This window comes from Oceanobacillus sp. FSL K6-0118 (genome assembly GCF_038006665.1).
GTDB classification, from domain to species: domain Bacteria; phylum Bacillota; class Bacilli; order Bacillales; family Amphibacillaceae; genus Oceanobacillus; species Oceanobacillus caeni.
The window spans coordinates 1-57,671 of record NZ_JBBOVR010000002.1 but is presented as its reverse complement, the minus strand read 5'-3'; the positions used below and the strand labels follow the sequence as shown (position 1 = coordinate 57,671).

The 57,671-nt window shown below is 37.6% G+C and carries 45 protein-coding genes; 36 read left to right on the top strand and 9 right to left on the bottom strand.

The window, feature by feature from the left end:
- Positions 1 to 265: 265 nt before the first annotated feature.
- Positions 266 to 1,981: an IS1634 family transposase gene (locus MHI02_RS16895; protein ID WP_047184088.1), complete on the bottom strand. Its 1,716-nt coding sequence runs from the start codon at positions 1,979 to 1,981 to the stop codon at positions 266 to 268.
- Positions 1,982 to 2,310: 329 nt separating this feature from the next.
- On the opposite strand from MHI02_RS16895, the gene MHI02_RS16890 reads away from it, so the two are divergent.
- On the top strand, positions 2,311 to 3,090 hold the full coding sequence (locus tag MHI02_RS16890; protein WP_047186576.1) for an acetoin reductase: 780 nt from the start codon (positions 2,311 to 2,313) through the stop codon (positions 3,088 to 3,090).
- A 270-nt stretch (positions 3,091 to 3,360) separates the two neighbouring features.
- Positions 3,361 to 3,846, top strand: coding sequence for a Cys-tRNA(Pro) deacylase (gene ybaK / locus MHI02_RS16885; protein WP_047186577.1), 486 nt, complete (start codon positions 3,361 to 3,363; stop codon positions 3,844 to 3,846).
- Positions 3,847 to 3,956: 110 nt separating this feature from the next.
- On the opposite strand, the gene glpT is transcribed toward ybaK, so the two are convergent.
- Positions 3,957 to 5,321, bottom strand: a complete 1,365-nt coding sequence (gene glpT, locus MHI02_RS16880) for a glycerol-3-phosphate transporter (RefSeq protein WP_047186578.1) — start codon at positions 5,319 to 5,321, stop codon at positions 3,957 to 3,959.
- Between the two features lie 571 nt (positions 5,322 to 5,892).
- Here glpT and MHI02_RS16875 point away from each other — a divergent pair.
- From MHI02_RS16875 to MHI02_RS18610, 4 genes are all read left to right on the top strand, one after another.
- Positions 5,893 to 7,275: a sigma-54 interaction domain-containing protein gene (locus MHI02_RS16875; protein ID WP_341166186.1), complete on the top strand. Its 1,383-nt coding sequence runs from the start codon at positions 5,893 to 5,895 to the stop codon at positions 7,273 to 7,275.
- Between the two features lie 152 nt (positions 7,276 to 7,427).
- Complete coding sequence (gene speB, locus MHI02_RS16870; RefSeq protein ID WP_047186580.1) at positions 7,428 to 8,384, top strand: agmatinase; 957 nt, start codon at positions 7,428 to 7,430, stop codon at positions 8,382 to 8,384.
- A gap of 158 nt (positions 8,385 to 8,542) precedes the next feature.
- Positions 8,543 to 9,301 carry a sodium:solute symporter family transporter gene (locus MHI02_RS18615; protein ID WP_338115014.1) on the top strand — a complete coding sequence of 253 codons (759 nt, stop codon included), beginning with the start codon at positions 8,543 to 8,545 and terminating at the stop codon, positions 9,299 to 9,301.
- Between the two features lie 116 nt (positions 9,302 to 9,417).
- Positions 9,418 to 9,951 (top strand): sodium:solute symporter family transporter, encoded by a 534-nt coding sequence (locus MHI02_RS18610; protein WP_445668989.1) that lies wholly within the window; start codon positions 9,418 to 9,420, stop codon positions 9,949 to 9,951.
- A 203-nt stretch (positions 9,952 to 10,154) separates the two neighbouring features.
- On the opposite strand, the gene gabR is transcribed toward MHI02_RS18610, so the two are convergent.
- Positions 10,155 to 11,573 (bottom strand): MocR-like transcriptional regulator GabR, encoded by a 1,419-nt coding sequence (gene gabR / locus MHI02_RS16860; RefSeq protein WP_047186581.1) that lies wholly within the window; start codon positions 11,571 to 11,573, stop codon positions 10,155 to 10,157.
- A 103-nt stretch (positions 11,574 to 11,676) separates the two neighbouring features.
- Here gabR and gabT point away from each other — a divergent pair, with 103 nt between their 5' ends.
- The 5 genes from gabT to MHI02_RS16835 all read left to right on the top strand — a co-directional run bounded on the left by gabT (position 11,677) and on the right by MHI02_RS16835 (position 18,440).
- A complete protein-coding gene (gabT, locus tag MHI02_RS16855) occupies positions 11,677 to 12,984 on the top strand; it encodes a 4-aminobutyrate--2-oxoglutarate transaminase (protein ID WP_341166135.1) in 1,308 nt (435 codons plus the stop codon).
- 13 nt (positions 12,985 to 12,997) lie between these two features.
- A complete protein-coding gene (locus MHI02_RS16850; protein WP_047186583.1) occupies positions 12,998 to 14,386 on the top strand; it encodes an NAD-dependent succinate-semialdehyde dehydrogenase in 1,389 nt (462 codons plus the stop codon).
- Positions 14,387 to 14,543: 157 nt separating this feature from the next.
- Positions 14,544 to 15,938, top strand: coding sequence for an APC family permease (locus tag MHI02_RS16845; protein ID WP_341166134.1), 1,395 nt, complete (start codon positions 14,544 to 14,546; stop codon positions 15,936 to 15,938).
- Positions 15,939 to 16,147: 209 nt separating this feature from the next.
- On the top strand, positions 16,148 to 17,191 hold the full coding sequence (locus MHI02_RS16840) for a M14 family zinc carboxypeptidase (RefSeq protein ID WP_216884139.1): 1,044 nt from the start codon (positions 16,148 to 16,150) through the stop codon (positions 17,189 to 17,191).
- Positions 17,192 to 18,257: 1,066 nt separating this feature from the next.
- Entirely contained in the window at positions 18,258 to 18,440 is a 183-nt protein-coding gene (locus tag MHI02_RS16835; protein WP_341166133.1) for a hypothetical protein, read from the top strand.
- Positions 18,441 to 18,687: 247 nt separating this feature from the next.
- Here the strand turns inward: MHI02_RS16835 and MHI02_RS16830 are convergent, their stop codons facing one another.
- The gene (locus MHI02_RS16830) at positions 18,688 to 20,367 is read right to left on the bottom strand and encodes a DUF2207 domain-containing protein (protein ID WP_341166132.1); all 1,680 of its coding nucleotides are present in this window, start codon (positions 20,365 to 20,367) and stop codon (positions 18,688 to 18,690) included.
- 262 nt (positions 20,368 to 20,629) lie between these two features.
- Between MHI02_RS16830 and MHI02_RS16825 the strand changes: the two genes are divergently transcribed.
- The 4 genes from MHI02_RS16825 (at position 20,630) to MHI02_RS16810 (ending at position 25,902) form a co-directional block, all read left to right on the top strand.
- Positions 20,630 to 21,202 (top strand): helix-turn-helix domain-containing protein, encoded by a 573-nt coding sequence (locus tag MHI02_RS16825; protein ID WP_216884129.1) that lies wholly within the window; start codon positions 20,630 to 20,632, stop codon positions 21,200 to 21,202.
- A gap of 451 nt (positions 21,203 to 21,653) precedes the next feature.
- Positions 21,654 to 23,384: a sigma-54-dependent Fis family transcriptional regulator gene (locus MHI02_RS16820; protein WP_341166131.1), complete on the top strand. Its 1,731-nt coding sequence runs from the start codon at positions 21,654 to 21,656 to the stop codon at positions 23,382 to 23,384.
- Between the two features lie 209 nt (positions 23,385 to 23,593).
- The gene (locus tag MHI02_RS16815) at positions 23,594 to 24,580 is read left to right on the top strand and encodes a 2-keto-3-deoxygluconate permease (protein WP_328149964.1); all 987 of its coding nucleotides are present in this window, start codon (positions 23,594 to 23,596) and stop codon (positions 24,578 to 24,580) included.
- Positions 24,581 to 24,609: 29 nt separating this feature from the next.
- Positions 24,610 to 25,902: a four-carbon acid sugar kinase family protein gene (locus tag MHI02_RS16810; protein WP_341166130.1), complete on the top strand. Its 1,293-nt coding sequence runs from the start codon at positions 24,610 to 24,612 to the stop codon at positions 25,900 to 25,902.
- A gap of 329 nt (positions 25,903 to 26,231) precedes the next feature.
- Here MHI02_RS16810 and MHI02_RS16805 read toward each other — a convergent pair whose 3' ends face one another.
- Entirely contained in the window at positions 26,232 to 27,188 is a 957-nt protein-coding gene (locus MHI02_RS16805) for an Abi family protein (RefSeq protein WP_047186610.1), read from the bottom strand.
- A gap of 1,053 nt (positions 27,189 to 28,241) precedes the next feature.
- On the opposite strand from MHI02_RS16805, the gene tatA reads away from it, so the two are divergent.
- From tatA to MHI02_RS16780, 5 genes are all read left to right on the top strand, one after another.
- Positions 28,242 to 28,451, top strand: a complete 210-nt coding sequence (gene tatA, locus MHI02_RS16800) for a twin-arginine translocase TatA/TatE family subunit (protein ID WP_047186611.1) — start codon at positions 28,242 to 28,244, stop codon at positions 28,449 to 28,451.
- Positions 28,452 to 28,715: 264 nt separating this feature from the next.
- A complete protein-coding gene (locus MHI02_RS16795) occupies positions 28,716 to 29,468 on the top strand; it encodes a gluconate 2-dehydrogenase subunit 3 family protein (protein WP_060669157.1) in 753 nt (250 codons plus the stop codon).
- Positions 29,469 to 29,491: 23 nt separating this feature from the next.
- Positions 29,492 to 31,225 (top strand): GMC family oxidoreductase, encoded by a 1,734-nt coding sequence (locus MHI02_RS16790; protein ID WP_145523581.1) that lies wholly within the window; start codon positions 29,492 to 29,494, stop codon positions 31,223 to 31,225.
- A gap of 818 nt (positions 31,226 to 32,043) precedes the next feature.
- Positions 32,044 to 32,442, top strand: coding sequence for an IS200/IS605 family transposase (gene tnpA, locus MHI02_RS16785; protein ID WP_341166129.1), 399 nt, complete (start codon positions 32,044 to 32,046; stop codon positions 32,440 to 32,442).
- Between the two features lie 11 nt (positions 32,443 to 32,453).
- Positions 32,454 to 33,566, top strand: a complete 1,113-nt coding sequence (locus MHI02_RS16780) for a transposase (RefSeq protein WP_341166128.1) — start codon at positions 32,454 to 32,456, stop codon at positions 33,564 to 33,566.
- A 349-nt stretch (positions 33,567 to 33,915) separates the two neighbouring features.
- Here the strand turns inward: MHI02_RS16780 and MHI02_RS16775 are convergent, their stop codons facing one another.
- The 4 genes from MHI02_RS16775 to MHI02_RS16760 form a co-directional block, all read right to left on the bottom strand.
- Positions 33,916 to 34,239, bottom strand: coding sequence for a YolD-like family protein (locus MHI02_RS16775; RefSeq protein ID WP_047186614.1), 324 nt, complete (start codon positions 34,237 to 34,239; stop codon positions 33,916 to 33,918).
- Between the two features lie 233 nt (positions 34,240 to 34,472).
- Positions 34,473 to 35,471, bottom strand: a complete 999-nt coding sequence (locus MHI02_RS16770; RefSeq protein WP_341166127.1) for an ABC transporter substrate-binding protein — start codon at positions 35,469 to 35,471, stop codon at positions 34,473 to 34,475.
- Between the two features lie 19 nt (positions 35,472 to 35,490).
- Positions 35,491 to 36,258, bottom strand: a complete 768-nt coding sequence (locus MHI02_RS16765) for an ABC transporter permease (RefSeq protein ID WP_341166126.1) — start codon at positions 36,256 to 36,258, stop codon at positions 35,491 to 35,493.
- The gene (locus tag MHI02_RS16760) at positions 36,242 to 37,027 is read right to left on the bottom strand and encodes an ABC transporter ATP-binding protein (RefSeq protein ID WP_341166125.1); all 786 of its coding nucleotides are present in this window, start codon (positions 37,025 to 37,027) and stop codon (positions 36,242 to 36,244) included. The genes MHI02_RS16765 and MHI02_RS16760 overlap by 17 nt, the downstream gene beginning before the upstream one ends.
- 232 nt (positions 37,028 to 37,259) lie before the next feature.
- Between MHI02_RS16760 and cysK the strand changes: the two genes are divergently transcribed.
- The 16 genes from cysK to MHI02_RS16680 all read left to right on the top strand — a co-directional run.
- Positions 37,260 to 38,183 (top strand): cysteine synthase A, encoded by a 924-nt coding sequence (gene cysK, locus MHI02_RS16755; RefSeq protein ID WP_060667715.1) that lies wholly within the window; start codon positions 37,260 to 37,262, stop codon positions 38,181 to 38,183.
- Positions 38,184 to 38,444: 261 nt separating this feature from the next.
- On the top strand, positions 38,445 to 39,965 hold the full coding sequence (exaC, locus tag MHI02_RS16750) for an acetaldehyde dehydrogenase ExaC (protein WP_047186619.1): 1,521 nt from the start codon (positions 38,445 to 38,447) through the stop codon (positions 39,963 to 39,965).
- 237 nt (positions 39,966 to 40,202) lie between these two features.
- Positions 40,203 to 40,562 (top strand): DUF779 domain-containing protein, encoded by a 360-nt coding sequence (locus tag MHI02_RS16745; protein WP_060667714.1) that lies wholly within the window; start codon positions 40,203 to 40,205, stop codon positions 40,560 to 40,562.
- A gap of 326 nt (positions 40,563 to 40,888) precedes the next feature.
- Positions 40,889 to 42,199 carry a DUF2399 domain-containing protein gene (locus MHI02_RS16740; RefSeq protein WP_204797729.1) on the top strand — a complete coding sequence of 437 codons (1,311 nt, stop codon included), beginning with the start codon at positions 40,889 to 40,891 and terminating at the stop codon, positions 42,197 to 42,199.
- A complete protein-coding gene (locus MHI02_RS16735; RefSeq protein WP_047185939.1) occupies positions 42,175 to 43,599 on the top strand; it encodes a hypothetical protein in 1,425 nt (474 codons plus the stop codon). The genes MHI02_RS16740 and MHI02_RS16735 overlap by 25 nt, the downstream gene beginning before the upstream one ends.
- Complete coding sequence (locus MHI02_RS16730; protein ID WP_047185940.1) at positions 43,544 to 44,254, top strand: hypothetical protein; 711 nt, start codon at positions 43,544 to 43,546, stop codon at positions 44,252 to 44,254. Before MHI02_RS16735 ends, MHI02_RS16730 begins: the two co-directional genes overlap by 56 nt.
- Positions 44,235 to 47,438, top strand: a complete 3,204-nt coding sequence (locus tag MHI02_RS16725) for an AAA family ATPase (RefSeq protein WP_204797728.1) — start codon at positions 44,235 to 44,237, stop codon at positions 47,436 to 47,438. The genes MHI02_RS16730 and MHI02_RS16725 overlap by 20 nt, the downstream gene beginning before the upstream one ends.
- Positions 47,439 to 48,322: 884 nt before the next feature.
- Entirely contained in the window at positions 48,323 to 49,009 is a 687-nt protein-coding gene (locus tag MHI02_RS16720; RefSeq protein ID WP_060667711.1) for a CoA transferase subunit A, read from the top strand.
- The gene (locus MHI02_RS16715) at positions 48,993 to 49,661 is read left to right on the top strand and encodes a 3-oxoacid CoA-transferase subunit B (protein ID WP_341166124.1); all 669 of its coding nucleotides are present in this window, start codon (positions 48,993 to 48,995) and stop codon (positions 49,659 to 49,661) included. The genes MHI02_RS16720 and MHI02_RS16715 overlap by 17 nt, the downstream gene beginning before the upstream one ends.
- A gap of 54 nt (positions 49,662 to 49,715) precedes the next feature.
- Positions 49,716 to 50,711 carry a TAXI family TRAP transporter solute-binding subunit gene (locus MHI02_RS16710; RefSeq protein ID WP_204797726.1) on the top strand — a complete coding sequence of 332 codons (996 nt, stop codon included), beginning with the start codon at positions 49,716 to 49,718 and terminating at the stop codon, positions 50,709 to 50,711.
- Positions 50,712 to 50,742: 31 nt separating this feature from the next.
- Positions 50,743 to 52,725: a TRAP transporter fused permease subunit gene (locus tag MHI02_RS16705; protein ID WP_204797725.1), complete on the top strand. Its 1,983-nt coding sequence runs from the start codon at positions 50,743 to 50,745 to the stop codon at positions 52,723 to 52,725.
- Entirely contained in the window at positions 52,725 to 53,570 is an 846-nt protein-coding gene (locus tag MHI02_RS16700) for a 3-hydroxyacyl-CoA dehydrogenase (protein ID WP_216883954.1), read from the top strand. Before MHI02_RS16705 ends, MHI02_RS16700 begins: the two co-directional genes overlap by 1 nt.
- A gap of 11 nt (positions 53,571 to 53,581) precedes the next feature.
- Positions 53,582 to 54,361 carry an enoyl-CoA hydratase/isomerase family protein gene (locus tag MHI02_RS16695; protein WP_341166123.1) on the top strand — a complete coding sequence of 260 codons (780 nt, stop codon included), beginning with the start codon at positions 53,582 to 53,584 and terminating at the stop codon, positions 54,359 to 54,361.
- 15 nt (positions 54,362 to 54,376) lie between these two features.
- A complete protein-coding gene (locus MHI02_RS16690) occupies positions 54,377 to 55,543 on the top strand; it encodes an acyl-CoA dehydrogenase family protein (protein ID WP_145542928.1) in 1,167 nt (388 codons plus the stop codon).
- Positions 55,543 to 56,730 (top strand): thiolase family protein, encoded by a 1,188-nt coding sequence (locus MHI02_RS16685; protein WP_204797792.1) that lies wholly within the window; start codon positions 55,543 to 55,545, stop codon positions 56,728 to 56,730. Before MHI02_RS16690 ends, MHI02_RS16685 begins: the two co-directional genes overlap by 1 nt.
- A gap of 172 nt (positions 56,731 to 56,902) precedes the next feature.
- On the top strand, positions 56,903 to 57,671 hold a 769-nt coding region (locus tag MHI02_RS16680; protein ID WP_341166122.1), incomplete at its 3' end, for an NAD(P)-dependent oxidoreductase.

Here is a 57,671-nt window from a genome sequence, read left to right as displayed (position 1 = left end):
AGAGGGGTTGGAGGTTATTAGGTGTAGCACCAATTGGCTTATCGTGCAGCAGGGGATTTTTAAAGTTTAGGGAAAATAACGGATTACTGGTTAAAGCAAAGGATATTTGCAAGAATGTAGAGAATTGTAGGAACAGGCTCCCTGGCTGTAAACCAATAATTTGACTCCCAAAAAAATATAAAATCTCATGTTTGACACTAAAAATCGCCAAAAACACTGCTAAATCAATGTTTATGGCGATTTTTTTAAGGCATAAAACTGCGTACTATTTTTCCCTTTTGGTTTGTTTAAAAATTTTTTTCATATTTTTTTGAGTAACTATTTCGTAGTCAGTTCTAAAGCCAAATGCATCATGTAATGCATCCGTAATTTCTGTTCGAGTATATACAGGTATGTATCCTTCTCCATCCAATTCTAGCATGTTCATATTTCTTAACGTACTAATTAATTCAGGACATGTAAATCTTTCATCCAACTTTTTTTCTAGAATGCGATAGATCAATAAGGACAAAAAGCATGTTAGAAAATGTGCCTTTATTCGGGTTTCTCTTTGCAAGTAAACTGGTCGAGCCTGGAATTCACTTTTTAGTATTCGGAATGTCTCCTCAATCTCCCATCGCCCATGATTTATCTTAATTATTTCCTCAATAGTTGATTCTAGATTGGTACATACGGCATAAAATCCATCATACATGGATTCGTTATCAATCTGTTTCTGATTCAGAGTTGCTTGCGTCTTATCCGCAATTTCACCATTGTCTGTTACATGTGTCGCTTTAATGAATCTCTTTGGGTCATTCTGATTATGTTTATTCAACGAGCTTGGATTTTCCATCTTTTTCTTCGCTCGTTCAACTTGTTTAGCTCGAATGGATGATTGATAACGCTGATAAACAGGGGAGTAGGTGACAATTAACTTTTGTTCTAGATCATTTTCCTTGATCCAACGCTCTTTGTAGTACGTTCTCTGGTCATTTTCGAGATTGCGAATGTCATTCAAATTTATCTTTTTATTACTTCCTGGTATTCGCCACCCTTCAGGATCCAGAGACCATTCCTTCAAAAATTTCTTCAGTTTTTTGATAGACTGCGTAGTTACAAAGGCGCGTTTTCCTCGAGTATTATATATCCGATTCTTATTTGAAGATAGACCGGCATCTGTACATACAACAAATTTTGAAAGGTTAAAGTCCTTTAAAATACGACGTTCCAACGGTTTCAAGGTTGTTTGTTCATTTCTATTTCCAGGTGTCATACTAAAAGCAAGTGGAAGGCCTGACCCATCCATGAACAGTCCCATTTGAACAATTGGGTTGGGGCGATTTTCTTTAGAAACTCCATATTGTTTTAAACCGTCTTCTTCTTCGATTTCAAAGAAAAAGTTTGTGCAGTCATAATATAGAATCTGTGTGTTTCTATCCACTACATTTAGACTGTTTTTATACACCATTTCCTCTATGTAATCTGATTGCTCGGCGAGGACACCAAGTGCCCGATAAATTTGATGTGACTGAAAATGTGCAGGTTCAAGTAAGTCTTTCGAATGTTCAAACGTTCCTTTTTTAGAGGTCGGATGTAGAATCCGTAAATAAAGAAGGCGCGAAAGTATTTCATTCAGATCATATTTGAATTCATACTCCTGAGATATCTTCTGGCAAATTTTATCCAGTTTTAACCCATGGTAAATAGATTGTAAAAAGAGGTAACCAGCATTAAATAGCGTCTGTTTATTCAATGGTATTTGCTTGGCAGGACTGTATTTGGTGACGATTTTATAGTTTCGTTCCTTTTCTTCCAGTGTTAACTTTTTAGCGTATTCTTTTGCCCAGGTATAGGGATCCACACCAGGATGCTTTTCTAAAATTTCTTTGTCATTTCCCAAGGCTTCAACAACTTTGGTTGTCCTTTTATTGCCCCGATAAATATCTTTAATTACAAAATAAGACTTGGAATTTTTAGAACGACTCACTTTAATACGCATAAAATTACCCCCAAAGCAGCTAATGTTACCTTAATTATAGTATATTACGAAATGTTACGCAATAAAATTATGAAAAATTTGACAAAAAAATAAAGCCGTACCAAGGCTTTTGAGCGTTTTTTTTATTTTAGGGTGTCAAACTCCCGCAGCAGGGGATTTTTAAAGTTTAGGGAAAATAACGGATTACTGGTTAAAGCAAAGGATATTTGCAAGAATGTAGAGAATTGTAGGAACAGGCTCCCTGGCTGTAAACCAATAATTTGACTCCCAAAAAAATATAAAATAAAATAAAGATGTAACCAAAAAGTATACATCGGAGGTAGGACATTATGAGTAAATCAAAGGTAGCAGTTATCACTGGTTCAGCACAAGGTATCGGTAAAGGGTTAGCAGAAAAGTTGGCAGCAGATGGATTTTCCATTGTATTGAGTGACTTAAATGAAACTGTTTTAGAAGAAACAAGGAAGCAATTTCAAGAAAAAGGGGTTCAAGTAACATCATTTGTTGGTAATGTGACAAAACCCGAAGATCAAGAAGCTCTTGTTCAGCATGCAGTTGATACATTTGGCAGTGTCGATGTATTTATTAATAACGCAGGTGTGGAAGGACAAGTGGGACCACTTACACATGTTGATCCGAAGTCAGTTGATTTTACTCTTGATGTTAATATTAAGGGTACTATCTACGGCATTAAAGCAGCGGCAAATCAAATGAAAAAACAAGAAACAGGTGGTAAAATCATTAACGCTTGTTCAATTGCTGGTCAAGAAGGCATGGAAATGTTAGGCATTTATTCTGCAACTAAATTCGCAGTGAAGGGATTAACACAAACTGCTGCAAAAGAATTAGCAAAAGATAAAATTACCGTAAATTCATATTGTCCTGGTATTGTTGGCACTGGAATGTGGGAAAGATTAGATGAAAAAATGATGGAACATATGGGAACGAAAAAAGGAGAAGCGTTTGCGAAGTTCACAGAAGGAATCGCGCTTGGACGTCCTCAAACTCCAGAAGATGTAGCTAATCTTGTTTCGTTCTTAGCGTCACCTGCTTCAGATTATATTACAGGCCAAAACATCTTAACAGATGGCGGTATGGTATTTAATTAATATAAAGAAAAGCTGGGACAAAGTATTTCAGCCAATGAAAAACCCGAACTATCACGTGAAATTCTAATTTAGAGTTTCGTAATAATTTGGGTTTTTTATTATATCGCTTAAGTCATATCCTCATTGCAAAGAGGGAACCGTTAATCCATCATAGCGCTAACGGCTGAAAGGTCTGCTAGTTCAATTGGCTTTCTAGTAAATGCGTAACCATTTTACAAGTCTGAAATATGCTATAAGAAGGTGTGAACCTGTGGAAAGGAAGAAAAGAATGTGGCAAAAAAAGTAACCAAAACAAATGCAGTTCGTTTGATTGAGCAGCAAAAGATTCCCTATGAATTATTAGAATATAACACTGAAGACGGAAAACCGGTAGATGGTATTTCTGTTTCCGAAAAAATCGGTTATCCTCATGAATACGTTTATAAAACATTAGTTACTACAGCTGGTGCAAATCGTTACTACGTCTTTGTTGTGCCTGTTGCAAAGGAATTGGATTTGAAAAAAGCAGCTAAGGCGATAGGTGAGAAGAAAATTGAAATGCTTGCAATGAAGGATTTACTATGTCTAACTGGTTATATTCGTGGTGGTTGCTCACCAATCGGTATGAAAAAAATGTTTCCAACCTATATTAATGTAAGTGCAGAAAAGTTGGAGTTTATGATTGTTAGTGCAGGAAAAATTGGAATGCAGTTAAAAATAGCACCACAAGATTTGGCCGAAGCTTGTCGGGCAAAGTTTGCGGATATTATTTCTTGAAAATAGGTGAAATTTTGGTTTGAAGGAGAATAATTTACAGATAAAATTACAAAACGGATGAAACAACAAAAGCTGCCTAATAACATATTAGACAGCTACCTTAAGGATTATTAGTATTTTTTAATGACTTCTTGTCCACGGACATTCCATGTAAGAGCAAATAAAACAACAGCTAGGGCACAAGAAATAGTTAGAAGAATAAATCCTGCATTCCAACCAGATCCCTCTACTACTGCCCCCATAATGGCGTTTGCTGCAACAGAACCACCTAGGTAACCGAATAAACCGGTTAATCCAGCAGCGGTACCTGCAGCTTTTTTAGGAACAAAGTCAAGTGCTTGTAAACCGATTAACATTACTGGCCCATAAATTAAGAATCCAATAGCAATTAATGCAATATGGTCAATCAATGGATTTCCAGCAGGATTTAACCAATAAACAAGAACTGCAATTAATACGCCTAGCATGAAAACTACACCAGCTGGTCCACGGCGACCTTTAAATAATTTGTCAGAAATCCAGCCACATAATAATGTACCTGGAATACCAGCCCACTCATATAAAAAATAAGCGACACCGGATTCATTCATATTGAAGCCTTTTTCCTCACTTAAATAGGTTGGAGCCCAGTCTAGAACACCGTAGCGAACAAAATAAACAAAAATGTTCGCAATTGCAATTGCCCAAACCCATTTGTTATTTAATACATACTTAAATAAAATTTCTTTTGTGGTTAACTCTGTTTCAAATGTTTTCTTCGATTTACTTGGATAATCATTACGATGTTCTTCAATTGACGGCAAACCAACTGATTGTGGAGTATCACGAATAAGCATATATGCAACAATGGCTACTAAAATAGCAACAATTGCAGGTATAATGAATACCCCTTCATATCCGATAAAGTGTGCACCAAAATATGTGGAGATTATGGAAACACCTGCAATAGCCAATGGAGCCATTAGTCCTCCACCAACATTGTGTGCCACATTCCATATTGCGGTTTTACTACCTCTCTCATTAACACTGAACCAGTGCACTAACACGCGACCTGATGGTGGCCAGCCCATACCTTGAAACCAACCATTTATAAATAACATAATAAACATAATAGTAACTGTCGATGTAAAGAATGGAACAAATCCCATTAATAAATTAATGATAGCAGATAAGATTAAACCAGCTACTAAGAATATTCTGGCGTTGCTCCTGTCCGAAACAGTACCCATTACAAATTTACTAATTCCATATGCAATAGATATAGCTGATAAGGCCAGACCTAATTCCCCTTTTGAAAATCCTTCTTCTTGTAGATATGGCATTGCTAAAGAGAAGTTTTTACGAATTAAATAATAAGCTGCGTAACCGATAAAAATACCAATAAATACCTGTAACCTTAGCTTCTTATACTCAGAATCAATTTGATCCTCAGGTAACCTTTTCACTGCTGGAGCAGGTTTAAATAGTTTTAACATACTAACCCTCCTAAGATGAAATATACAAATAGATGAAATGTTGTTAAATGCGAGGAATAAAAAAGAAACTAATTAAGTTCTAACCCCCTTTGTAATAGAAAGAACGAAAAAAATTCAACTAAAATCTACACACTTGTTGGGTGTACAATTATTAGTTGAATCTCCAAATCTCCATCACAATTAACATGTACTGTTATTATAAACGCTCTTTTGTATGAGGTCAATATATATTTTGTAGGGTTTAGGATCAGCCCCAACCACTTAATTTATTGTCAGTTTTTTGAAATTCATAGGTTAAATTTGAGTTTCACAAAATTTATGTCTGGATCGGGAATTAGGTGCTGAAAAGGGCCTATTGAATGGTCTCAAAACTGTCACTGTGTTCCATGGTAAAAAGAAGTATTCCTTAACTTTTTTCTAATTAAATTCCGTATATTCACCGTTACTTGGTTTCTGACGTTATTAATCTATTTAAAATAATATAAATAGTGGTACAATTAAAACGCTAAGTATCTAGAAATTTGTCAAAAAGATAGGTGATAAGTTGGTGAATGAATTAGAGCTTCTAAAAATGGAATTGGATGGGATCCTTGATGCATCCAACGATAATATTGTTGTAACAGATGGAGAAGGAAGGGTTCTACGGGTTAGTTCCAATTGTACCAGCATTTATGGAAAGGAACAGGATGATCTAGTTGGTAAAACGATATTCCAGTTGGAAAAGGAGCACATTTTTTATCCCTCGGTAACGGCATTTGTCTTAAAAGAGAAAAAGGAAGTACAGGTCATGCAAAGGACCCCGACTGGTAAGGTTATTATGGCTACTGGGATTCCTGTATTTGACTGGAAACATGATATTGTTCGGGTTATTAGTTTTTCCCATGATTTAACGGAAATCCAACAGTTAAAAGAAGACTATGAACAATTACGTACAAAAATGGTGAAATATGAGTCTGAGATAGAAGAATTAAGAGAAAAAGAATCAAAACCTGATCAAGTCGTCATTAAAAGTAAAGCGATGATGGAAATACGTGAATTATTGAATCGGGTAGCAAAGTCGGATGCAACTGTTGTTTTACTTGGGGAGTCAGGAGTTGGGAAAAATGTCTTTGCCCGTTCTTTACACGATGGAAGTGATCGACATAAGGCTAAGTTTATTGAGGTGAATTGTGGAGCGATTCCGGACACGCTTTTCGAATCTGAATTATTCGGCTATGAACCTGGGTCTTTTACTGGTGCTAGTAAAAATGGTAAAGCAGGGATGATTGAGCTTGCCCATCAAGGAACGTTATTTCTTGATGAAATTGCTGAATTACCACTCGCGATTCAAGTTAAATTATTAAAAGTACTACAAGATAGGAAGGTTACCCGTATTGGCGGTTCTAAGTCAAAGAATGTTGATTTCAGGCTTATTGTTGCAACCAATCAGGACTTGGAGGAAATGGTTAATCAAGGGAAATTCAGAAAGGACTTATTTTATCGCTTGAATGTGATACCGATTACAATTCCTCCATTGCGTGATAGGAAAGACGATATTTATCATCTAGCTCAAAATTACTTGTCTATTTTCAATAAGAAATATAACATGAAAAAATTTTTTCATTCGTCGACAATAGATGTTTTTCAGCAATATGAATGGCCTGGAAATGTCCGAGAACTTGAAAATCTTGTTGAACGTTTAGTATTAACTTCCGATACAAACGTAATTTATCCGTCCAGTCTACCCTTTGTCAAAGAGATGGAAACGTTTGAGCAATTTAGAGAAGAATGGCCGCTTGAAACCTTTGAACAACGAGGATTGACATTGCAGGAAGCATTGGAAGAAGTTGAAAAAAGTTGGTTGAGACGTGCTTATAGACAATATAAAACTACGTACGAAATGGCCGATTATCTTGGCTTGAGTCAGCCGACAGTTGTCCGCCGTTTGAAAAAGTACAATATTAATTCAAAATGAATCAAATAATTCATTTTGAATTAATAGATTATGTTTTGATTCAATAATGAATTGATTTTTTAAAGAAGTAGTATGATAAAACAACTTTTTATAATTGGCATGAAATTTGCAATCTATAAATTTACAAAAATAATAATTTGGGAGGAATAACGATGTATCAACCAAAAGATTCATCAAAATCACCGCGCTTTACAGGACCGCGTACATTTATGCGATTGGAACATATTGAACGAACAGACAATGTAGATTTTGTAGTTATGGGGGTACCGTTCGATACAGCTGCATCTAACCGAACTGGACAAAGATATGGCCCACAACATATTCGGGATTTTTCTGTATTGCTTCGTCCTTATAACCCTGATCAGGATATTAATATTTTTGATTATTGTTCTGGAGTAGATTACGGGGATGTAGATGTCATTCCGGGAAATATTCATCGTACTTACGATAACATTGTAAATGCACTTGAGCCAGTCTTAGATAAGGAGATAATTCCAGTTATAATGGGTGGCGATCATTCTATTTCATTGGGTCATTTACGAGCTTTTGCAAAAAAATATGGACCGATTGCACTTGTTCACTTTGATTCACACGGTGATACATGGGACAATTATTTCGGTGAAAAGTATATGCACGGAACACCATTCCGTCGAGCTGTAGAAGAAGGATTGATTGATGTTGATCATTCCATCCAGGTAGGTATGCGTGGACCACTTTATGGGCCAGAAGATATTGAAGATGCGAGGGAGCTTGGATACGAAGTTATTCCGATGAAGGAAGTAAGAGAAATCGGTTATGATAAGGTGATTGAGCGAATTCATGCCCGCGCAGGAGATAGACCGGTATTTGTTACATATGACATCGACTTCCTTGATCCTGCCTATGCACCAGGAACGGGTACGCCTGAGGTAGGCGGTCCAACTAGTTATGAAGGGCTAGAATATGTCAGAGGTTTACACGGGCTTGATATTAAAGGTTTTGACCTTGTTGAAGTTTTACCGACATATGACAGTGGTGAAATTACAGCTGTGGCAGCATCTTCAATCATTTTTGAGATGATCAGTTTGATAGCCATGAAAAAACGTGCACAGCAAGAAGAAAATAAATAAAGGTATTATGAGGTGAGAACTTCTACTTATAGGGTTCTTTACCTCCTTCTATTATATTCATTCAAATGGTAGGGAATTATTATAAATAACGGATGTGGTTTTCTGAATATTCTGTTGTGGATCTATATTAAAAAAGTTATAAGGAAGGTGAGACGGAAATGACATGGATTGATATGATGATTATTATTATTTATTTCGCTATCCTTGTTGTAGTCGGTATAATTGGTACCATAAAAGCGAAAACATCAGAAATCTATATTTTAGCAGGGAGAAATCTTGGCGTTTTCATGCTCTTTGGTTGTTTGACTGCTGTTTTTCTTGGTGGTTCTTCGACAATAGGATCAGCCCAACTCGGTTATGAAATTGGATTTTCAGGAGTTTGGTTTGTCTTTTCAATGGGACTAGGTATTACCCTTTTTGGTATTTTTTTGCTTAAAAAGGTAACTGGTTATAAATTAATGACTATTAGTGAGTTACTTGGTAAACTCTTTAATGTTGAATCAAAATTAATTGGAGCTGTAATCGCCGCTATTTATGCCCTAATGGTAAGTGTTACCCAAGTAATTGCTATTGGTGCGCTTTTAAGTGCTATTTTCGATTGGAATTTGGTTTTCTCCATGTTAATCGGTGGGGGAGTCGTGTTTTTCTATACCATTCTTGGTGGTATGTGGTCTGTGTCCATGACAGATATTATCCAGTTTTTGATCATGACGGCGGGTATATTTTTAATCATGCTACCAACCAGCTTGTCAAAAGTAGGAGGTTTTGCTGAACTAACAGCACAATTGCCTAGCTCGTACTTTGATTTTTCAGCTATTGGGTTTAAGGAAATCATCCAATATCTCTTGACCCTTTACACTTGGAATGATGGTGGGGCAGGATATTTGGCAGCGCTATTTTACTGCAAAGAACCTTAAAACAGCCCGTACTGGGGGAATACTTGTCGGAGTCTATAGTCTATTATATTCCTTAGCAATGGTTATTATTGGTATGTGTGCGCTTATTGTCCTTCCAAGTATCGAGAATACACAAAATGTCTTTACAAGTATGGCCTTTGAAACATTACCTACGGGGCTTAGGCATCGTTTTTGCTGCTGTGGCAGCAGCTATTATGTCAACTGCATCTGGTACATTATTGGCTTCTTCAACCTTAATAACTAAAGATATTTTAAAGGATCATTTTTTTAAAGATATATCGGATAGGCAATTTTTGCTACTATCACGTGTAACTACGTTGGTTATTGGTATCGTTGCCATTGTTATTGCATTATGGATTCAAGAGCTTCTTGTTGCAATCGATGTAGCCTATGCCCTGTTAGCGGGATCTATTTTCATTCCGATAGTGTTTGGTTTGTTTTGGAAAAGAGCTACTGCAAAAGCTGCATTTTATTCGATTGTGATTAGCGCGGTGGTTGTTTTAGCCGGCCTTGCTATTGAAGGGCTCTCTTCAAGTAACCCAATATTATATGGAATTGCTGTCAATATTATTGTGATGATTGTTGTTTCAATGATGGATCGAACGGAAAAACCGGAAGAAGTGCAGACAAACGAAACGATGGATGCGTGATCAACGTTGTTAGTTGTTTCAGAATTAAATAATTCTAATTAGGAAATTAACTTTATAGAAATTAGTATTTTTGTTTGCGCCTTCAAAAAGGTAGAATGAAAATTTCCCCATTTTAGAGGGTAGTAACACTACTATCCTCTAAAAATGAGACTATGGAGATTCCCAACTTGAAAAAGGGATATGACAGTGATCCCCAATTTCCCTTAATAAATTACCCGATACAACCGCTCCACAGCTTCTTCAATATCCTTTTCTTGGATAGTTGCAAACCCAATGATTAACGTTATTTTATTTTCATTTGCTGGAATCTCTTTTAACATAAATCGCGTAAGGGAATAGATTTCTAGTTTTTCCTCTTTAGCCTTTGCCTCTACTTCTGCATAGGTTTTGTTCGTTTTGAATTCGGCAAGAAAATGGAGACCTGCTGGAATATCTTGGATGGTAATGTCTTGTTTGAATCGAAACCTAAGCTTTTGAATAAGTTGTTTTCTTTTATTTTCATAATGATGGTTCATTCGTTTGATGTGCTTTGCATACTCCCCTGTTTCTATAAAATAATGGAGCGTGAACAAATTTAATGAATTGCTTCCTTGTATCCAACTAGAATAATGACGTTTATATTCTCTTAATAGTTTTATAGGCAAGACAAGATAACTTATCCGAAAACTTGGCAGCATAGTTTTGGAAAAGGTACCAGCATAGATGACACGTTGATTGCGGTCGAGACTTTGTAAGGAAGGGATGTTATCGGTTCCATATTTAAATTCACTATCATAATCATCCTCCACAATATAGGCATCATGAGCATTAACAACCCAATTTAGTATTTCAATTCTTCTTGATATAGGCATAATATTGCCTGTTGGGAATTGATGAGATGGTGTAATAAAAAGAAAGTTGGGGTTCAATGCTTCGACTTTTTCTACGTTAATGCCTTGCTCATCTAACGGAATCGGTGTGACTCTAAAATTCATATTCTCTAACAGTTGGTAGAAGCGAAAGTAACCGGGATTTTCCATAGCAACTTTTGTGTTTTGCTTTTGCATACTCATTAGTTGACGAATAAGAGGTTGTGTTCCAGGTCCAATAATGACTTGTTCTGGTTCACAAACTACCCCGCGACTTCTTGCGATTAAGCGTGAGATAGTTTGACGAACAAGATAGGGACCTTGAGGATGGGCGATTTCCGAAAGCTCTTTTCCGTGATTTTTAATTGCCATCTTTTCGCATTTCATCCATTCCTTGAAGGGAAACATTGTAATATCCGCCGTCATATGGGATAAAGAAAGCCAAGCTGATTTATCCTCTGTATGCTTTTCTCTTAAATCAGGTGGGAAATCCATCTGTTTGGAACATTCATTTGGATTCTCAAATTTCGTTATTTTTTCTACATAGTATCCTTTTCTTTCAATGGTATAAATATATCCTTCAGCAAGTAGCTGCTCATATGCATTAGAAACCGAATTGATGCTTACCCCCAGTTCCTCCGCTAATTTTCTTTTAGAAGGGAGTTTTTCATCAGTGAGAAGCTTTTTATTTAAAATCAATTTCCTAATTTCCGTATAGATTTGTTGATAGATGAATTTTCTTTGATTATTGGTGTTGATTTTAATAAAAATCATTCTCTCGCTCCAATCTGGTACCTTTGGAATTTGAATTCTGGTACTTTTCATTATAACAGAAAATTGTAAAATTATAACATATTAACATTTTAGGGGGCGAATAATGATGACAACAACAGTTGGAATGGAAGAACTTCAAGAAAAAAGGAAAAAATATATACCTAAAGGTGTAAGCAATGGTAATTTGAATGTGGCAATTTATGCAAAGGGTGCAACCATTACAGATATGGACGGGAAAGAGTGGATTGATTTTGCTGGGGCCATTGGAACATTAAATGTTGGTCATACTCATCCTAAAGTAACAGCTGCCGTAAAAGAACAAGTGGATAAATTCTTGCATCCTGGTTTCAATGTCATGATGTATGATGGATACATTAACTTGGCGGAAAAATTATGTGAAATTACACCAGGAAATTTTGATAAACAGGCACTTCTCTTGAATTCAGGAGCAGAGGCTGTTGAAAATGCAATAAAGGTATCACGTAAATATACAGGAAGGCAAGCTGTTGTTTCATTTGTTCGTGGGTTTCATGGAAGAACAAACATGACAATGAGTATGACAAGTAAAGTGAAACCATATAAATTTGGATTCGGCCCTTTTGCACCAGAAGTGTATCAAGCGCCATATCCATATTTATATCAGAAACCAGCAGGATTAACGGATGATGAATATGTGGATCTAACAATTCAAAATTTCAAAGACTTCTTTGTAGAAACGGTAGCACCGGAAAACGTTGCATGTGTGGTTATGGAACCAGTTCAAGGTGAAGGTGGATTTATTATTCCTCCGAAGAAATTTGTTCAAGAGGTAAGAGATTTCTGTTCCGAACATGGCATTGTTTTTGTAGCAGATGAAATTCAAACTGGTTTTGGGCGTACAGGAAAACTTTTTGCAATGGAACACTTTGATGTCATACCTGATCTTGTAACGGTTTCCAAGTCGCTTGCTGCAGGACTTCCGCTGAGTGGTGTCGTTGGTAGAAAGGAAATTTTAGATGCAGCTAACCCTGGAGAACTCGGTGGAACTTATGCTGGTAGCCCTGTAGCTTGTGCTGCTGCATTAGCGGTTATCGATATAATCGAGGAAGAAGATTTACTCACCAAATCTGAACTTCTTGGACAAAAATTGGAAGACAAACTTCAAGAACTTCGAAAAAAATATGAATTCGTTGGTGATATTCGTCGTTTAGGATCAATGGTAGCGGTGGAAATCGTGGATAACCAAATAGACAAAAACCCGGATAAAGCAAGAACAGGAGCAATAACAACATACGCTAATGAAAATGGTCTCTTATTACTTTCCGCAGGGATTAAGGGTAATGTCGTTCGTTTCCTTGCACCACTTGTAACGACAGATGTAGAATTAAATAAAGGGTTGGATATTTTAGAAGATGCCTTCCACAATGCGTAAAGGGGGAAAACAAATGACTGTGATTCAGGTTAAAAATCCAGCAACTGGTGAACGAATAGGTGAAGTAAAAGTCAATACGAAAGAAGAAATTAATGAAGCTATTCTAAGAGGCCATGAAAGTTTTAAAACATGGTCCAATGTAAATGCTCATGAACGCTCAAAGCTCCTAAAAAAATGGTCTGATCTTATTCAAAATAATAAAGAAGACATTGCAAGGGTTATGACGTTAGAGAGCGGAAAACCCATTAAAGAATCCCTTGGTGAAGTGGATTACGCGACAAGTTATATCGATTGGTATGCAGAAGAAGCCAAACGATTATATGGCCGGACTATTCCTGCAAATACGGAATCGAAGCGAATTGTCATTACGCGTAAGCCAGTAGGTCTAGTTGCAGCCATTACACCATGGAACTTCCCTGCTGCTATGATGACAAGAAAAGCGGCACCAGCGCTTGCTGCTGGATGTACTTTTATTGTGAAGCCAGCGGAAGATACACCACTGACTACAATCAGGTTAATTGAACTTGCACATGAAGCAGGTATTCCAGAAAATGTCGTTCAATGTGTGAATGGATATGGTAGTGAAGTAGGAAAATTGTTTACGGACAGTAAATATATCCGAAAAATTACGTTTACTGGTTCTACTCCCGTTGGAAAACTGTTAATAAAAAACAGTGCAGATACGGTCAAACATGTGTCCATGGAACTTGGCGGACATGCCCCAGTTATTGTTGCAAAAGATGCCGATCTTGATTTAGCTGTTGACCAAACAATCGCATCGAAATTCCGCAATGCTGGACAAACATGTATTTGTGCCAATCGTTTACTTGTTCACGAGAGTATTGCTGATGAGTTCTCTGAAAAATTAGCCGCTAAAGTTAGTGAATTAAAAGTAGGGAACGGATTAAATGAAGATACACAAGTAGGACCTGTAATTAATGAAAAGGGCTTTAACAAGATTGTTTCCCAAGTTGAAGATGCCACTGCAAAAGGTGCTGAAGTAATTTGTGGAAACGAGTATAATGCTGATGCAGAAAAAGGCTTTTTCTTCGTGTACCCAACTGTTCTTAAAAATGTGAATCTTGATATGAACATTATGCAAGAAGAAACGTTTGGCCCTGTTCTACCTATCACGACTTTTGAAACGTTAGAAGAAGCAGTAGACATTGCTAACGGTACACCTTATGGCTTAGCTTCTTACTTCTTTACCAATGATTATCGTACAGGTGTGTATCTAAATGAAAATTTAGAATTTGGAATCGTTGGATGGAATGATGGTGCTCCCTCCGCTGCACATGTACCGTTCGGTGGTGTGAAAGAAAGTGGAATTGGACGTGAAGGCGGAATAGAAGGCATTGAACCATATTTGGAAACGAAATATTTATCTATTGGGAATTTGTAAAGGTCTCCTTTTTAAAGGGGGATCTTTCTCCCTTATTCTTATAGAAGGTTGAAACATTTTCATTTCGTTAATGTATAGATCCTTCCTTCATACCCTTTCGATAAGCATAATCGCAATGATAAAAGATTGTACGAATAATATGACAAGGGGTGTTTGGATGAAAGAAGAAAAGAAGTTAATAAAGTCGATGTCCATGACGGACGTCCTATTTCTCTCGATGGGGGCAATGCTTGGTTGGGGATGGGTGGTTTTATCAGGTGATTGGATTAGTCAAGCTGGTTTCTTGGGAACAGCGATTGCTTTTGGTTTAGGTGGTTTATTGGTTATCTTTATCGGGCTAACCTATGCTGAACTTGCAGCAGCAATCCCGGAAACAGGTGGTGGCTTAGTATTCGTTGTACGTGCCTTTAATAAGCGATTAGGTTATATCGCTGCATGGAGTGTACTGTTTGGATATGTATCCGTTATCACATTTGAAGCGGTAGCGTTGCCAACTGTTATCGATTACGTGATTCCAGTTAATCACCTAGGGTATCTATGGTCCATGGGAGGATTTGATATCTATCTTACCTGGGCATTGATTGGTTCTGTGGGAGCTATTATACTTACATCTCTTAACTATTTTGGAGTTAAACCTGCAACTATTATGCAAAATATTTTAACTGCAGCGGTTGTACTTATTGGTTTAGTACTAGTCGTTGGTGGATTTGGAAGCGGTAACACCCCGATTCTCCAATCATTACATGGGGACGGAATAGGTGGTGTAATGACCGTACTTATTATGGTTCCATTCCTATTCGTTGGATTTGATGTCATACCACAGATTGCATCAGAAGTAAAAGCACCACCCAAATTCATCGGCCGAATATTAATTATATCGATTATTGTATCCATTGTTTTCTATGTATTAATTGGCTTTGGTGTATCTGTTGGTTTATCACCGGCAGAACTAACAACTACAAATCTAGCAACTGCAGATGCAATGGGGAATCTATTTAATAGCCGGGTATTTGCTAATATCATCGTTATCGCAGGGGTTGCTGGTATTATTACGAGTTGGAATGCATTTATTATCGGTGGAAGTCGTATCCTATATGCGATGGCAATACGAGATATGATTCCTAGATGGTTTGCTTACATTCATCCCAAATATAATACCCCAACCCACGGCATTATCTTCTTAGGAGTGCTCGGAATTTTCGCTCCTTTATTAGGACATTCCGCCTTGAATTGGTTTGTAAATGCAGGAGGAATTGGAATTGTAATCGGATACCTGATCGTATCACTTTCTTTTATGAAATTACGAAAAACAGAGCCAAAATTAGAACGTCCATATAAAATTAAGTACTGGAAAACTACTGGAATTCTAGCAATTGTTTTAAGTGCACTATTTATAACACTATATTTGCCAGGAATGCCTTCTTCCTTGTTATGGCCTATTGAATGGCTAATCGTCGGAGGATGGTACCTAATCGGACTAGCACTATACTTCATAGGGTCTGGTAAAAATTCAAAGCAAGGAGATAAAGAAGAATATAATGAAGTTGTTTGATTAGGCTGATTAAAACAACACTGGGGGTATTTTCCTTGGTGTTGTTTTTTTTGGTAACCCCGCAATAGTCTACTAATTCATTGACTATAACTCCAATGGGTATATGTAAATAGGTAATACCTATTATTTTCGAATTATTTGGAGGGTTCTAACAAAATATCTAGAATATAACTATAGATTAATAAAAATGGAGGGATTTCATGAATAAAATGAACAAAAGATTATTAACATTAAGTCTTACGGGGGCCATCGTACTTGGTGGAACATCTATCGCTTCTCCAGTAGTCAATGCGGTTGGGAACGGTCCCAATTATGGAGGCAATGAAACCGTAAATACCTCTATCCTTTCTACCTATCAGGAGTTGGTAGATTATCTAAAGAAACAAGAAGCAAAACAAGAAAAGATGGAATTAGAGGTCATTGGCCAAACTGTAAAAGGACGGGATATTCACCTTGTGAAATATATTTCTAATCCCGAAAATCCAACGATTCTATATGTAACCCAACAACATGGAAATGAACAATTAACTACAGAAGGAGCACTAGAATTTATAAAACATCTTGGAACAGGGAAAACAAAAGGTGTATTGGATAACGTTAACGTCCTAGTATTACCAATGCTAAATGCAGATGGTGCCATGGGGGACGTTGATTTTCCATTAGACGATTATATTGCAAGTGGCGATCGTCATTTAACCAGATACAATGCTACTGGTACGGATTTAAACCGTGATCATATTGATAAGATCCAACCAGAAACGCAAGCTTTGCATGAAAATGTTTTACAAAAATATGATATTGATTACATGATTGACCTGCATCATCAAGGAGCTGACAGGGTGATTAATGGGGATGAATTGGTTTCTGGTTCCATTCTTTATCCAACTACACCTAATGTCGATCCAGAGGTCGTGCATAAGTCAAAACAATTGGGTGCTGTAGTCTACAATGAAATTAATTCAACTGGTTGGGGAAATATTGGAAAATACCAAGGTGGAAGCGCTGAAACTATTGCTCGTAATGGAATTGCCGTCCAATACGATATTGCCACTCTATTATTCGAAATGCGTGGTATGTCTGACCATTCTAATGAATCATCCGTACTTGGTCAAAAGAGTAATGGTTACCTAATTAAACAGACTATCAACACACTTGACTCCACACTAAGAGCAGTTGCAAATGGATCCGTGAACGAACAAGACGTATCTTTCTGGGATACATTACCAGAGCAAACTAGTAAAGATACGGAATAAAGATGTCCATAGAATCTCGTGACTCTAGTCATGAGAGGTTTAGTGCGACTGGTATTATGGCATTTTTAATGGCGTGGGAAGAGTTCTTTTATGCATTAATTCTCACTAAATGTTACGGTAATTGCTAGTGCGTTACTCCTATGTAAGGGCATGAATAAAATGGATCTATAAAACGATTACAATGACTTGTAATCGTTTTTCTGCATGAGTATAGGGATTAATCAAAATGGGGGTCTTAAGGCATGAAAGTACCGTGTTTAGGTGGAAATACAACTACCTCCAGAAGTAGAAAGTATTGAATTGTTGATCTTTCGGATTCTTCCGTAAAGGAGTCAAAGGATGGGTAATGGTTGGTGGCTCTATATTTGGATGATTCTAGGTATCTTATAAAAAAGTATCATTAGACTTTCACCAGCCGGAACAAGAAGAATTTTCCGACTTTTGATTCAGAGATGGTAATTAGAATAATGAAAGAGGATTGTCGATATTCCCCGGGAAATGAAATATTTCCTTGTGAATTTTTAAGAAATAATGATTAATATGAGGATTGTTGTTCCTTTGCACCGTACTAATCGCATTTTTCGATATAAATAGCTCTTAACGTTTAATAAATAATCATATTTATCATTTGGGAATACGGGAATATAAATAGAAAAATCTTGTTTCTCAAAATATGTTTGAATGGAGTCTTTTAGGTAAGCCACTATAGGTGGAAGTTCTATGGCTTTCCTCCAGTTGTCTAACTCTATTAAGGATTGAATTGCTGATTTTCCCTATAGAAAATTCATAGCTATCTTCCTAACATCTCATTTATTTCCACTTCAGAAAGAATGGGATTATGATTTTTCAATCCTTCCAGTAACTTTTTTTCTTCAACTGAGTCTGAAACAATATAATAATCATTTTTATTTACCTTTTTAAGATCTTCTTGTTCAATTTTTTAGGTTTCACTTTTCATCACTCCTTAATAATTATTACGATAATTATAAAAGACTTTAAGGAAAAGAGAAAGGGGGGTGGAGCTAGGAAACTCATTTAAGTATAAATGTAAAGGAGGTGTGATGTTTTGGTTATTTTACATTTTCCAAGAAAGAAAGTTATTACAAGTAAAAAGAAACTCATTTTAGGTTCGAATAAACAAGCATATGTGAATCAGCAACGTATTCAAGAAATGATGGATAAGAAGGGTTATAAAAGAGAAAATGACCCTTTAGTTAAGGCTATGAATAGTCTCCTTTCGAAATTATGAATAGGCGAATAAAAAAATTAGAAAAAGGTGTTAGATCCCATAGGCATAAAATGCCATATCACCAGTCAAGTCATTGCCATCGAATGGCTTTAACAAAAGGAGGATGGGAGAGGTAGCTTAGGAAGACGCTATTTTAAAATGTAAAAATAGAACAATAACATTTCGAAAACCAGTAGAATTATTCTACTTTTCATTAATCATAAGTTATCAATCATAAAAAAAGACTACCAAACACGGTAGTCCAAAGTTAAAATGCGCCAGAACCTCCACCACCTCCACCAACACCTGTACCAGTACCCGGTGTAACTGTTGACGATTGGGCAGAAATTTCGGTTGCTGAATGAAAGCTTGTGGTAGCCGAACTAGATATGGCCAAAAGTAAGAACATGTTTGTTGGACTAGCCAAAGAGTCATTCATCGCATAGATCAACGATTTGTTTTTTTTTATTAATTTATTATCATTTAATCCCGTGCAAAAGATAAGCGCACGCTCTTTGTCATCATCTGGCCATGTGTCCCAAGTGTGTGATGTTGTTGTTTCAAATTTCTCCTTTAACTGTTTCCATTGATTTTTAATGGTATATCCCTTTACTGTCATTGGGCGATAGGTGATCGAAAACATAAATAACGCTCCCATTAATATAGCAAATAAGAAAAACCACATATATAATTCATGAATAATGAAGATAATCATTATTGAAATACATAAGAAGCCAACTATTCCTGTCAACCAACGGAGTTTTAACTTTTTCTCAGTTAAGCCGTGAGAGTGAATCTCTTCTTTTACTAGCGTTAGCCAATGCCGTATTTGATTTTGGAGGCTTTGTTGATTTTTACCTTTATTAACATACTCATCCAATTTTTCGAATGTAAATACACCGTTTTTTCCCACTTTATCAAATAAGAAGTGGATAAGGTGGTCCTCATGATGGTAGTCTGTCATTGGATTGAATAAATGATAATTATCCTCTTTTTTCTTTTGTATATTTCCCTTTCTCACAAGGTCCATTAGCCCTACTGTTAGCATTTCTGCATATGGAATAGAATTATTTCGATAAAAGTAAACCGTTGCTGGCATACTCATTACTTGTTTAGGGACAAAGGAATAAAAGGAATTTTTACGTTGTGCTTCTAGAGCAATGTGTTGGCGTTTCCTCCAAGCAGAGAATAATAAAACCAACAAATAGAGTGTGAAAGCCGTGAATAGGTAAGGAGCTATCCTACTTAGCCCTTCTTTTCGATTTTCGAAGGCTACTTGTTTGTCAATCATTGCTTGTTTTTCTAATAATAGTTTTTCACGAATCGGAACGTTATTGTGTACAGGGGCAGTTGGAAATAATTCCTGATCATAGGCGACATGGATATCTCCTTTTTCGCCATTATCTACCATTCCCATTTGAAAAATTACCGTTCCATTATCCTCCATATGTTCCGTGCCTTCTGCTTCGTCATAACCTATGGCAATGGCATCATCGGTTTCTTGAGGTGGGTGAACATAGATGGTTAGATTTTCGTAATCTGACTCATTACTCGTATCAAAGAAGGGCCAATAAAATTGAGCCATATCAGAATATACTTCGATCCCATTCTCAATCAAATAGGAAAGCTCAATCGTTATCATTTCATTTTTCCCGGTACGGTAAATCTTATATGTTTCTCCTTCTTGTTCCATCTTTAAAGGTGATCCATTTTCTGTGGCTTCAAAATTCGTGATGGAAGTTCCATCCTGTGGAATAAGACTACGTATGATTCCATTAAACTTTCCGTCAAATTCATATGTGTGAGTCTCCCTTACTTGTACACTACCATTCTCTTTTAGATAGGCATGAATTTCGGATTGGTTGATGGAAAAATCAACTGCGAATACTTGTAATGGAAAAAGAAGTGTGGCCATGGCTATAAAAAGAAATCCAAATGTTTTTTTCATAAAATTCCCCCTAGTTTTCCTACTATACATACGATTGAAAGAAGAAGAGGTTTCATTAAAGTCACGGAGCCAGATTCCATGTCTTGATAATAACGGATAAGTTTGTAGGTCTATATACCTGTGTTTTTGATTTTATCCCCTTACATAATCCCATTGTCCTATGTTATAGTGTTTTAGAATGAATTTTTTCCATGGAATTCCAGTTGGAGGGTGTAAAAGTTCATATAAAAAATATTTATTTAGAAAGGTGTTGGTGAGAAGAGTGAGAAGAAGTTGGACTTCGGATGAAATTACATATTTAAAAGATAATGTAGGTTTATATAAACTTACAACGATTGCCCAAAATCTAGATCGTTCTTATGAATCTGTGAGGGTTAAGATGACGAGAATTTATCTATCCAATACAAAATCACAGACAGGTTATCTCACATTTCACGAATTGGCTACACTTTTAAAGGTAGATCGAAATACTGTCAAGGGCTGGGCGGAGAATCATAACTTACCATACTTCAAAAAAGCCACAAGAGCACGTAAATATTTCTATTTTGTAGATCCGTCTGATTTTTGGGAATGGGCAGAGCAACATAAAGATAAAGTTCAATTTTCCGATATTGATCCCCACAGCATCCCCCCTGAACCGGAATGGGTAGAGAACGAAAGAAGGAAGGATAAGTGTACTACGAAGAAAAGGCGTTATCAAAAATGGACAACGAAAGAGGAAACCTTACTTATAAAGTTACGTGAGAAGGGGTTATCTTATAAAGAAATTGGGGAACAAATGGGGAGGACTGCCATTAGTGTTGAACGGCGATATAAAAGGATTTTGGGAAAATAGGTTGAAAGATTAAAGAGGTCAATTCCGTATAAAGGGAATTGACCTTTAATTTCACTATTATATTTTGATTGCTGAAATCTAGGAAATGTACCGACAAGCAGCTGTAATTCCCCTGAATGTGCGATAGCTGTCCATTTAATCGTGCCGTGATCATTCACTTCTCACATCATACACACCCTTTATTAGAATATTGATTATAACACCAAAATAATAAATGGATGTTAGAACAATCACAAAAACTAATGGTGTTTAAATCAATAAAATGATGGTTTATTGCATGCATGTAGTCATGTTGGTCATGTCACTTTGGAACAGAAGTAAATCTGTAATACACCCAAAAGTTAGATGTCTACTCTAACTTTTGGGGGGAGCGTACTATGCTTGTGTCTCCTCCCGTTCTATGGGATAATAAAACCACTGTTTAAAAATGCAACAAACGAGGTGTGTTCTGATGATAAAAGCACTTTTTATTGCTCCCTATACAGGGTTAGCGGAAACGGTTAAAAAGACCAATGTTCCTAATGATTTTGATATAGATGTTGAGGTTGCTAACCTAGAAGATGCGATTGATATTGCTGAACGTGCCGAAAAGGACAAGTATGACATAATCATAAGTCGTGGTGGTACCGCCTCGCTGATTCAGGAAATTGTATCCATTCCAGTTATTCATGTCGATATTAGTGGGTATGATTTGCTTCGTGTTTTTACGTTTATTCGGGAAATGAATGAAGGGGTGGCACTTGTAGGGTTTGAAAACATTACCCGAGGTGCTGGGACATTGTGTAATATAATGGAATACGATGTCCAAGTGGTTACTGTGAAAAATAGCAATGACGTGAGCCCAACATTGGAAAAGTTAAAGAACCAGGGATTTACCGTTGTACTAGGGGATACAATTACGATACAGGAAGCGGAAAAAATAGGTTTACGGGGGATATTAATTACGTCTGGAAAAGAAGCTATCATGGATGCGTATGATGAGGCCAGGCGGTTATACCGTTTATTTAAAGGTGTAACAAGACAAGTAAATGAATATCATCATATCTTACAATCCCTGCCATTCCCGTTTGTTTTAGTTAATAATGAGAAAGAAATTTTGGATAAAATTAGTTCATTTGATAATGAACTCCTTCAACATAATGTGTTGATTCCTGATGTTTGGAAAGTTGTGAAGCGTGTTTTAGAACGTGGACAGGATGAATGGACTGAAATAGAAGGGGAATCTAAAGGATATGTGGTACAGGTTTTTCCTGTTAAAGAGAAATTGATGGCAGGAATTATTGTACACTCCTCCTTTAAATTAGTTAAGAAAAGTTATCAAATCAATCACTGTCCTACTCGTTTACCAATTATTGGTGACAGTCGTCAGGCGGAAAATTTACGGAGTAATTTAAATAAATATGCATTGACGGATGTCCCTATTATGATTGTGGGGGAAGCCGGAACAGGGAAAAGCACGATAGCTCAGGCGATACATTTTGAACGATTTGGACAGGATCATCCCATTGTTTTTGTGTGGGGGAACCGTTTAAATGATTTGGAGTGGGAAGAGCTCAACCGTACATTGTTCAAGATGCAGAAAGGTACTCTTCTTATTAAGAACATAGAAGAACTTTCCAAACAAACACAGTATAAATTATTGGATTTTTTAAATCAAATTCCAGGAAAAATAAAAGTAATCTCTTTAGTAAATTATTCCTTGGATTCCAAGGTTCAAAAGGGACAATTTCTTAAGGAATTATATGAAAAACTATCTAACCTTCCTTTGTACTTAGTTCCATTAAGAGAAAGGAAAGAGGATATCGCAACATTTATAGGCTATTTTCTATCTGATTTTCATGCAGAAAGTGGAAATGAAACATTAGGTATGAAAAAAGAAGCGATGGATTATTTGAAACAATTTGATTGGCCAGGGAACTTTACTCAGTTGAAAAATGTGATTAATGAATTAAGTATGACGACTTCAGATTTATATATAGAACTGAATCATGTAATAGACGTTCTGTCACATTTAGAAACAGGAGATACTGTTGAAGAAAATGTACCAAGTAACCAAACATTAGAAGAAATAGAAAAAGTGGTTATTAGAAAAGTGCTTGAAGAAGAGAATCATAATCAAACCAAAGCGGCGAAACGACTAGGGATTAGTCGAACGACATTATGGAGAAAATTAAATTCATAGAGCAATAAAAAGAAGAGATGGGAGACTTTCTCCTTTTTTATTTGTTTAAAAATGTAACGAAAATATCTTTATTGAGATCATTCAATAGGTTCGTTTTTTATAAATAGTGTTGCAATATATATATTTTTAGTATAGAATTGCTTATGCAAACGCTTAATAAAATAATAATCGTTACATAATTAAACGATTCGTATAAAGGGGAGATATTTATGAAAATTAAAGCTACATTAGAAAAGATTCCAGGTGGTATGATGGTTGTTCCATTGTTGCTTGCTGCAACAATCAATACGTTTGCGCCGGATTTATTAAGGATAGGAAACTTTACAGAAGCGTTATTTGTGGATGGAGCAAGTACATTAATCGCTTTGTTCTTACTATTTACAGGTGCACAAATTAACCTAAAAAACGTAGGGGTTAGTCTTGGGAAAGGGGCAACCCTCTTATTAACGAAATGGGTTGTTGGTGCAATTGTTGGTTTAATTGCGTTTATGTTTGCTGGTGATGATGGACTATGGTTGGGACTTGCACCAATTGCCATTATTGCTGCGATGACCAATAGTAATGGTGGTTTATATGTTGCGTTAGTTGGACAGTACGGAGATAAGACAGACCGTGCGGCGTATTCTTTATTGGCATTAAATGACGGTCCGTTTTTAACGATGGTTGCATTAGCTATTTTTGGCGCAATGGGATTTGTTGATGGTATGTTCTCCATTGTTTCCTTTATTTCCGTATTATTACCAATCGTTATTGGTATGGTTTTAGGTAATCTAGACGAGGATATGCGCGACTTCTTTAATCAAGGAAGTTCTGTACTAATTCCATTTTTTGCATTTGCATTAGGAATGGGAATTAACTTTGAGAGCATTATCGAAGGTGGATTATCCGGTATTATAGTTGGTTTATTAACTGTATTTGTTACTGGTACTGCGGGTTACTTTGTATTTAAAGCTATGAAATGGAATCCGATTGCTGGAGTTGCTGAAGGATCCACAGCTGGTAATGCTGTAGCAACACCTGCTGCTATCGCTGCAGCTAGCTCTGCATTTGCTGCAAATGTTGAACTTGCAACTGTTCAAGTTGCTGCATCTGTAGTGACAACGGCCATTTTACTACCTATTTATCTTGGATTTCTTGTGAAGAGACTGGAGAAAAAAGGTGTTCGAGTGCCAGACGATTATGTGATCGATAAGTAATTCATAAAAGCTGAGGGTGATGGAACAACATGGATAGAACGATAGGAATTATTGCGGATGATTTGACAGGTGCAAACGATAGTGGTATTCAATTAACGATGAAGGGAATCCATACATCGGTTTACTTTGAAATTCCAACTCATCATCATCATTTATCAAGTGGGATTGTGATTGACACGAATTCACGAACCTTATTAAAGGAAGAAGCTGTTTCCGCTGCGAAACACGCTTCCTTGTTTTTAAAAGAAGCTGGATATAACCATATTTATAAAAAAATGGATTCTACATTAAGAGGACATACAGGGTTAGAGTTAAAGGCAATTAGGGAAGTTTTTGATCCTGAATATGTTGTTGTTGCTCCGGCGTTTCCGGCGCTTGGTCGAACAACAAAGGATGGAATACATTATGTAAATGGGGAGAAAATAGTGGATACGGAATTTTCCAAGGATCCAAAACACCCTGTTACAACTTCTTTTATTCCAGTTTTACTTGAAAATGAAACGAAAGAGCCAATTGGTCAATTAACAAGGGCGGACTATGAGAAAGACTCGTCCAAATTTCAAGAAAAGCTAAAGTCTTGGAAAGATCGTGGCGTAACGTATATTGTTTGCGATGCGGAAACACAGGATGATTTACGAATGGCTGCAAAACGTATCGCCTCCATATCCAAAAATGTGATATGGGCAGGATCTGCTGGGTTAGCAGAAGTGCTTCCAGAAGTACTGGGATTCGGTCAACAGGTTGGGAAGCAAGAATTTTCAATATCTCAACAAGTTATGACTGTTTGTGGTAGCCTGTCGCAAGTAACACAAAATCAAGTCAAATATGCTGCGAAGCAATCTAATATCACGGCTGTTGAGGTAAATACGGTAGAAATATTTACTGAAGAATGGGATATACATAAGAATCACTATATAAAAGAATGTCTAACTGGATTACGCCAAGGAAATGATATTGTTCTTTTCGTGCCTTCGAATGAAACGATTCGACAAGTAGTGAAACAGGTTGGAAACAGTTTAGAGCTAACTGGTAACCAAATTGGGGAAAAGATATCTCACGCATTAGGAGAACTTACTGTTAGAGTAGCGGAAGAAGCGGAGCAACTCACTGGTTTTGTACTTACAGGTGGGGATACGGCAAAAGATATTTCTCGTCAATTGGGTGGTATCGGTTTTCAGTTGGTGAAACAGATAGAAGCGGGAATTCCATTAGGATCTTTAATTGGAACTGAAAAGGAATATTTCGCGGTAACGAAAGCTGGTGCATTTGGGAAAGAAGATTCTATTTATCGTGCTATGCAAGAATTAAAGGGAGTTCGGTGAAAATCGATTGTTTGGATAAGGTGAAGAAGAGGGACATTTGACTGTCACTCTGGATATAAATCTTTTTGTACATAAGTTTTTTTCATAATAAATATAGTTCTATGAAATTCAACGTATATTTTTATATAATGCTATAAAACAGTAGACCAGTTTTGCTAGTCTACTGTCTTTTTATCCTACTCTACACTATAGCTAATAAGGTTAGTAAAGATTCTATAGACACACCCGGTACTTTTTTATTTGTTCTACGATTGGGATTTCTAAAAGTTATGCACAAAGACGAGATAGTGGGGATGTATTTATTAGTTACTTGGTGTGTCTAGTATTTTTTATAAATAATCTCTCCAATTAAGGTCAAATCCCATAATAGCTAATATATCTGCAAATGGAATAGTTGAAAATTTATTTTGATAACTATTAAACAACTCTTCCAAAGAGACTTTAAGTTCCTTATGTTCTTTTTTAGGAAGCACTAATTTTAATAAGGCTAACATCGTAAATAATCTACCGTCTAAAAGATTGACAGGAATAGATAATAGTTGGGAATTATGTCTTGCCCTTGTTTGATGGTGTAATTTAAAGTTATACAATCTTTCTTCATGTGCACATAAATTTCTAATCAGGTTAGCGATTTTTAAAACATCCACGATTGATTCTTTTGGAATTTGATATGTTGCACCGTACTCTCTCTTATATTGTAAGGAAAAGTCCTTTGCAATTTTGTCCTTTAAGGAATCATCTATAGCTTGATAAAAATTAGAGATATTCCCCAGAGTCAGATCGTTAACTAATACCCATAAAGGAACATTGCCATGTACAGTCAAATAATGCTTAATAGAATTATTATTCTTTTCTGATGACCTTTGTTTTATTTTATTTGATATGATAGCAATCAGATTTAATACCTGATTTAGGTTTGAATTTGAGTAATTTTTAAAGAGGAGATAGGCATGAGGTTCCTTAAACTTTTCACTGAACCGGTAAGAGATCTTGGACTTCATACTGTTTTCGAAGATTAATAGGTATTTCAAATATAGGTTCCTTAGTTCCCGATCAAATGTAAAGAGACTATATATTTCCTCAAGGGTGGTATTTTGTATATATGTTTCGGGGGATACTACTTGTCCATTTTTATTTTTAACTAAAAATAAATCCTTATAACCATTAATAACGTTGTAATAATTCTCTCTTTCAAATATACGCATAGCAGTGGACCCGTTGTTGATGGTTAAACCTCTGGCCCGCAAGATGGAAATTTGCTGACGATGCGTTTGGAATGGCTTCATTACTTTTCACCTCATAAAAATAGCCCAGTCCTCGGAAGGAACATGGGCCTGATCACTAAGATCATTATATTATATGCAATAATTGCTGTCAATAAACATGAATTTAGAATATTTCCTGAAATTGATGTCAGATCACCATGTCCAAGTGATGAGGTGAAAACATGGCAAAAAGGGCTAAGGGTGCATCTTCTTTTTATCATTTTGGGGATGTGTTTTTATCTAACTAAAGTCACCTTTTATTTTAGCATTCTTCCCTCCTCTTTAACGCCCTTATTATTTTCAAATTCCCATAAAGAATTAACAAAATAAACGGATAAAGCAGTGCTGAATATCCCAAATTCCAATTATTATAATAAAAGGCACCTGTAAGGGTAGTTATCCATTCATAAGTAATTAATATGATTGAATGTCCCAGAATATATAACACTTAAGTACGCTTTGTTTTAGGGAAAAAGTTCAGGGAAATAGCATTGTAGGCTGGAAATACTCCAAAATGGATAATCAAAGTTCTCCAGACTATTACTCCTTTAGTTAAATAGCCATAGAGATGAAGTTTAAAGGAAAGGTATATATCAACTGTTAATACAAATGTCATGGTGAATCAAGAGGTTGTGTACATTTCCATTAACGTCAGGCGTTTCGGCATAAAATAAATAATGGTACAGAATATTGCTATGGAAAGGAGAATGGAAAGCATTAGAAAATACACCGCTTTCGTGTGAAAGATCCATTTATAATCCCTTTCTTTATATTTGCTACTTTACTTTTGCCACCCCTAATGCGAGATGTCCCCAAAGAATACTTTCAACTAATGACATATGCAGTGTAACGTCTAGCCGTGTTGTCAGGTATGTAATTATCCATAAAAAGTCCTCCTACCATTCCGCTTTTTATAGTATCTCCTTTTGGTGTGTTTTAATCCAGGGATTCTTGGTGAATGGTAACGGAGCATCCTATTTTAAATAATATGGATTTAATATGATGATCTTCGTGTAAACCTCTTTAAAAATGGAAATACTATAAAAAAACTATAGTGGATAGGAGTGGGTTTTATTGGGTTTAGCACAAATTGGTATTCCAGGTTTGATTCTCATCATCTTTTTAGCATTAATCATTTTTGGCCCTAGAAGACTTCCGGAAATAGGGAAGGCGGCTGGACAAACATTACGGGAATTTAAGAGCACAACAAATGATTTAATTAGCGATGACGACGATAAAATTGATAAAAAAGATAAGAATAACAACAAAGCATTAGATGATTAAGAATGAGACGCGGATGCGCATTGGCTCGCACCATTAGACGCGTCAAAGACATGGTAAGGCATATATTATTTATAGCAAATTTCACGTAAAGCCGCACATAGCGTTTGATGTGCGGCTTTTCCTACTTTAAGTGAAGCTGACTCTACTCAGTAAAACTTTGAAAATACCAAGGAGTGAATCTATTTTTAATGGACAAGTTTAATAATCAACCAATTGGATACACTGAATAACAACTATCATACATAAAGACGAGGAGGAATAAAGTTGTCGGATGAAGAAAAGAAGGCACCGGATTTATCCCGCCGTAAATTTATTAAAAATTCCGGTTATGTAGCTGGAGGAGCGATTGGCGGTGGTATCCTTACCTCTCTAATCGGTACAAATGTTTGGGGCGGGAATCAAAAAACAGCACCGGAAACTACAACGAATGAGGCAGATTCATATAATCGCGCACTAATGTATTTTAGGAGAAGGAAAGATTTCGAAATTCTTAGCGCAGCGACGGAAAGAATTTTTCCAGAAGATGAAAATGGCCCAGGAGCAATCGCGTTGGGTGTACCTTATTTTATCGATCACCAATTAGCTGGAGGCTATGGAAATAATGAAAAAGAGTATACGTTAGGGCCTTTTTCAGAAGGGACAGATTACCAAGGTTATCAATCTCCATTAAAACGGCATGAAATTTTTACAGCTGGGATCCAAGCTATGGAAAGAGAAAGTCAAGAAAACTATGGCACTTCCTTTGCAGAACTAGAAGGGGAACAACAGGATGAGATTCTACGGAAATTCGAGGAAAAGAAGGTAAAGATGAAGCATGTTAGCTCGGCGTATTTTTTTGATCAACTTCGTACAGCAACGCTTTCAGGTGTATACGCAGATCCTTTGTATGGTGGAAACGCCAATATGGACGGATGGAGAATGAAGGAATTCCCTGGTAATCAAATGAGTTATATACAGGAGATTGAGAAAGAGGAATTTATCGAATATGAACCAAGTTCTTTGAAGGATCATTTATAAATTCTAGAATATGGAGGTTTCGTATGGTTAAAACACTAGATAAAGTAGACGTAGTTACGGTGGGAATAGGTTGGGCTGGAGGCATCATTGCTTCGGAACTCGGGAAAGCCGGAGTAAAGGTTGTTGGTCTTGAACGAGGTGAAAATAGGACAACCGAAGATTTTCAAATGATACACGACGAATATCGATATGCGATACGGCATGACCTGATGCAAGATTTATCCAAGGAAACGATTACTTTTCGGAATAACCCTGATGAAGTTGCATTACCAATGCGACAATTTGGTGCATTTCTGATTGGAACCGGGGTGGGCGGTGCAGGGTCTCACTGGAACGGGGATACGTGGTTTTTTTCACCTTATGATTTTCAGATAAAAACCATGACGGAAAAGAAATACGGTAAGAATAAACTCCCTAAAGAATATCTGATTCAAGATTGGGGCATCACATACGATGAACTAGAGCCATATTATGAAAAGTTTGAGAAGATGGCCGGAACAAGTGGGGAACCAAATCCTTTAAGACCTGAAAGAAAGAGGGAGTATCCAACTCCACCGATGAAAAGTACTCCAATGCTTGATCGTTTTGAGAAGGCAGCCAAAAATCTAGGGTTGCATCCTTTTCGTTTGCCATCTGGAAATATATCTGAATCTTATACAAATCCCGATGGAAAAACATTAAACCAATGTCAGTATTGTGGCTTTTGTGAAACATTCGGCTGTGAATATGGTGCAAAATCGACACCAAATGTAACAGTCGTTCCAACAGCATTAGAAACAAATAACTTTGAATTACGGACACATGCCAATGTCGTGGCAATCCATCATGATGGTAAACGGGCGACAGGTGTTCGATATGTTGACGTTCAAACAGGTGAAGAATTTGATCAACCAGCGGATGTCGTAGTGTTAACGAGCTATACAGTGAGTAATGCTCGCCTTTTATTATTATCTGATATTGGAAAGCCCTATGATCCAAAAACAGGAACTGGTGTAATCGGGAAAAATTATTGCTACCATATTACTCCAGTTGTCACTGGATTCTTTAAGGAAAAGTTTAATTCGGCAATGGGAGCCGGTTCGCTTGGAACGACCTTGGACGACTTTAATAATGATAATTTTGATCATTCCGATTTGGATTTTATCCATGGTGGCTCCATCACGATGAAGCAATTAGGTAAAAGACCGATTAATGAAAATGCAGCCCCAAAAGGTACGCCAACATGGGGGAAAGAATTTAAACAAAAATCAATCGAATACTTTAATCGCTCGATACCTGTTACTTCCCAGGGGACTTCTTTGCCTCATCGTAATAATTATTTGAGTCTGGACCCGACTTATAAAGATGCCTATGGAAACCCGTTGATGCGATTAACGTATGATTTTACCGAGCATGATCATAAACTGCATGACTTTATTTCGGAAAGATGCGCAGAAATCTTGCATGAAATGGGAGCGGAGAAGGTGGAAACGAGGGAGTTAACCGAACACTTTGACATCGTTCCCGCCCATAATGATCATATTACTGGCGGTGTCATTATGGGAGAAAATCCTGAGACATCTGCACTTAATAATTATCTCCAAATGTGGGATATGGATAATGTGTTCGTTATCGGTGCTTCTGCTTTTCCTCATAATGGAGGTTATAACCCTACAGGCACAGTAGGAGCATTAGCATATCGTGCAGCCGAGGGAATTTTAAAGTTTAGGGACAAAGATGGGCAACTTGTTAAAGCGAAGGATAGTAGTAGGGCATAGGGAGAGGCTATGGGGTTAGAATACTAGCCATGCCCTAAAGATACCTGTGTTAGACTGACACTGTTTTAGAGCGTTAAAGTGTAACTGCAAGAATAAATTGGAGTTCATCCGGTTGATTCTTGTTCTTGTAGTTTTTTTATGAATAAAGTGTTTAATCTTATCTCTCGAAAATAATAACCATCTATCCGCTAAGTTGATAGATGGTTATTATAGATTTTTTAGAAAGGGGAATCATCGAACAAAACACTTACACAAGGATGTTAACTTTTAGTGCAATGATAATTTAAGACCATATAGACAGATACCTCGTACCACCAAAATATAGTGCAAGGCTGTTAATCCTGCGCTTTTTTGTTGATGCAAAAACTCTTTATCTACAATCCAATCCCTCCAAATTTTACATCCACACTATATCAAAAAAGTAAACTAAACACTAAACAGCGAAGAAGCCTTTTCATTATCATTAATGCAAAAACTCTAAATCTACAATCTAAACCCTTCGAACTTTACATTCCTGCCACACCAAAACAATAAAATAACCCTTTCATACCCGCTTGTTTTCCTATTTCATATTTTTGACAGATTCCTAGTATTTTAGTACTTTCTATTTATATAGGTTGTTAATGAGCCTCTAAGAATGCTTTCTCTATTTAACGCACTTCCGAAAGAAGTCTCCCTCTTCAAGCGTGTGAAGGGAGTAGCCCAATGGTAAGGGGGAGATGAATTTCGGTTGGGCGACAGCCTCAAGGCTTTTTCTTTTGCCTTTATTGTTCATTAAGGTATAATCAGTCTCAAAAAAAATAAGGGTTGATATAACAATGAAATTAGATAGTAATAACCATTCAATGTTCTTGATGTATTATCATCTTGTGTTAGTCGTGAAGTATCGTAGAAAAGTAATAGATGATACCATTTCAGATTATGCCAAAGATAAATTTGTGACATTGAGTGAAAGGTATAATATTACATTAGTTGAATGGAACCACGATATGGACCATATTCATATTTTGTTCAAAGCACAACCTAACAGTGAATTATCGAAATTCATCAATGCCTATAAAAGTGCCAGTTCAAGACTTATCAAGAAGGATTTTCCTCATGTTCGTAAAAAATTATGGAAAGAAATGTTTTGGTCAAGAAGTTTTTGTTTGTTGACGACTGGTGGTTCACCAATTGAAGTGGTGAAAAAATATATTGAAAATCAAGGGATAAAGTGAGGTGATTTGATATGGCTAAACAAAATAAAGCGTACAAGTTTAGATTGTATCCAACAGATGAACAGGCTTTGATCATACGCAAAACGTTTGGATGTGTCCGTTTTGTCTACAACAAGATGTTAGCTGAACGTAAAGAGACTTATGAGTTATTAAAAGATGATAAAGATGCCTTAAAAAAGGTGAAGCACCCTACTCCTGCCAAGTACAAAAAGGAGTATGAATGGCTAAAGGAAGTAGACTCTTTAGCATTAGCGAACGCACAACTAAACTTGGATAAGGCATATAAAGCATTCTTCAAGGGGAATGCCAAATTCCCGAAATTCAAAAGTAAACGACACAGGCAAAGCTACACAACAAATGTTGTAAACGGTAATATTCAGTTATTGGATAGCCATATCAAATTACCTAAACTAAAAATGGTCAAAATCAAGCAACATAGAAAGATACCATCCGAATACAAAATCAAATCTTGTACCCTATCTATGACCTCATCAGGAAAATACTATATTTCTATTCTTACAGAGTACGAGAAGGAGATAGAAAGCAAAGAAATTGAAAAAGTAGTCGGGTTAGATTTTGCGATGGATGGGTTGTTTGTCGATAGCGAGGGTGAGAAAGCCAATTATCCTAAGTTTTATCGACAAATGCTTGATAAATTAGCAATGGAACAACGTAAACTTTCGCGCAAAAAGAAAGGCTCTTCTAATTGGAATAAACAACGTATTCAAGTAGCTAAAATCGGGGAGAAGGTCGCCAATCAACGGAAGAACTTTCTTCATCATAAGTCGAAAGAATTAGTAACTAACTATGATGCTGTTGTGATTGAAGATTTAGACATGAAGGGGATGTCACAAGCACTAAAGTTTGGTAAAAGTGTCGCTGATAATGGGTGGGGGATGTTTACTTCTTTCTTACACTACAAATTAAAAGAACAAGGGAAACGACTTGTCAAAATAGATAAATGGTTTCCCTCTACAAAAACCTGCTCGAAATGTGGGGCAGTAAAAGAAATCAAATTATCAGAACGCACTTATCAATGTGCATGTGGACTAAACCTTGATAGGGATTACAATTCAGCACTCAATATCAAAAAAGAAGGCATTCGATTGTTAGAAAGTGCCTGATAAAAAATAAACTCTTGGAACAAGAGGGTTAGCTTGGTCAAATTCGTCAGCTACCAAAAGTGGCGATTACCCAAGAAGCCCCCACTTCAAGCAACCCGTAAGAGTGGTAAGTGGGGGTAGTTCACTTACATTACATTGATATATATTTTGTTGCTACCTCTAATTTCCTTAATTAGGGGTTTTAATATGGCTAGAAACCTTGCTGAGTAACAACCAATCCATATTCAGACAAACGTTTGATTTGTGATGAATACATAGAATAAGAACAGCAACGAAAAGATTCGTCTAATTTTGATATGTTATGAAATACCCGAGAAAGGCGAAAAGCCACTAACCTTATCGGCTAGGGCTATTCCGTAACAACATCTAAAATATCCATTAATCCTATTTTCGTATAATCATCTAACTGTATATATTTATCGGCGAGATCAATCTTTTTTATTTTGCCTTTAATCACTTTGTAATCATAATCGGAATAATATTTAATTTGAACGGGTAAATGATGATGAATAGCGAGTTGCAGTTTCATGTTTATTTCTTCTAATTCTTGCTCGTCTAACATTGGCTTAGCTTTCCTTTCCTTGTCTTTCCACATCTTATTTAGCATCTGAATATGCTCTGGTAGCATCATAGCTGTCCATTTAATCGATCCACGATCATTTACTTCTGACATAATAAAACCACCTACCCTTAGAACGTTTGTTCCTATTATAACACAAAAATATTATCATATGAAACATATGTTTTAGAAGGGACTTGGTGGAAGATGCAGAAAAGTGTATGGGGCCATATGGAATGGTGGAAAAAATGTAAATAGGCTCTTGCAAATAAGGTATCTGGATAATTGATACCCAAAGAGTAGCCATTTAAAAAGCCTACTCTTTAGGATGAGTTTAATGTTATGAATTAATTAGATTTTAATACCAAGCCGTCGAAATTAGGGGTTTCTTTAAGGAATTCTAAATCAAAAGAGGATTGACCAAACTCTTTCAGCACTTCCTCATCAATTTCAGTTGTATACGTCATGCGGTCCATTGCTTTTGCTACGATTTCTTTGTCCATTTCCTGTTTCGTTAAATCCTTAATCGCTTTAATTGCAATATCTTGCGTTACCTCTCGGTTGTTATGAATAAAGTCTACAGCTTTTTGTTGTGCGTTCACTAGGCCTTGAACCAATTCTTTATTTTCTTCTATTAGGTTACCTGAAGCCACTAAAACGACGTTCGGAAGGTTTTCTCCATATGCAATTTCTTCTGTACTTACAACTACATTCGCACCGTTTTCAATTAAAATAGTTGCCCATGGTTCTGGAACCGCCGCTAAGTCTACTTGACCTGTTTCAAACATTCCTTGATATGTTGCTGGATTACCAGTAACATGTTTTAAGGAACCACCAATACGTGCAGATGCTAAATCATCCATGCTTTTTTCCATTAAGAAGGTTTCAAACTGAACATCATGTGTACAGCCAATTCCTGGTGTGATGAATGTTTTTCCTTTCATGTCCTCTAAGTTTTCGATTCCGCTTTGTTCACTGGCAACAACCACTGTACCACCAGTTGACGCACCACCGATGATTTTGACATTGGCTCCATTTGAATAGTTGTTTAAAACCGGCCCTGGTCCAACTAACCCAGCGTCAATTTCACCAGATTTTAATGCAGTCATAAAGGTTCCACCATCAGGAAATGTACGATATTCAATTTCAACATTTTCTCCCAACGCTTCTTCATAGTATCCTTTTTCACGTGCAATCATTGCTGGTGCGTGATCAATATTGGGGAAATAGCCAATAACAACTTTTTCCTTTCCTTCTTTTCCACTGGAAGTTTCATTCCCCCCACCACATGCTGCTAATACTCCTATGATGAGCACGAATATAGTCATTAATAACCATTTTTTCATCCTTCTTCCTCCTCGTGTATTATGCTGCTTCTTTTTGTTCAAGTCCCCATTTCACCAAGACTCTTTTTTCTATCCGTTGAAAAATAAGAATATCAACGGTTACCCCAATAACACCAATAACGAACATGATTGCAATCACCATATCCATCCGTCCAAAGTCAGATGCATATTTCAAGGTATAACCGAGTCCTGGCCCTGTACTTAGTAACTCTCCTGCCATTAAGGCGCGCCATGCAAAAGCCCATGCCAAACGGGTTCCTGTGACAGCATATGGAACCGCTGCTGGTAACATAACGCGGATGAACAAATCAATTCCAGTAGATCCCATGGTTTGGGCTGCTTTAATGTAAAGCGGTTGAACATTTTTAATCCCTGTCCGCATATTAATTGTCATAACAATAGCGGCTCCTAGTACGATAATGAAAATGACTGATTTTTCATTGAGCCCAAACCACATGATCGCTAGTGGAAGCCAAACAATACTAGGAATACTTTGTAGTGCCAGTATCAGTGATCCCAACGTTTCATCTGCGGTTCTCACATTGGCTAGGAATACGCCTAATAAAACACCAATAATAAGAGCAATGGATAAACCAATGATTAGTCGAGTAAAACTAGCTCCTAAGTCCTCTAATAAGGAACCGTCAGCTAAACTTTCCTGAAGGCTTAACAGCACATCTACCGGTGATGGCAAAATGACAGCTGGAATATGAAAGATTCTAATTGCTAACTCCCAGAGTCCGCCTAAAGCCGCAAAAAAGAGGATTCGTTTAATAGCTAACTGCATCGTATAACGCCTCTTCTACGACATTATCTATCTCATTCTTTAGTAATTTCGAAATCAATTCCTCGTAATGAGCGATTTCCTGTATATGTTGTTCTCGTGGTCGTTCCATATTTATGGGAATCTCTTTTAAAACTCTACCGGGGTTTGTGCCTAATACAATAATTCGATCTGATAATTTAATAGCCTCTTGGATACTATGTGTAACAAAAAGAATTGTCTTTTTCGTTTCGGACCAAATTCTTTCTAGTTCATCTTGGAGTCTTCTTCTTGTTTGCTCATCTAATGCACCGAACGGTTCATCCATTAGAAGAACGCGTGGATTCATGGCTAGGGCTCTAGCAATGGAAACTCTTTGCTGCATCCCGCCTGAAAGTTCATGTGGGGAATGTTTGGCATAGGAACTTAACTGCACCAACTGTAAATATTTCTGTACAATGACTCTTGCTTCTTTCTTTTTCATTTCTTTCTTTAAAGCGAACATGATATTTTCTTCAACAGACAGCCATGGAAAAAGGGCTGCTTGCTGAAACACCATTCCCCTGTCTTTTCCTGGTTTTGTAATTAAGCAATCGTCCAAGTGTAACTCTCCTTCGCTTGGCGTCAGAAGACCTGCAACAATATTAAGGAGTGTTGATTTACCACATCCAGAAGGCCCTAGAAGAGAAACGAATTCTCCTTCTTTTATGTTTAAATTAATGTCTTTTAAAACTAGTTCCGTTTTCCCGTAGTTCGTAAAACGCTTCTGTACATTTTTTATCGTTAGGAACATGCGTTTTTCCCACCTTTTAATAACCTTATAATTCACATCATAATAATAGGAATATTTATAATTAGATTATATGACGATAATAGGGAAAGTCAATTAGTTTTTAGAAAATTAGGCAAAAAATCTCGGTTTTCCATTGTTAATAACCTCTAAATGCGTTAAAATTTAGTATACATACTACTTTAGTTGGAATTGGTACTTTCAGATAGAATAAAATCAAAAGGTGGTACTCAGGATGAAATTATATTCAACTATTCTCGACCTTATCGGTAAGACACCAATCGTACAATTAAACAGACTGCCTGATCCAAACGGTGCTAATGTTTTTATGAAATTGGAATCTTTTAATCCCGGCGGAAGTGTCAAAGATCGAGCGGCATTTAATATGATTGAAGAAGCGGAAAAGGAAGGAAAGTTGATTCCAGGAAAAAGCACAATCATTGAACCAACATCCGGTAATACCGGAATCGGACTTTGCATGGTTAGTGCCGTAAAAGGTTATCGTTGTATTGTTACGATGCCTGACAATGCGACGAAAGAGCGGATCAAAATTATGAAAGCTTATGGAGCGGAAGTTGTTTTAACTCCATCAAGCCAGCGAATGCAAGGCGCTATTGACGAAGCGGATAGAATAGCCAAAAAGACACCAAATAGTTTCATTCCAATGCAGTTTGAAAACAAAGCAAATGCAGATGCACATCGAGAAACAACTGCTGTAGAAATTATGGAAGCCTTTGATGGGAAATTGGATGCATTCGTGTTAACAGCAGGTACAGGTGGAACTGTTACAGGGACTGGAGAAGAATTAAAAAAGCAAATTTCTCATTTGAAAATTTACGTTGTGGAACCAAAAGGATCACCTGTTCTCTCAGGCGGTAAACCGGGTCCGCATAAGATTCCAGGAACAGGGCCAGGATTTATTCCAAGTATTTTAAATCAAGAAATTTATGATGAAATTCTTCATGTCGATGATGACGATGCACAAAATATGGCTAGAAGTCTTGCTGCAAAAGAAGGAATTTTTGTGGGAGCTTCTAGTGCAGCATCGGCCTTTTCTGCGATTCAAGTAGCGAAAACACTCCCATCTTCTGCAAATGTTTTATGCATTGCTCCAGATACTGGTGAACGTTACTTATCATCAGATTTATTTCCAGAATGAGCCAGGAGGACAGGTCTATCCCTCTGGTTTTTAGAAAAAAGAAGTAATTGCCCTCCCGCGACCAAAGTGTAGGGTAATTATTTCTTTTTTTCATCCAACATTCATTTTGGTTAATCAAAGGGAAATTAACCTATACGTTTTAAATGAAATAACAATCATTCATTGGAATATTTCCGAAAAACAAGAATAAGTTTATTAGAGAGGTTCTTCAGGATCATACATAACATCTCAATTTCTACTATTATTAAGGGGGAAATATTCTTGAGGTACAACAATCCAAACACAGAAGGTTCTATCCTTTCATTTAAAAAACGTTATGATAATTTTATTGGTGGTGAATACCGTGCACCCGTGAAGGGGCAATACTTTGACAATGTCACTCCAGTAACTGGTGAAGTGTTTTGTGAAATTGCTCGTTCCACGAAAGAAGATGTTCAATTAGCAGTTGATGCGGCACACGCGGCGAAGGATGCATGGGCAAAGACGTCAGTTGCAGAAAGAGCAAATATACTAAATAAAATTGCTGATCGAATAGAAGAAAATAGGGAAGTTTTAGCAGTGGCTGAAACTTGGGATAATGGAAAAGCCGTTCGGGAAACACTTGCCGCAGATATCCCGCTTGCAGTTGATCATTTCCGCTATTTTGCTGGTGCTATCCGCGCGCAAGAAGGTGGCATCAGTCAAGTGGATAATGATACGGTTGCCTATCATTTCCATGAACCATTAGGAGTAGTTGGGCAGATTATTCCGTGGAATTTTCCATTGCTAATGGCAACTTGGAAACTAGCACCTGCATTAGCAGCTGGGAATTGTGTTGTTTTAAAACCAGCTGAACAAACTCCGGCATCGATTCACGTTCTTCTAGACATTGTGAAAGATTTATTGCCGGCGGGAGTGGTTAATGTGGTGAATGGCTTTGGGGTAGAGGCCGGAAAACCACTTGCAACGAATCCTGGTATTTCCAAAGTTGCCTTCACAGGGGAGACAACTACTGGAAGATTAATCATGCAATATGCTTCGGAAAATATTATTCCAGTAACTCTAGAATTAGGTGGGAAATCGCCGAATATTTTCTTTGAAGATGTGATGGATAAGGATGATGGTTTCTTAGATAAAGCTATTGAAGGAATGGTCATGTTTGCCTTGAACCAAGGGGAAGTTTGTACTTGTCCATCCCGTGCGCTTGTTCATGAATCTATTTATGACGCATTTATCGAAAGAGCAATCGAACGGGTAAACCAAATTAAAATTGGTCACCCACTTGATACAGAAACGATGATGGGAGCACAAGCATCAAATGAACAATTGGAAAAAATAAGCTCCTACTTAAGTATTGGAAAACAAGAAGGTGCGGAAGTCTTAGTTGGCGGAAATGTTAATAAATTAGAAGGAGAACTGGCAGGCGGATATTATGTAGAACCAACTATTTTTAAGGGCGATAACAAAATGAGAATTTTCCAAGAAGAAATTTTTGGACCGGTTCTTTCTGTAACGACCTTCAAGGATAAAGAGGAAGCACTAGAAATCGCCAATGATACGTTATATGGATTAGGAGCGGGGGTTTGGACGCGAGATATTAACACGGCATATCGTTTCGGTAGGGAGATTGAAGCCGGTCGTGTCTGGACAAATTGCTATCACCAATACCCAGCACATGCTGCATTTGGCGGATATAAGAAATCTGGTATTGGAAGAGAAAATCATTTAATGATGCTAAGCCATTATCAACAAACGAAGAATTTATTGATAAATTATAGTGAGACGGCAACTGGTTTATTTTAATGGGTTGCGGGAAATTTTATTAGATTTGTAGCTTGGGTGGTAGTGAGAGTAACGGATATCAGCAATCAGTACCGGAATATCAGTAAAGAATAGCGGATATCAGTAAAGATTAACGGAATATCAGTAATGAATAAAGAAATATCAGTATTAAGCAGTAGTAAGTAACGGATTTTGTCAAAGGAGCATTCATTCCATCGTGAAGGGTTGCTCCTTTTTTCATTAAAAAGGAGGTATCACATGGTTAAACGTGTCATTGCGACGGAAGAGGCTTTGAAATTGATTGACAAATTAAAAGATCTTCATGGGCCATTAATGTTTCATCAATCAGGAGGATGTTGTGATGGGAGTTCCCCGATGTGTTATCCAAGGGATGAGTTTCGTACAGGAGATTCAGACATCCTTTTAGGGGAAATTAGCGGCACACCATTTTTCATAGCTAAAGATCAATATGAGTATTGGAAGCATACGCAGCTTATTATTGATGTTGTCGATGGACGCGGGGGAATGTTTTCTCTGGAGGGTCCTGAAGGCAAACGATTTTTAACGAGGTCGCGGGTGTTTACGGGGGAGGAGAGGAAAGTACTGTTTAATCAATGAAGAACAGGACTGACAGCAATTGTTGCGATTATCGCACTAGTCACCAATAGAAAAAAGAAGTAATCGCCCCCGCTAGGTCAAAGTGTAGGGTAATTACTTCTTTAAAACGAAACTTATATCTCTTACGTCAGCCGCTCTTCTTGCGGCATGTATGTTAACTTAGGCGGGTGTTCATAGCACCCGTCTTATTTTATTTAACAAGAGATAATCCATTTCGAAAGTCGTAGTTGTAAAAACTCAATTACATAAATTTGTCAGTTCACACGATGGAGGATAGCCCCCGTCTCTGTGATAAAATATACTAGGAAGTAGAGGGGGGAGAATGCTTGATTCCAAGTGAATGGAAAGAGTATTTAGAAGAGCACATTTTATTAAAAAATGAAGAACTTCATTTAATAGATATAAATGAAAACAACGGAAACGTGGATATCCCTGTTATCAGGAGAACTGCTAGAACAAGAAGAACAGTTGCTAGGTTAACCATCGGAATCGTTACTGATCATACGGTCTCACCACCTGAAAAACTAGTAAAAGCTTTTAGTAGTTCAAAGGTCAAGAAGCATTTGACTCTATCAGATGAAACGTATGATTGGATTCGTAATGGTTGGTTGATCAGGGAATATCGCTTTGAAAAAGATGAGCGGACCTTGAAGAGTGAGCAATATCGAATGGGTTATGGTCTTTTTCAATATCAACAGTTCATTCAAAAACAAAAGGAAGAAGAAAAAAAGCAGCTTATCCATGAATGGAAAACACGCTGGGAAGAAACGAGGGGCACTGGTAAAGTGGAGGATGGGCTCCGCTTAGAATTACTAGACTTATTAGAAAATAGATTACAACTGATTGCCAATGAGGGACAACGGTTTTTAGAAGGCCAAGTTGATAAAATGGAAACAGTAAATCCTTCTTGGAGGTTTAGAAAGCAAGTCCTATTCTTACATTTCTTAGTAGCTTTGTACCAGATTGCTGCTATTGAACATCATTATGACTGGAAGCAAATTGGCGCTCGTTATTATCGGAAAATAGGAGGGTCAAAGGAATTTGACTCCTATAAAAAAGATTTCATTGAAGAGGCAGAACGATTTCTCGAACGTCCGTTACATTTGTTAGGTCTTGCTAGTTTGGGTACGATTACGCCGATATTTTTTTCCGGACCAATGAGTGGGAAAAAAGTAACGTACAGCTATGGGAGTGTTCACGCTACAACCGATTTAGCGGTTTTTACCGACAACTTTCAAACGAGTGCGGAAGTGTTGTGGTTGGTGGAGAATAGAGGCGTGTTAACGCGGATGGCCTATGAAGAAGAATTTTTACTAGATTCCAAGAGCTTTGTGTTAGGAATTGATGGGCAGTTGCGATCAGCACACCGACAATTGATTGGAAATCTCGTTCCCTTTGTGAAACAAGTAATTATCTGGACGGATGTCGATGAAGCGGGTTTAACGATTGCTAAGGAAATTTTCCAGCTGACTGAAAATGAGCAAGTCCTTACAAAGTGGGTGGTTCCACCGTTAGAGATCGTAACTGATATAGAGGAGTTTGAAATACGGTATAAACAGTCGATTCAAGCTGGGAAGGAAGAACAGGAACAAGAGATTGGAGGAGTGAGGTATTGGAAGAATTGGATAAAGCCTTAATTTCCATTTTTGATACAGATGGAGATAAGCCAGAGCTTCTTCAGTCCATGCGTGATATTGCGGCATTATCTGGCGTGTTGAGTGAACTAAGTGATAAGGAATATTTTCAATCGCCGATTCACGTCCTACGTTTTTTGCGAGTGTTAAATATTATTAATCAAGAGGCGCTTGGGATTACGGATCCAATCGAGAATGAGGAAACACTTTTTTATCGTTACCGTCATACGTTCGGTTATGACGAAGAGATGACAATCGGCTTCATAAAACACTTGACGTTTGTGTTGGGAAAATACAACTGGATTGCAAAAACGGGGAAGCGAATCAAGATGCGTGATGTTGGTAAGCGAATGATGGATGTCTTGATTCGGCTTGCTAATGATTCCCTTGCGTATTATTTGAATGATGATGTTCAACGATCGCTTTTCCAAGCAAAAAGAGATGCGGAGCTAAGTGAGGCTTATGATGATAAGGGCATTTCTGGTGGGAACAAACTAATGAGTATGATTAAAAATGTGGAGGAAGCGGTCTCGCTATTAACCGAAAGAGAGTTAGAGTATTTGTCCGATCGCAACGCATTGAACCAGGTAGAGGTTATCCATCAATTGATGAAAGAATTGGAAGTAAAAATGGTTGAAAGGCTTGCTAAATTTGAAACGCTAGACCAGGAACTTGTTTTTGCTACTGTGAAGCAAAGGGGAACAACAGCGATAAGTGAAGGAACAAAGATAAGTCTTGGGACGATAAACAAGATTCTTAAGTTTGCCCATCTGCAAGAGACAGATTTTATCAAGACAATCCATCCTGAACTCTTCCGGAATTTTATTGTGAAGTCATTTGATCCACCAATAGGTTCGGATATACCTAATGCTCATCAAATCCTTAGTTTTATGGAACAGGGACAATATGAGGATGAGGAATTGGATGGTATGTGGGTACCGGTCAAATTTGCTAGTCCCTTGCCGCCGGTGGCAATTGATGAGGGGATCGAGTATGTGGAGAACTATGAACCAATCACGGAGGAAATCGAAGAAACGGTGGAAGAGGATTTTCCAGAATTAGAAGAAGTGATGGAGGATCAACTAGAAGAGCTTATGGGAGACTCAAGATGGCAAATGACGAAACAAATGATTCATACCGAGCAGATTGAAAAATACCTCGATAACGTAGACGAAGCAGGACTAGATGAATTAGTAGTTCAGGCTGGATCTGATAAATGGAGTGACGTCTTAAATGGTCTAATTGGTGTGTCTGCACTCATTGCTAATAAAAAGGCAGATATCGATGAGAAAGCAAATCGAAAATTAGATGACAATAAGACGGAGAGAGATTGGAGGTGGATAGAGGATGAACAAGGAACCTATGGAATTAGAAAACGAGGAAGAAGAGATTCAAAATATTAATCCCTTGTCAGCCTTGCAGTCGATACAGGGGTTTTTGACAAAGGAAGAAGAGCTTGTCTTTATGCAAATCTTGTTTTCTTCTTCTGCTACCATCCGAACGGGGAACTTTGGTCTATCACGTAAGGAAGTGGAGAAATTACTTGGTATTACGAATGATGAGGAAGCTTTTGCTTCATTTATTAAACGGGTGAATCAAGGGCTTAGCCGTTATTTTAAGGTGATTTATGATGAGCGTAGAAACCAAGTTGTAGCGCTAATGCGAGTACCCGCAAAACAAGCGAGAAATGTCTTGAACAAGGAGAGCCTTGCGATTCTCATGTTTATTTTTTATCACCAAGAGGTGTTGCAAAATGAATACACGCTTTTCTCACAATTGATTCATAGTTTTGGTCATGAATCTCTGCAGGTGACAAGGAAAATTCAAGCAAACTTAGATCCTTTGAAAAAAATTGGTGCAATTGAAGTTTATGATACGAATTCTGATGAAGAGGCGTATCAACTTACGGCTATTGGTGTACATATGTTCTCCGATTCGTATTTGCGGCGGTATGCGGAATTTAGTCAGTCGAATCAGCTTCATATGGAAGACGTGTTACGGTTCTTTAAACGATACAACATGAACGGAGGTGTGGGTGATGATTCCATGGAGACTTAGATTTTCTGGTATTCGTGATTATACCCCGACGGTTATGGATTTTTCAGATAAAGATGATCACATTCTCATTTCTGGACCAAATGGTGCTGGTAAGTCAACCATTACTTTTTGTATGGGTGGGGTACTTTATTCTAGTAAGGTTGATTTAGAAGGATTAAAGTCTAATAATCTTCCATCAGATCAAACATGGCGGGCAAAAATTGAACTGCTTTTCAAAAATGAAGGAAAGGTTAAGGTCGATGCCCCACAGTTCGTTCAATTTCGGTTAGATATTGAGCAAAAGCCAGGGGATCCAATTAAGAAGGAGTTTTACATTGAAGAGGGAGATGTGATGGACGAATGGGAGCGGTCAACGAAATTTTCTTCTGGTGGAAATCTTAATTTTTCCGAATATAAAAACCAAGTGCTATATAAGTATGCGGTTGATCCTGATGAGTTTTATTTGATTTGGTATCAAAAAGAAGTGAATCAATTTGCGGTTATGCATCCCGAAGAGCGGTTCCGGATTTTTAGTGAAATGAATGGAATTGATAAGATCCAGAAAAATTGGGAGCAAAGTAAGGAGCTTGTGAAGGAAACGGAACAAAGCCTGCAAGAGGCAGAGAGTAAACAAGGGCTTAACAAAATGCATCTGAAGCAAAAAAAGATGGAGCTCGATAGGTACCACGATCGGAACCGTCGGCTTGAGGAAGGGTTTAAGCAATATTATCTTGGTTTGAAATGGTTGGAAAATTATCATCTGAAGCAAATTGATTCCTTAAAAGGCCAGATTGAGGAATTGATTGATACAAAGGAAGAAAAGATGGATGAGAAAAAAACACTAGTCATCCATCACGTTGAGCAAAAAGAGCAGCATGCAGAGTTTACGGAAATGCTTGGCTTGCTTGACGTGCGTAAACAGGAATTGGTGGATGAGTTAGAGGAGTCCAATCAAAAGTTAAAAGCAACGCAAGAAGAACTAGATGCCATCTCTGATCAAATTGAAGAAATTACTAAAAAAGTAGACCGTATTGGCATGACAGAAGAGGAAGTTACTGAGGCGTTGAGTGAAGCGGAACAAACCTACGCTAAGTTGGATGTCTCTGTTCGTGAAAAGGAAGAAATGAGTAAAAGCCTTGCGGAAACTTTAGACAAGTTAACACCACAATTGGCAAAATTGGAAGTGGAAATCGAGCAAGACAATGAGAAGCAAAAACAAGTGAGAGATCTAATTGAGACGTATCATAGTAGCGGTGCTGTTCAAGCGGAAATGGACAGGAACGAACGGAAGCTTGATTCTAATAAAGATGAGCTACGTGAACTGGTAGGGAAAGAAAAAGCGTTATTTAAGGAACTAGAGTACCTCCGAAAAAATCAGGTATACAGCCCTCGCCAGGAGGAGTCGATTCATTACTTTGAAGAAAACAATATTAAAGTCTATCCGTTGCGTGAGCTTCTGGAGTTAGATGAGACGGCAAAACAAAGTGATGAGCAGTTATTTGATACGATTAAATATACATTATTTGTTAACAAAAAAGTATTTCAAGCGCCAAATGACTTGTATCATGTCCCATTGCCAAACGTAATTCCCAAAAAGACAATTACCCATCTTCCGGACAAACATATCAAGATTAAGGATAATTTAAGTGATAACCTTTATGTATTTGCCGTAAAAGCACTATGGTGGACGCAAACCTTTTTTACCAAAGAAATGCCTGTGATTGAAAAAGGGATGTTAATGGATCAACAGGGGATAAGAGGATCCCAAGAAGAAAATAAAATTATTTTAAGTGAAAAAGTGTTGCAAAGCCATCAGGTTAAGCTAGAACAAGAGCTTGGCACAATCGGGGATAAGATGGATCAACTTACGAAAGAAATTGATGAGTTAAATAATAGAAATTCGATATTGTTTAGTCGGCGCGAGTCACTGAAGGATGCTGAAGCATTTTTAACGAAAGAAAATGAAAGAGAATGGCGGAGAAACCAATTTGACAAGTTAAATAGTGAAAAGAGTACCGTTCTAGAGGAGCAATATACGATTCAGTCTCAAATAAATAGGCTTAATACGTCGCTTGCTGAATGGAAGCAGAAGGTTTCAACCTATAAGGAATTTCAGGCAACATATGTTCAGTTTCAAAAAGAACAAGAAAAAATTACTAAAGTACAAAAATTAAAAGGTTTGGTAGCTGAGCTAAAACAAGATAAAAAAGAGAAAAACGATCAGCTAAATGAATTGGAAGATTTACTGGATGAGAAGAGACGTGAAGAGAGACGGTTAGTAAGAGATTTGGAGGACTTGGAAGATAAAGTTATCTATCAAGACCGTGAGATTGAACAAATAGAGAGACAAATAAGGAATAAGTCTGATGAGCGGGTAACGAGTGAAGAGGCCTATTCTAGAACAAGGAAAGAAGTAATAAGGCTACAGGAAACTGCACAACGGCTAATCGAGAAGTTTGAGGAAGAGGCGGAACAGTTACCTGAAACAACAAAGCCACAAGCAGAGGAAATGCGAGACCTTGGAAAGACGAAATATGACAACGCGGTGAATGAAACAGGTATTGATGAAGCTGCACCGGAGAATTACAAGAAGATGAAAGAGGAATACGATCGGTCCGAAAATGAAGTGAAAAAATCAAAACTTTTATTGGAAGAATATACGGATAGAATGGAACGGCTTAAAGAAGATTTAGAAGATACCATTAACATGAAAATAATTGGTGTGAATCAAAAGTTTGTTCATTATATGTCCATGTTCGGATTTGAAGGGAAAATTGAGTGGGACATGAACACCGATCGACGTGGCCGAATTCGGTACACCCTATTCATTAAAGCGCGGAAAGAAGGCCACCGTGGAAAATTAGAAGATGTGAGTGTGAAAGCACGAGGAGGAAAAGTTGGAAAAGGTGTATCTGGTGGAGAGGAATCTCTTAGTTCCTTATTGTTTGCTCTAGCCTTGCTACAAACAATCGAAGCATCTCCGGGCTATATTGTTCTAGACGAGTTTGATAGTGCACTTGATGAGGGAAGAAAGGATAAAGTGTTTGAATTATATGAGCAGGAATTGAAGCGGAAAATGATTATTCTTACACCGAAGTCACATGAAGAGGAGTACCTTTATCGCTTTTCTAAAGCATATGTGGTGCACCATAACCCGAATATACCAAAAAGTACAGTATTTAAGGTTATGCGAGTTAATGAATGAGATGCAGGGACAGGTCCCACTCATGTCAAATAGATACATGGTGGTGTTCGTAAAGTGGAGTCCTTCTTTTCACAAGGAAATGGAGTATGTTTTATTTGGAAAAGAAAGTATCCTTTGTGATCACCATAGAAAGAAAAAAGTAACTGCCCAGCCCCGACCAAAGGTAAATGGGTAGTTACTTTTTTGAAACTTATATCTAAGGTCAGCCGCTCTTCTTTGCGGCATGTATGTTGCTAAAGAGGGTGTTCATAGCACAATAATGATAGCACTTACTTCAAACATTGTTTTGATAGGAGCCGTAACAATTATTGTGATGATAGTCTTACAAAGAAAAAAGTAACCGTCCTCCCTAGTCCAAAGGTTAGATTGGCTACTTTTAAATAAAACTTCAATACTTTAGGTCAGCCGCTCTTCATGCGGCATGTATGTTGCCTAGTCAGAGTGTTAGCAGCACTCTGACTATTTTTAGCTTATTATAATTGTATTTATATTATACATGTATTTTGTTTACTTTTGCAATAAATCTAGAATAAAACTTCAAGATCCTTAAGTTTTAAAAGGCAGCTCTCACTATTAGTAACAGTGGGGCTGCTTTTACTTTTTAATACAAACATTTTGTCAGTGTGCAATGCTTTAGCGGTCACATATTCCTCCTTTAATAAATCAATCCTACAAAATCCGCCAAAAATTTTTATTGATTTTTATGAAAATTTGAATTAGAATGTTAAATATAATAAATCAGAATATTCATTCCGAAATACGGAATGACCAAAAAGTAGGTGGAAGGGGGATTGAATATCTACAATCCAACTCATTAATTAAAGTTCTGGTTGTAGAAAGATGATAAAAGCTAAATGTATACCATTCCAGGGAGGAGAAGGCTTATGAACAAATTAATTGATCGCTCGGATGCGTTAAACTACATAAAGGATGGCGACACGCTTTTAGTCGGTGGATTTGGCTTATCTGGCACACCACTTACATTGCTAGATGAATTAGCAAATTCGAATATACGTGATCTAACTGTAGTTAGCAATAATTTGGGGGAAGTTGGTAAAGGACTAGGAAAGTTGTTAGTATCTGGTAATTTAAAGAAAGCGGTAGGATCTTATTTTACGACGAACAGAGATGCGGTTGAGGCATGGAAAGAGGGAAAACTTGAAATCGAACTTGTTCCACAAGGTACACTAGCTGAAGCTATTCGCTGTGGAGGAGCAGGAATTGGTGGTTTTTATACAAAGACGGGTATCGGTACTACGCTTGCTGACGGGAAAGAGCAAAAAGTGTTTGATGGAGAAACGTATATTCTTGAGCAAGCTATCAAGGGGGATGTATCTATTATCAAAGCTTTGAAAGCGGATACACTAGGGAATCTTATATATGATCACACAGCACGAAACTTTAACGCGGTGATGGCAACGGCAGGGGAAATAGTAATTGCAGAGGTAGATGAAATCGTAGAAGTAGGGGATTTGCATCCTTTAGAAATTGTTACACCACATGTTTATGTCGATCATGTTGTATTAAATAAATATGTGAAGAAGGGCGGTGTATATGTTGAGTCAATCTGAACGAATTAAAATTGCAAAGCGTGTAGCAGAGGAGTTATCGGAGGGGCAAATTGTAAACCTTGGTGTAGGAATACCAACGTTAATACCGGATTTTCTTGGGGAGAAGAAAGTATTCCTTCAATCCGAAAATGGATTATTAGGGATGGGACCAACTCCGGATGATGAAAATGTAAACATGGATTTAATTAGTGCAAGTAAGAAGCCGATTACGATGGAGAAGGGGGCTTCTTTATTTGACAGTTCAGATTCGTTTGTAATGATACGTGGTGGTCATATTGATGTAGCTGTATTAGGAGCTTTACAAGTAGACCAATATGGTGAAATAGCAAATTGGGCAGTCCCAGGAAAAAGCATTTTAGGTGTAGGTGGGGCAATTGATCTTGTGGCTGGCGCAAAACGAATTATTATTGCATGCACGTTGCAAGCAAAGGATGGAAAATCAAAACTTGTCGATAAATTAACTTTTCCTAGTAGTGGCACAAGAAGAGCAGATTTACTCGTTACTGAACATGCAGTATTTAAATTCACCGATACCGGAACAGAATTAATTGAAATTTTATCGGATATTAGCATGGAGAAACTAAAGGAAATAACCGGAGTTGAATTTGGATGTGACAATGTGAAAATATCATCCTCAAAAATAACCAAATAAGTTAATTTAAAGTTTTAAAAGCCCTTAAAAAATAAGATTACAAGGAGGAAAAGAATGAAAAAGTTACTAGGTTTGTTTATAGGTATGGCTGCTATGTCGCTCATGTTAATCGGTTGTTCGTCGTCTGATGGAGCTGGAAAGGATGCCGCAGCTACAGAAAGTGGAGTGCCGAACGAAATAACTTTTGGCTCAGCGACGGTTGGTGGATTTTGGTATACATTATCTGGCGCAATGGCGGATGTCATGACAGAAGTTTTTCCGGATTCATCTACTACGATTGTTGAAGGCGGCTCCGTTTCTAACTTACTTGGGCTTGGTCAAGGGGTCTACCATATAGGATTTAGTAATGGTCAAACGGTTCCAGAAGCATTAAATGGTATTGCAGCTTTTGAAGAGCCAATTGATAATGTCAGTACAGTTGCAACACTCTATCCGAATGTATTTCATATCGCTGTCCGTGCAGATTCGGATATTTACACGGTTGAAGATTTAAAAGGGAAAATAGTAAGTCCGGGAATTAAAGGATATAGCGGGGAGCTTGCCTTTCTGGATGTGTTAGAGCTTCACGATATGACTTACGATGATTTAGGTGGTGTGGAATATGTCGGAACATCTGAAGCAGCGGACTTATTACGAGATGGTCATATTGATGCAATAACAGGGATGATTTCAGCACCAGTTTCTACTTTTCAAGAATTAGATACAACACTTGGTCTTCGCTTAATCCCACTTGATGAGGAAGTTGTTGCGGGTTTACATGAAAAAAATGAAGGATATCTAGATTATACAGTTGAAGCTGGAACCTATCCGAAGCAAAAAGAAGATGTGAGAACCGTTGCTGGTTATACGGTATTACTTGTTAATGATGATTTAATGAGCGAAGAAGCAGTTTATGATTTAACAAAAATGATGTTCGAGAATCGTGATACATGGGAAACGATTTCTTCCATTATGAGTGATTTTACACCAGAATATTCGGTTGAAAATAATGTTGGTAAGTTACACCCAGGTGCGGAGAGATATTACAAGGAAGTTGGAGCCATGAAGTAAACAAATATAACGAAGAAAGGAGAGTGAAAAAATGAGTGAAAAGGATTTAATTGAAAACACGGAGACTCAAGCATCTTCAGAATTTGATGATGATGGTATCCCCAACGCAAAGGTAAGAAACTTAAAAGGCTCCTTTAGTACCGCTATTTCGATTGTTGCCATTGGAATGTCCATTTTTCATCTTTACACGGCATTATTTGGTGTATTCGAATCGATTTTGCAACGATCCGCACATATTGGATTTGCTTTGATTCTAGTATTTGCTATCTATAAACCTAGTAAAAAAGCTTCATCAGGGGAAAGAGTTCCTTGGTATGATTGGATTTTAATTTTATTGACCATCGTATCTTACTCCTACTTTATCTTTAATGCCCAAGAGATTCAATCTCGTATGAGTTATATTGAAGCACTGACACCATTCGAGATTGCACTTGGTATTATAGCCGGTCTAGTCCTGATTGAGGCAACAAGGCGCGTGATAGGAAATACACTAGTCATTCTTGCATTACTCTTCTTGGCTTATGGCTTCTGGGGGCATCTATTACCTGGTGCGTTATCCCATCGTGAATTTACAACGATGTGGATCATTGATCACTTGTACTATACAGTGACAGGGGTTTTTAGTACCCCACTTGGCGTATCCGCAACGTTTATCTTCTTATTTATACTATTTGGGAAGTTCCTAGAAGTATCTGGTGCAGGGCAGTTCTTTATTGATCTGTCTGTTGCTGGAATGGGGAAATATCGTGGTGGTCCTGCAAAGACTGCAATTATTGCTAGTTCTATTCTAGGAACCATTTCTGGAAGTGCCGTGGCGAATACGGTAACAACTGGGACTTTTACGATTCCTCTAATGAAGAAAACGGGATATAAGAAGGATTTTGCCGGGGCCGTTGAATCGGTGGCATCCACTGGTGGGCAAATTATGCCACCAATCATGGGAGCATCCGCCTTTATTATCGCTGCCTATTTAGGTGTCCCTTATATGGATATTGCGATTGCGGCCATTATTCCAGCACTACTTTATTATTTATGCTTATATGTTCAAGTTGATTTACGGGCGAAACGGAATGGTCTAGTAGGTTTGGACAAAGAGAAGTTACCAAGTACTTGGGGAGTATTCAAAAAGGGGTTTATGTTTTTTGTTCCTCTTGTACTGATTGTTGTTTTGCTAGTTGCTGGTAGTTCTCCGATGAAAGCAGGATTGTATGCCATTATTGCAACAGTTTTAATTGCTGCGATTAGTAAGGCTAGCAGACTTTCATTTAAGACGATTATTAAAGCGTTAGATTTAGGTGCTAAGGCATCCCTTGAAACAGCAGTAGCCTGTGCAGCGGCAGGGCTAATTATTGGAATGATTAGTTTAACTGGTATCGGTTTGAAATTTAGTAGTATTATCATTGATCTATCGGGCGGGATTTTAATTTTAACTCTTATTTTCACGATGGTTACTAGTATTATTTTAGGAATGGGTCTTCCGACGGTTGCCGCATATCTAGTTCAAGTACCATTGACGATTCCGGCATTGATTGAACTAGGAGTATCCCCATTAGCTGCCCATATGTTTGTATTCTATTTTTCTGCATTATCAGCTATTACTCCACCGGTGGCATTGGCGGCCTTCGCAGCAGCAGGGATTGCAGGTTCTGATCCGATGAAGACGGGGTTAACAGCAGTAAGATTAGGGCTTGCAGCGTTTATTGTCCCTTTTCTATTCGTGTATGGGGAAGAACTCTTATTAGTTGGTTCGGCACCAGCAATTTTGCTATCGGTCATCACTGCAACGATAGGGATTATTGGAATTGCATGCGCAATAGAAGGGTGGTTGTTACGTCATTCGTTTTGGTATGAGAGAGTCATCTTATTTATCGGTTCACTACTAATGGTCATTCCTGGAATTTATACAGATGTCGCTGGGGTGATTATTATGGTCGCTATATATCTATTCCAACGTAACTTCCGAAAAGATCTACTAATTACAGAAACATATGAAGATGCAAAGGAGATGTATTAATGAACCAAGTAACCGTAGTCGGATCAGGCGTAATGGGAAAAGGAATTGCATATAGTTGTGCAATTGCCGGGTATACCGTTTTCCTAAATGATATTAGTGAAGAGATCCTTCAAAGGGCTAAGAAGGATATTACGCATTTGTTAGAAACTAGTTTTGAAAAAGGATATGTACGTGAGGAAGTCTATCAACATGCTTTAGGCAATATTCATTATGAAGCGGATCTTGAAACAGTAGCGAAAGATTCTAGCCTAGTCATTGAGGCTGTATTAGAAAAAATAGAATTAAAGATTGATGTCTTTAAGAAATTGGATCAAATTTGTAAGCCAGATACGATTTTGGCAACTAATACTTCCACGATGAGTCCAACGGAAATTGGTGCGCAAACGTCACGACCAGATAAAGTTGTCGCGATGCATTTTTTTAACCCGGTACACAAAATGAAATTAGTGGAAATCATTCGTGGTTTGGAGACATCGGATGAAACGGTCGCCTATGTAAAAGAAGTTGCTTCCAAATTAAATAAAGAATCGGTGGAAGTAAATGAATTTCCGGGCTTTGTAACATCAAGAATGAATTGTTTAATTGGGAATGAAGCGATGAACATGTTGATGGAAGGCGTGGCTAGTGCAGGGGATATTGATAAAGCACTGAAACTAGGGTTGAACCATCCAATGGGACCGCTGGAACTAGCTGATCTAGTAGGCCTTGATACGCGATTACGGAATATGGAGTATTTATATGAAACATTAGGTGAGAAATATCGACCTTGCCCACTTTTAGTGAAGTATGTCAAAGCAGGTAGATTAGGTAAGAAAAGTGGAAAAGGATTCTATGAATATAGCTAGGAGGGAAACGGATGGAACCTGTCAGTTATGTCGACGTGGAAATTCAACAAGGTATTTATTTTCTTACTTTAAATCGAATGGAAGCACGAAATGCGCTTGATACTAAGATGTTAGCCGAAATTGAAGGCGCATTAGATGAGGCGGAGAAAAGCCAAGATGTGAAGGTAATAGTTGTTCAAGGTGCAGGTGGGAAGTCATTTGCTGCAGGTGCGGATATTAAACAGTTGCAAGCCAGAAAACCGCTAGAGGCACTTGTTCCGGGGATGCAAGGACTTTACCAGAAAATCGAGAACTGTAGCAAGGTAACGATTGCCGCCGTTGATGGATATACATTAGGCGGGGGATGTGAGCTTGCATTAGCTTGTGACATACGAATCGCAACGAAAAATGCCAAGTTTGGCTTACCGGAATTGAATCTGGGAATTATTCCTGGAGCTGGTGGGACACAACGGCTTGCCAGAGTAATTGGAAAAGGCCGGGCGCTGGACATGATATTAACAGGGAAAATGATTGATGGTGAAGAAGCAGAAAGAATTGGTCTAGTTACCTATTATGTCGAGCGTGAGGAATTGAAAGAAAAAATAGAAGAAGTTGCTAGTCAGATTATGAGGAAGGGTCCAGTCGCCATCCAATTAGCGAAGCATGCAGTCCATAAAGGCTATGACCTCGATATGGAAACGGCATTATGGATAGAGAAACTATCCCAGTCGATAGCTTTTGGAACAGAGGATAAGCAAGAAGGGACAACAGCTTTTATCGAAAAAAGGCAAGCTGAATTTCAAAATAAATAAGGGGAGATGCAGGATATGAATTTTGAATTTGCTGAGGATATTAAATTTTTAAAGGAGAATGTAAGGAAATTTGTGCGAGAAGTTGTGGAACCAGTAGCAATGGAAATCGAGGAAAAAGATCATATTCCGGAACATATCGTTGAACAATCGAAAGAAATGGGGCTATTCAGCTTAAGTATACCAGAAGAGTATGGCGGACTTGGCCTTGATATGGTCGGAAAATGTGCTATCTATGAAGAACTTGGTAAGACACATAACGGGTATACAACACTAATCGGAGCACATACTGGGATAGGTTCTGTCGGAATTGTGGAACTTGGTACAGAAGAGCAAAAACAAAAATATTTGCCTAAAATGGCATCAGGAGAATGGATTGGAGCATTTGCCCTAACCGAACCAAGTGCGGGCTCTAATGCTGCTAATCTGAAAACTACTGCAGTTCGAAAAGGGGATAAATACATTCTAAATGGCTCGAAACACTATATCACGAACGCCGTAGATGGTCATGTTTTCACCGTGATGGCCGTAACAGATCCTTCAAAAGGAGCAAAAGGAATTACATCTTTTATTGTTGAAAAGGACTTTCCAGGATTTAAACTCGGTAGTGTGGAACAAAAAATGGGCCTAAGGGGTTCCCATTCTGCAGAGCTATTTTTTGAAGATATGGAAGTTCCAGCTGAGAATGTCTTAGGGGAAGAAGGAAATGGATATATTAATGCCTTGAAGATTCTTGCAAATGGTCGTGCGGGTTTAGCAGCACGCAACCTTGGTTCATGTGAAAGATTGCTAGAGCATTGTTTGTCCTATGCTAGCGAACGAGAACAGTTTGGAAAACCAATACTAGAAATCCAAAGCGTGCAAAATATGTTAGCTGAAATTAGCATGCAAATTGAAGTATTACGTTCCATGACTTACCGGGTTGCTTGGATGACAGACCAGAACCAACGTGTCGTGAAAGAGGCAGCAATTGCCAAACTATTTGGTTCAGAGGTTTACAATAAAGTTGCAGATCTCGCGGTACAAATTCATGGGGGAATTGGCTATATGAAAGATTATCCGATTGAAAGATATTATCGTGATGCAAGAATTACGAAAATTTATGAAGGTACCTCTGAGATACAACGGAATATTATCGCAAGTGAATTAATCCGAAGTCTAAAGAAGAAAGAGGTTAAATCATGATGAAGAATTCCTATATTATTGGCTCTGTCCGAACGGCAATTGGAAAAATGGGAGGGACGTTAAAAAACGTTCCCGTCGATCACTTGGCGGAAAAGGTTATTCGTGAAGTGCTCCAAAGATATGGTCCAGAGGTTGCAGTTGATGAGGTCATTCTTGGACAAGCAAAACAAAGCGCGGACACATCAAACTTAGCAAGGTTAGCTGCTTTACGTGCTGATTTACCTGTATCTGTTACAGGTTACACTGTTCATCGTCAATGTGGGTCAGGGTTGCAAGCAATTAATAATGCGGAAATGCAACTAAGGATGGGGTTATCCGATGTAGTTGTTGCAGGTGGAGCAGAAAGTATGAGTACTGCACCGTACTATATTCGCAATGCACGCTATGGTTACGGGGCAGGAAATGGGCTACTGCTCGATCCAAATACGGAAAGTCAACCGTGTTCACAGCCAGTGGAGAAATATGGGAATTTGACAATGGGACTAACGGCAGAGAATTTAGCGGAAAAATATAATATTTCCCGGATAGAGCAAGATGAATTTGCCCATCGTAGTCAGGAATTAGCGGATCAAGCGATTAATGGAGGTAAATTTAAGGAAGAAATCGTTCCGTTTGAGGTAAAAGAACGTAAAAAGACGATTTCTTTTGAAAAAGATGAACATCCACGACTTTCTTCGGTTGAAAAGATAAGCACACTTAAACCTGTCTTTAAAGAAAATGGTTCCGTTACCGCAGCGAACTCCAGTGGCAGAAATGATGGTGCAGCAGCAGTATTAATGATGAACGAAGAGAAAATGAAGGCGTATGGTTTGAAACCAAAAGCGAAAATTATCGCTCAAGCAGTTAGCGGTGTTTCTCCTGAAATTATGGGGATTGGCCCTGTAGAATCCACTCAAAAGGCTTTAAAGCAATGTGGTTTATCCATAAATGATATTGGTTTAATCGAGTTAAATGAAGCATTTGCAGCGCAAGCATTATCCGTTATTAAAGAAGCGGAGATGGATATAAATCGTGTGAATGTCAATGGTGGAGCAATCGCCCTCGGGCATCCAATTGGCGCAACAGGAGCCATCTTAATGACAAAATTACTTCATGAAATGGAACGTAGAGGTGAGAAATACGGTCTTGTTACCCTATGTATTGGTGGGGGGCAAGGAATATCTACTATAGTTGAGTATCTTCCATAAAAAGGGAGGAAGCTGGCATTTTTTTGCCAGCTTCCTATGAATTAGGTAGTAAATAGAGGAATTTACAACCTTTACGGATTTCTAATGAGAAGGGGAAGAATTTTCATGAATAAGAATACGTAAATCAAAGGAGGAAAACGAACTGAAAAGACATATTGTTCAGATTCTCCCGATGTATCATCCAGATGGGGAAAAATTATTAAATCGCTTAGCGAATGTGACTAAATTTGCTGACTTTAATGAAAAGGAAATTATTCATTTTTTAAAGAATCATTCTGTTGAAGGCATTATATTAAGAGCACCTGCCCAAATTACGCCAGCTATTCTCGATGCATGTAAAAATGTAAAGGCAATATCCGGAGCGGGTGTTGGTCTTGATAACATAGATGTAGCCTATGCAACAGAAAAAGGAATTAAAGTATTACATGCACCAAAACTTAATAGTCAAGCAACAGCAGAACATACATTAAGTTTAATTTTAGCAACCATGAAGAATCTCGTAGCCTTTCATCAAGAAACGAAACAAGGAAATTATAATTATCGTGACGGAAAATATACGCTAGAAGTTCATAAGAAGAAACTTGGGTTGATTGGGTTTGGGACGATTGCTCAAAAGGTAGCGAAAATCATGAAGCTTGGTTTTGATATGGACGTCACTGCTTATGTTCGTACGATAAAACCCGAAAGACAGGAGAACGCAGATACAATAGGGGTAGAACTTACTAAAAGCATGGAAAAGGTTTTTCGTGAAAGTGATGTGATTAGTTTACATATCCCGTTAACCGATGAAACGTATGAGTTAATCGATAGAAAATATTTCAATCTGATGAAGCAAAGTGCCGTTTTGATTAATACGTCACGCGGTGGAATTATTCACGAAAAGGATCTAGCGGACGCGCTAAAGAAAAAGCAGTTTCTCCGTGCGGGGATGGATGTTTTTT

Bases quoted from the DNA above. Each gene is read 5' to 3' on its own strand.
- MHI02_RS16875 (WP_341166186.1), top strand. From the start codon at position 5,893: ATGGAATTGGATGGGATCCTTGATGCATCCAACGATAATATTGTTGTA.
- MHI02_RS16725 (WP_204797728.1), top strand. From the start codon at position 44,235: ATGATTCCATGGAGACTTAGATTTTCTGGTATTCGTGATTATACCCCG.
- MHI02_RS16890 (WP_047186576.1), top strand. From the start codon at position 2,311: ATGAGTAAATCAAAGGTAGCAGTTATCACTGGTTCAGCACAAGGTATC.
- MHI02_RS16770 (WP_341166127.1), bottom strand. From the start codon at position 35,471: ATGAAAAAATGGTTATTAATGACTATATTCGTGCTCATCATAGGAGTA.
- MHI02_RS16745 (WP_060667714.1), top strand. From the start codon at position 40,203: ATGGTTAAACGTGTCATTGCGACGGAAGAGGCTTTGAAATTGATTGAC.
- MHI02_RS16700 (WP_216883954.1), top strand. From the start codon at position 52,725: ATGAACCAAGTAACCGTAGTCGGATCAGGCGTAATGGGAAAAGGAATT.
- MHI02_RS16705 (WP_204797725.1), top strand. From the start codon at position 50,743: ATGAGTGAAAAGGATTTAATTGAAAACACGGAGACTCAAGCATCTTCA.
- MHI02_RS16710 (WP_204797726.1), top strand. From the start codon at position 49,716: ATGAAAAAGTTACTAGGTTTGTTTATAGGTATGGCTGCTATGTCGCTC.
- gabT (WP_341166135.1), top strand. From the start codon at position 11,677: ATGATGACAACAACAGTTGGAATGGAAGAACTTCAAGAAAAAAGGAAA.
- MHI02_RS16720 (WP_060667711.1), top strand. From the start codon at position 48,323: ATGAACAAATTAATTGATCGCTCGGATGCGTTAAACTACATAAAGGAT.
- MHI02_RS16715 (WP_341166124.1), top strand. From the start codon at position 48,993: ATGTTGAGTCAATCTGAACGAATTAAAATTGCAAAGCGTGTAGCAGAG.
- MHI02_RS16830 (WP_341166132.1), bottom strand. From the start codon at position 20,367: ATGAAAAAAACATTTGGATTTCTTTTTATAGCCATGGCCACACTTCTT.
- MHI02_RS16850 (WP_047186583.1), top strand. From the start codon at position 12,998: ATGACTGTGATTCAGGTTAAAAATCCAGCAACTGGTGAACGAATAGGT.
- MHI02_RS16810 (WP_341166130.1), top strand. From the start codon at position 24,610: ATGGATAGAACGATAGGAATTATTGCGGATGATTTGACAGGTGCAAAC.
- MHI02_RS16780 (WP_341166128.1), top strand. From the start codon at position 32,454: ATGGCTAAACAAAATAAAGCGTACAAGTTTAGATTGTATCCAACAGAT.
- MHI02_RS16815 (WP_328149964.1), top strand. From the start codon at position 23,594: ATGAAAATTAAAGCTACATTAGAAAAGATTCCAGGTGGTATGATGGTT.
- tnpA (WP_341166129.1), top strand. From the start codon at position 32,044: ATGAAATTAGATAGTAATAACCATTCAATGTTCTTGATGTATTATCAT.
- MHI02_RS16895 (WP_047184088.1), bottom strand. From the start codon at position 1,981: ATGCGTATTAAAGTGAGTCGTTCTAAAAATTCCAAGTCTTATTTTGTA.
- MHI02_RS16730 (WP_047185940.1), top strand. From the start codon at position 43,544: ATGAACAAGGAACCTATGGAATTAGAAAACGAGGAAGAAGAGATTCAA.
- gabR (WP_047186581.1), bottom strand. From the start codon at position 11,573: ATGATTTTTATTAAAATCAACACCAATAATCAAAGAAAATTCATCTAT.
- MHI02_RS16695 (WP_341166123.1), top strand. From the start codon at position 53,582: ATGGAACCTGTCAGTTATGTCGACGTGGAAATTCAACAAGGTATTTAT.
- MHI02_RS18615 (WP_338115014.1), top strand. From the start codon at position 8,543: ATGACATGGATTGATATGATGATTATTATTATTTATTTCGCTATCCTT.
- MHI02_RS16690 (WP_145542928.1), top strand. From the start codon at position 54,377: ATGAATTTTGAATTTGCTGAGGATATTAAATTTTTAAAGGAGAATGTA.
- MHI02_RS16765 (WP_341166126.1), bottom strand. From the start codon at position 36,258: ATGCAGTTAGCTATTAAACGAATCCTCTTTTTTGCGGCTTTAGGCGGA.
- MHI02_RS16840 (WP_216884139.1), top strand. From the start codon at position 16,148: ATGAACAAAAGATTATTAACATTAAGTCTTACGGGGGCCATCGTACTT.
- cysK (WP_060667715.1), top strand. From the start codon at position 37,260: ATGAAATTATATTCAACTATTCTCGACCTTATCGGTAAGACACCAATC.
- MHI02_RS16820 (WP_341166131.1), top strand. From the start codon at position 21,654: ATGATAAAAGCACTTTTTATTGCTCCCTATACAGGGTTAGCGGAAACG.
- glpT (WP_047186578.1), bottom strand. From the start codon at position 5,321: ATGTTAAAACTATTTAAACCTGCTCCAGCAGTGAAAAGGTTACCTGAG.
- MHI02_RS16685 (WP_204797792.1), top strand. From the start codon at position 55,543: ATGAAGAATTCCTATATTATTGGCTCTGTCCGAACGGCAATTGGAAAA.
- speB (WP_047186580.1), top strand. From the start codon at position 7,428: ATGTATCAACCAAAAGATTCATCAAAATCACCGCGCTTTACAGGACCG.
- MHI02_RS18610 (WP_445668989.1), top strand. From the start codon at position 9,418: ATGTCTTTACAAGTATGGCCTTTGAAACATTACCTACGGGGCTTAGGC.
- MHI02_RS16805 (WP_047186610.1), bottom strand. From the start codon at position 27,188: ATGAAGCCATTCCAAACGCATCGTCAGCAAATTTCCATCTTGCGGGCC.
- MHI02_RS16775 (WP_047186614.1), bottom strand. From the start codon at position 34,239: ATGTCAGAAGTAAATGATCGTGGATCGATTAAATGGACAGCTATGATG.
- MHI02_RS16790 (WP_145523581.1), top strand. From the start codon at position 29,492: ATGGTTAAAACACTAGATAAAGTAGACGTAGTTACGGTGGGAATAGGT.
- MHI02_RS16845 (WP_341166134.1), top strand. From the start codon at position 14,544: ATGAAAGAAGAAAAGAAGTTAATAAAGTCGATGTCCATGACGGACGTC.
- MHI02_RS16760 (WP_341166125.1), bottom strand. From the start codon at position 37,027: ATGTTCCTAACGATAAAAAATGTACAGAAGCGTTTTACGAACTACGGG.